Genomic DNA, 57,671 nt, shown 5'->3' on the forward strand with positions numbered 1-57,671 from the left:
TCTGGATCGCCTGGCAGCGCTGGTACCGCCGCCGCGAACAGGTGCGACTGCTCGCCGCTTATGGCACGATCCCGGGCGGCGCTCCGGTCGAGGCGACGGCCGACCGTGGCCTGATCGCCGCCCGATCGCTGATCGGGGCCGTGCTCATCATCGCCCTCGCCGCCGGATCGTCGGTCGCGGCGGCTCTCGCACTGCCTCCGACCACGAGCCGCCAGGTGATCCGCACGTCGATCGAGAAGCCGTTCGACCCGCGCTCCTATCCGAGCCCGCTGAGCGGTTTCCGTCGCTACGAGGAACCGGGAGTCGCGGACAGCACCATGCTCACCGTGGCCGGCCTGCCGGCCGACGGCCGCATCCGCATCGCCACCCTCGACAGCTACGACGGCATCGTCTACGCCGTGGGCAGCGACGCGGTCTTGAGCGAGTCTGGCTCCTTCACCCGGGTGCCGTACACCTTCGACCAGTCGGCGGTCACGGGCCGGCGAGTGACCCTCACGGTCACGGTCGGCTCGTACTCGGGTGTCTGGGTGCCCACGGTCGGCAAGTTCGAGAGCATCGCCTTCGCGGGAAACGACGCTGCTGCCCTGCGTGACTCGTTCTACTACAACAACGCGAGCGGCACGGCGGCCGTGGTGAAGCAACTGCGCACCGGCGACGCCTACACGCTCAGCGCGGTTCTTCCTCGGCAACCCGATGACAGCCAGCTTGCCGCCGTCGGGCCCGGTGCGGCCGCGGCGCCGCGGATCGGCGTGCTGCCCGAAAACCTGCTCGCCACCCTCGACGGCTGGGTGAAGGGGGTCGACGGCGGCGGGAAGCGCCTCGTCGCCATGATCGCGGCCCTCAAGAAGGCGGGCTATGTGAGCCACGGCGTCTCGGCGGACGAACCGGCAAGCCGATCCGGGCATGCCGCCGACCGGATCACCCAACTGCTGACCGACCAGCGGATGATCGGGGACCAGGAGCAGTACGCCGTCACGGCGGCCCTCATGGCGAGGCAGCTCGGCTTCCCGGCGCGGGTCGTCTTCGGGTTCGCGCCCCAGGACGCGAACGCGGGCGGGGCCACCAGGGTGCTCGGCAAGGACGTGTCGGCGTGGATCGAGGTCGACACGGCCCAGTACGGCTGGGTGACGATCGATCCGACGCCGCCCGTGCGGGAGATCCCGGCCGAGCAGCCCAAGGATCCGACGACTATCTCGCGGCCGCAATCGCCCGTGCAGCCCCCGGTCGAGGACCAGAAGTCCGACAACAGCCCGGTGCCCCCGGATAGCACCCAGGACCAGCCCGTCAATCTCAGCCCGATCCTCGTCGTGCTGCTCGCCGTTCTTCGGATTCTCGGCTGGGTGGCAGTAGGCGCGGCCATCCTTCTGGCCCCGTTTGCCGCAATCGTGGCGGCGAAGGTGCGAAGGCGAGTGCTGCGCAAAAAGGCGCCGACTCCGCTCCAGCGCATCAGCGGCGGCTGGCAGGAGTTCGAGAATTCGGTCGTCGACCGCGGCTACACTCCTCCGCCTTACCCCACCAGGATCGAGGTCGCGGCCACCGTGGGAGGGCTGAAATCGCTCGTGCTCGCGACCGTCGCGGATCGGGCGATCTTCTCCCCGAACGTACCGCGCGCAGAGGAGGCCGACCAGGTCTGGCGGTCTGTGGAGGCGATGATCATCACGATCGATCGGGGGCGCACGCGACGGGAGCGCATCCGAGCGGCAATCTCCCTGCGCTCGCTCGGTGGTTATAGTGTCAAGGAGCTGTTCAAGCGTTAGAGGGTTGCACGGTGAGATGCACGTATTGCGGGACTGAGTTGCCGGTGGGGGCATTGTTCTGCGGCGAGTGTGGACGTGCGGTGGCGCAATCGCAGCTCCCGACCGGGCGTTTGCCGCGGGTTCAGGCTCCCGCGGTGCGCACCAACGCGCTCGGAGAGCCGAGTCGGCCGGTCGCGCAGCCGCTCGTCGCGCCCGGCAGTGTGCTGCTGTGTGAGCAATGCGGCAGCCTGATGGCGGCGGACGACATCTTCTGCGGCGAGTGCGGCAGCGTCTCCCGGGCGGTGAGCGACACGTTCAGCCGCCCGCGCGACACCGTCGTCATCGATCGCATCGACCGTGTCGAGGCGCGCGAAATGCCCGTCGCGCGAGAACCGGATCCCGCGCCTCCCGCGGTGGAGATCCTTGCTGAGGCTGAGGCTGAGGCTGAGGCTGAGGCTGAGGCCGAGGTCCCGGCGCCGACAGAACCGGCGCCGACAGAACAGGCGTCGACCGGCCCTCCGACGGCCCGGACGGATGCCGCCGGAGATGAGTTCGTGGCGCCCGCCCGGCCGACGCAGTCAGACGCGAGCGACGTGGAGGCGACCCGGATAGTTCGGCGGGAGAACGGCGCGCGTTTCGTGCTCCAGTTCAGCACGGGCGAGAGCTTCACCGTCTACGGGACCGGGCTCATCGGGCGCAACCCCAAGGTGGAGCCCGGCGAATACGTCGACCAGCTCGTGCGCGTGCTCGACCCGAGCCGGTCGGTCTCCAAGACCCACCTCGAGTTCGGGCAGGAGGACGGGAGCTTCTGGATAGCCGACCGGTTCTCCGGAAACGGGACGATCGTGCGCGAACCGGACTCCCCGCCCGTGCGTTGCGAGCCGAGCAAGCGCCACAGGATCATGCGCGGCACGCGCGTGGAAATCGGCGAGCAGTTCTTCATCGTGAGCTGACCACTCCTCCACCGATACGCGCCATCACCGTCGGGATCCCGGCGCCGTTGGCCGGTCTCTCGCCGGCGCCTTCCGGCGTGATTCGCTGTCTCCCGTGTCCAGTCGCCCTGCCGAAGCCCCCGGAATCGCGTTGCCGCGCGCGCCGGAGAGCCCGCAGCGGCACGCGCTGCCACTCGTCGCCACCGTCGCCCCGGTGGCGGTCTCACTGGGGATGTGGGCGATCACCGGGTCGCCGTACGCCCTTGCCTTCGCGGTACTCGGGCCGGTGATCGCCGTCGCGAGCCTCGCCGACGGTCGGCTGAACGGCCGTCGACACGCGAAGCGCGAGTGGAAGCGGTTCGACGGGCAGATCGCAAGCACCAGGCAGCTCATCGATGAATTCCACGCCGAAGAGCGAGCGAGGCTCGTTGCCGAAGTCGAGCGCACCCGCGGCGCGCCCGACGACACGCCGGGCGACCCCGAGCGGTGGCGCCTCGACGACGCCGCCGGCGTGCGAGTCAGCCTCGGACTTCGTGTCGGCCGCAGTTCAATCCGGATCGAGGATGCGGCGTCTTCGCCGGATTCCGCCCCCGCCGAAGAGCCGCTGGCCGCGCTGCGCGCATACGCCGCCGACATCGTGGATGTTCCGCTATTCGTCGACCCGTTTCTCGGGATCGGGGTGTGCGGCCCAGCCGCACTCGTGAACGCGGCCGCACGGGAGATTCTGCTGCAGCTGGCCGGCTCCCTCCCGCCACAGGCCTTTTCGCTCGCCGTCCCGCCCGGCGAAGCCTGGCAGTGGTTGCGATCGTTGCCCCACCGGGTGCTCAGCGCGCCGGGAGGTGCGGAGAGAGTCGAGTGGGTCTCGGAAGGCGGCACCGCGCTCGTCGCGGTCGCGGCGGGGACGTCGGCCCTCCCCGCCGAGTGCCGCGTCGTGCTAGAGGTGCGGTCGGGCACCGCGGCGCGGTTGGTGAGATGCCCGGGCGTCGAGGGCCAGCCCATCGCCCCGGTCTTCGCCTCCGGGGAGGCCGCTCTCGAGCGCGCCCTGTTTCTCGCCGCGGCCGCTCGCGCTCGCGGCATCGGTCGTCAAGGCGAGCACGAGGCTCCGGACCCGGTCTTCTCGGCGCTCCCGCTCGGTTCAACGGCCGAATCGTCCCTCGAGTGCTTCTTCGGCACCAGTGAGGGCCAGCCCTTCGCGGTGGATCTCGTGGCCCACGGTCCGCACGCCGTCGTCGGCGGCACGACCGGTAGCGGCAAGAGCGAACTCCTGCAGAGTTGGATCCTGGCGATGGCCGCGTCGCGTGACCCCGCCGAGGTCAGCTTCCTGCTCGTCGACTTCAAGGGCGGAGCCTCGTTCGCGGCGATCGCCGGGCTCCCGCACGTGGTCGGCGTCGTCACCGATCTCGACGAGAGGGTGGCCGCGCGGGCGATCCTGAGCCTGGGGGCGGAGATCCGGTTCCGCGAGGCGTTCCTTGCCCGGGTGGGCGCCCGGGACATTGGGGGGATGCCGGCGGGAGAGAGACTTGCGCGTCTCGTGATCGTCGTCGACGAGTTCGCCGCCATGGTCGTGGACCGGCCGGAGTTGCACGCTCTCTTCGCCGACCTGGCGGCCCGCGGGCGCTCGCTCGGCATCCACCTGATCCTGTGCACCCAGCGCCCGGCGGGGGTCGTGCGAGACGCCGTGCTCGCGAACGCGAGGCTGAGGATCTCGCTGAGGGTGAACAACGCGGCAGACAGCGTGGCGGTGGTCGGTTCGGCCGCCGCCGCCGCGCTACCGGCGGGGCGGCCGGGAGCGGCCGTGGTGAGTCTCGACGGCGAGGATGCGCGGCCGATCCGGGTCGCGCTCGTGACGGGGGACGACGTGCGCCGGGTCGCGGCCACCCGCCCGCGCGGCGAGGCCCCGTTGCGTCGGCCATGGTGCGATGACCTCCCGCCCGTTGTCCGGCTGTCCGCGCTGGCCGTCGGCGTGAAGGGGCTGCCGATCGGGCTGCTCGACCTCCCGTCGGAGCAGCGCCAGGCGACGGCCGCCTACGACGCCGCCGGCCAGGGGAATCTGCTCGTAGTCGGCGGCCATCGTTCAGGCAAGTCGAACGTGCTGCGGGTGCTCGCGTCGGCCGCAGCCGTCAGGGTGATGCCCGCACCGATCGACGCGGCGTGGGAATTCCTCGAGCGCGAGCTCGCCGGGCGCCCGCCGGCACTCGTCGTGGTCGATGACCTCGACGCGATCGTCGCCAGACTGCCCGACGAGTACCAGCAGTCCTTCGTCGAGATGCTTCTCGAGGTGCTGAGAACCGGCTCCTCCACCGGTCGGGGGGTCGCGCTCACTGTGCGTCGCATCCCGGCGGTGCTGCACACCGTTGCCGAGCTGTGCGATTCGAGACTCATTCTGCGTCTGCCCGGTCGGCAGGACCACCTGATGGCCGGGGGAGAGCCGGCCGGCTACGACCCGTCAGCTCCTCCAGGTCGGGGCGAATGGTTCGGCAACCGCGTGCAGGTGGCGCTCGCGGCGGGCGAGGCGCTCGAGCCGGACTCGGTCGAGGCGCCGCTCGTCGACTGGTCGGACGGCGCTCGTCGCGCGGTGGTGTCGACCACCCCCGAGACGTTCGAGCGGGCCATGAAACGCGCCGGATGCGCCGGGCCGGTCGTGCAGTTGCGCGCCGGTGGGTCCGGCGAGACTGCAGGGGCCGCCGTCGATGTGCGCGGCGCCGGCGCACGTGCCGTGATCGTGGGCGACCCAGACGCCTGGCAGGCCGCCTGGGGTCTCGCTGCGAGCATCCGCGGCTCGGCGTCGCTGCTGTTTCACGCGTGCACGCCGGCCGAGTTCCGGGCGGTCAGCGGCCAGCGCCGCCTGCCGCCGCCGATCGTTCGCCGGTCGACGGACTGTTGGCTGCTCGAGCCGGACGGGTCACTCCGCCGGGTGCGCGCGTTGCCCGACCCGGAACTAGGCTGATCGCGCACTCAACCGGTCAGCCGAGAACGCTCTCGAGGGACTGGAATTCGAGCCCGTTCGCGGTAGCGACCGGGCCGTTGACGAGGTGGCCGGCGTGGGTGTTCAGGCCGAGGGCGAGAGCCGGATCGGCGCGCAGGGCATCCCTCCAGCCAAGGCTCGCGATGGAGCGCACGTAGGGCAGGGTCGCGTTGGTGAGCGCATAGGTCGAGGTGTTCGGCACGGCGCCCGGCATGTTCGCGACGCAGTAGAACAGCGAACGATGCACGGTGAACGTGGGGTCCGCGTGTGTCGTGGGGTGGCTGTCCTCGAAGCAGCCGCCCTGGTCGACGGCGATGTCGACCAGCACGCTGCCCGGCTTCATCCGCGAGACGAGGTCGTTGCTCACGAGTTTGGGGGCCTTCGCCCCTGGCACCAGCACCGACCCGATCACGAGGTCGGCAGAGATGCAGGCCCTTTCGATTTCGAAGCTGTTCGACGCGATGGTCTGCACGCGACCCGCGTAGAGGGCGTCGAGTTCGCGCAGGCGCTGGATGTTGGTGTCGAGCACGACGACCTCGGCGCCGAGACCCACGGCCACGGAGACGGCGTTGGTGCCGGCGACGCCGCCGCCGAGCACGACCACCCGGGCCGGGCGGGTGCCTGGGACTCCGGGCACGAGCAGTCCGGGTCCGCCATTGGGCTTGAGCATCGCGTTCGCCCCGACGATGGGCGCGAGCCGGCCGGCAACCTCGCTCATCGGGGCGAGAAGGGGAAGGGCCCTCGACGGCAGCTGCACCGTCTCGTAGGCGATGGCGGTGACCTTTGCGGCGAGAAGCTCATCGGTGAGTCTGCGCTCGGCCGCGAGGTGAAGGTAGGTGAAGAGCAGAAGGCCGTCGCGGAAGTGGCCGTATTCGCTCTCCACCGGCTCCTTCACCTTGAGCAGAAGATCGGCGGCGGCCCACGTCGTCGCGGCGTCGGGGGTGACCGTCGCGCCAGCCGACACGTATTCCTCGTCGGGGATGGACGAGCCGAGTCCGGCTCCCGCCTGGATCAGCACCTCGTGCCCGTTGGTCGTGAGGTCGTGCACCCCGGCCGGGGTGATGGCCACCCGGAACTCGTTGTTCTTGACCTCTGTTGGCACGGCGATCTTCATTGCACTCCTGACTCGACACGAACCTCGGCACTCAACGACGTTGTTGCTGCAACTCCAAGCGTAGTCTCGCCCGACGCGCGAATCCGCACCGAAAATGGGCGCTGTGGTGCTGATTTCGTAAAGATTGTGTTTCGTGATGGGGGATTTGCCCCATTTTTGGTGCGGTTCTCCCCGCCTCTGTGCAAGTATCAACGCATGCGGTACGCCGGTGTCCGCGTCATGTTCCCGTCGCTCAAGGAGTACCCTCGATGACCAGATCAATGCCCCAAGACCCGATGATCCAGCGGTTGATCCAGCAAGCCAGGCAGGCGCCCATCACGAGGCGCAACATTCTGCAGGGGGCGGGAATCGGCGCGGCTGCTCTCACCCTCGCGGCCTGCTCGACCGGCGGGGCGTCGAAGCCGACCCCGGCGAAAGACAAGTCGGACACGGTGAAGGCGCTCAATTGGGCGAACTGGGCGGCGTACCTCGACGAGGACGACAAGGGCAACTACCCCACGCTCGTCGAATTCGAGAAACAGACCGGCATCAAGGCGAAGTACGACGTGGCCGTCGACGACAACAACACCTACTACGGCAAGGTGAAGGGCCAGCTCGCCCTGGGCCAGGACATCGGCGCCGACGTGGTGTGCCTCACCGACTGGATGGTCGGGCGCTTGATCCGGCTCGGCTACACGCAGGAATTCGACAAGTCGAAGATCCCCAACGCCAAGAACCTCAACCCGACGCTGCAGAACCCCGACTTCGACCCCGGCCGCAAGCGGTCCCTGCCCTGGCAGGGCGGGTTCGCCGGCATCTGCTGGAACAAGGAGAAGTTGCCGAACGGCCTCAAGTCGGTCGAGGACCTGTGGGACAAGTCGCTCAAGGGCCGGGTGGGCGTGCTGTCCGAGCTGCGCGACACCATGGGCCTCATCATGATGCAGAACGGCGTCGACATCTCGAGCAAGTGGGGCGACAAGGAATTCGACAACGCCATCGAGGTCTTCAAGAAGCAGGTTTCGGACGGCCAGATCCGCAACATCAAGGGCAACGCCTACCTCGAAGACCTCAAGAGCGAGGACACGCTCGCCGCCATCTGCTGGTCCGGCGACATCACCGTGATCAACGCGGAGGCCGGCGACAAGTGGGAGTTCGCGATCCCGACCGCCGGTGGCACGCTGTGGAACGACAACTTCCTCATCCCGGTCGGTTCGAGCGAGAAGGCGAACGCCGAGAAGCTCATCGACTACTACTACGAGCCGGAGGTCGCGGCGCAGGTCGCGGCGTGGGTGAACTACATCACCCCCGTCGTCGGCGCGAAGGAGGCGATGCAGAAGATCGACCCTGCGCTCGCCGACAACCAGCTCATCTTCCCCAACGAGGAGACGCTCGCCAAGACCAAGATCTTCCGCACCCTCACGGGCGCCGAGGAGAGCAAGTACGGGGCGGCTTTCCAGGCCGTGCTGCTGGGCTCGTAGTGGCGGGCGGAGCCTTCGCCGAATCCGGTGCCGACCTGGAGCTCGTGGGCATCCAGAAGCGTTTTCCCGGTTTCACCGCGATCGAGGACATGGATCTCACGATCCCGGCCGGCTCGTTCTTCGCCCTGCTCGGCCCATCCGGCTGCGGCAAGACGACGACGCTGCGCCTCGTCGCAGGCCTCGAGGAGGCGACCGCCGGTCGCATCCTCATCGGCGGCAAGGACGTCACGGACACCAAGCCGTACCAGCGGCCGGTGAACACGGTGTTCCAGAGCTACGCGCTCTTCCCGCACATGACCATCATCGAGAACGTGGCGTTCGGCCTGCGTCGGCGCAAGATCGCGGATGCGACGGGCAAGGCCCACGAGGCGCTTCGCCTTGTCGAGCTCGACCACCTCTCCGCTCGCCGTCCGCAACAGTTGTCCGGCGGACAGCAGCAGCGCGTCGCCCTCGCCCGGGCGATCGTGAACCGCCCGGCCCTCCTGCTGCTCGACGAGCCGCTCGGCGCCCTCGACCTCAAACTCCGCCGCCAGATGCAGCTGGAGCTCAAGTCGATCCAGGAGGAGGTGGGTCTCACCTTCCTGCACGTGACCCACGACCAGGAGGAGGCCATGACGATGGCCGACACCGTCGCCGTCATGAACAAGGGCAAGATCGAGCAGCTCGGCGCGCCTGAGGCGCTCTACGAGCTGCCCCGCACCGCCTTCGTCGCCAACTTCCTCGGACAGTCGAACCTCTTCACCGGCCCCGTCGAGGGCACGACCGCAGACAGCATCTCGGTCAACGTCGAGGGCAACAAGATCGTCGTGCCCAAGTCGCGAGCCCAGCGCCACTCCGGCGAGGTCACCGTCGGTGCCCGCCCAGAGAAGCTCACGCTGCACGTGACCGAGCCGAAGCCCGAGGCCGGCACCAACCTGCTCGGCCCCGGCCGGGTCATCGACGTGTCGTTCAGCGGAGTGAGCACGCAGTACATCGTCGCGATCCCCGGCCTCGGCTCGATCGTGGTCTTCGCGCAGAACATGGGTGTCGGGCCGCTGGTGGGCGAGGGCACGGAGACCTGGGTGAGCTGGAAGGTGGAGCACGGATTCGGGTTGGAGGATGAGGCGCCCAGGCAGCCGCGCTTCAGCTCGGACACCGACACGGCATCCATCGCGCTCGAAAAGAAACGCGCCATGATGTCGGAGCTCGAGGAGGCATAACCGTGGCCTTCTCAGCATTCGCCAGCGCCCCGCCGTCGCAGGAGCAGGCGCCGAAACGCCGAAGCAAGATCGCGCTTCTGCTTCTCGCCCCCGGCGTGCTCTACCTCGTGATCTTCTTTCTCGTGCCGCTCTTCACCCTCGTGACGACCTCGCTGCAGGCGCCGGCGCCGTCCGGCGACATCGGACAGTTCGTGCCCGGGTTCGAGATCGGCAACTACGCGACAGTGCTCGCGCAGTACACCCCCCAGATCCTGCGGTCGTTCGGGTACTCGCTCGTCGCGACGGTGTTCGCACTGCTGTTCAGCTACCCGCTCGCCTACTTCATCGCGGTGAAGGTGCGGCGCTGGCCGTTGTTGCAGAACCTCCTGTTGGTGCTGGTGATCGCACCATTCTTCATCAGCTTCCTGTTGCGCACGATGGCGTGGAAGTCGATGCTGTCCGACGAGTCGTTCCTGGTCTCGGCGCTCAAGGGGCTCTCGCTCATGGCGCCGGACGCGCACATCACCGGAACCCCGTTCTCGGTGATTTTCGGGCTTACATACAACTTCATCCCGTTCATGACGCTGCCGTTGTACGCGGTGCTCGAGCGGCTCGACACCCGCTACCTGGAGGCCGGCAGCGACCTCTACGCGCGGCCGTTCACCACGTTTCGCACGATCACGCTTCCGCTCTCGGCACCCGGCATCATCTCGGGCGTGCTCCTCACGTTCATCCCGGCGGCCGGTGACTACGTCAATGCGAGCCGGCAGTTTCTCGGTGGCACGGGGACGACCATGATCGGCAACGTCATCGACAGCAACTTCTTCGAGCTGCAGAACTACCCAGCCGCCGCCGCCCTGTCGATCATCCTGATGTCGGCGATTCTCGTGCTCGTGATCGTCTACATTCTGCTGTCGGTATATGTCTGGAAGACCGGAACGGAGGGACTGCTGTGACGCTCCAGGAGGCACGGGCCCTCGGTGTGGTGATGGAGACCCCGGCGCCGCGGCCGTCCAGGGCCCGCTTCAGCCTCGGACGCTGGCTGCTTCCGGTGTACTCGGCGCTCGCGTTGATCTTCCTGCTCGTGCCGATCGTGTACACGTTCGTGTTCTCCTTCAACGATTCGCTCAAGTCGAACATCTCCTGGCGCGGGTTCACCCTCGACAAGTGGACGAACGTCTGTGCCGCGCAGGGGGTCTGCGAGGCGTTCGGCAACAGCATCCTGATCGGCGTCATCGCCACCCTCGCCGCCACCACCCTCGGCACGGCGATCGCGATCGCCCTCGTGCGCTACCGGTTCCGCTTCCGCACCGGAGTGAACCTGCTGCTGTTCCTGCCGATGGCGACGCCGGAGGTCGTGCTCGGCGCCGGACTGGCCGCCGAGTTCCTCGGCCTCGGGGCCAACATGGGACTCGTCACGATCATCCTCGCCCACACGATGTTCTGCATCAGCTTCGTCGTCGTGACGGTGAAGGCCAGGGTCACGAGCCTCGATCCCGCGCTCGAGGAGGCCGGACGCGACCTCTACGCCTCTCCCGGCCAGGTGTTCTGGCGCATCACCTTCCCGCTCCTGCTGCCGGGCATCGTCGCTGCGGCCCTGCTCTCGTTTGCCCTGAGCTTCGACGACTTCATCATCACCAACTTCAACTCCGGCACCACGGACACGTTCCCCAAGTTCATCTACGTGTCGGCCGCGCGCGGCGTGCCAGCCGAGGCGAATGTCATTGCGTCCGCGGTCTTCATCCTCGCGATCGTGCTCGTGCTCGCCCAGCAGATCTCGGCAGCGGCGAGGCGCAAGCGCCTGGCCAAGGTGCAGTAGTCGTGTACCAGGATCGAGAGCGGCTGGCCGAGCTCTGGCGCATCGAGATGCAGACCTTCGCCGCGGCGAGGCCGCGGTCGGAGGCCCTCTTCGCCGAGGCGCTCCCGCACCTTCCTGACGGCGTTCCCATGCTCTGGATGGCGAAGTGGCCCTGGCCCTGGCCCGTCTACGTGGAGAGCGCGAGCGGCGCGCATTTCATCGACGCGGACGGCATCGACCACGTCGACCTGTGCCTCGGCGACACCGGCGCCATGTGCGGCCACGCCCCACCGGCCGCGGTCGCGGCGATCACCGCGCAGCTCGGTCGCGGTTCGACGTTCATGCTCCCCACAGCCGACGCGGCGGCGGCGGCCACGCTCCTCGCCGAGCGGTTCGGTGTGCCGAGCTGGCAGTTCAGCCTCTCCGCCACGGACGCCAACCGCAGCCTCATCCGCTACGCGCGCCAGGTCACCGGCCGTCGCAGGATCGTCGTGCACGACTACTGCTACCACGGCACCGTCGATGAGGCCTATGCCACCCTCGACCACAGGGGCGCCGTGGTGGAACGCCGAGGCACGATCGGTGCTCCGGTGCCGCCGTCGCTCACGACCGCCGTCGTTCCGTTCAACGACGTCGCGGCTCTCGAGCGGGTGCTCGCCACCGGCGAGATCGCCGCGATGCTCATGGAGCCGGCGCTCACCAACATCGGAATCGTGCTGCCGGCGCCCGGCTACCATGCCGCTGTCCGCGAGCTGTGCACGAAGTACGGCGTGATCCTCATCATCGACGAGACCCACACCCTCTGCGTCGGCCCCGGCGGCATGATCGCCCGGGACGGACTCGACCCGGATGCCGTGGTGGTCGGAAAGAGCATCGGCGGCGGCATCCCGGCCGGCGCGTACGGAATGACGGCATCGTTCGCGGCCCTCGTGCGCGCGAGCCTCGACCTCGAGGACATCGACGTCGGGGGAGTAGGCGGCACGCTCGCCGGAAATGCGCTCTCCCTCGCCGGCATCCGTGCCACCCTCTCGGAGGTGCTCACCGCCTCGGCGTTCGTGGGCATGATCGACCGGGCCACCGAGTGGACGGTCGGGGTGCAGGCCGCGATCGACGAGTTCGACGTGCCGTGGCAGGTGACCCAGCTCGGGGCAAGGTCCGAGTACAGCTTCCGCCGAACCCCGCCCATCGATGGGGCGGAGGCCGCGGCGGCAGACGACTTCGAGCTGCAGCAGTACCTGCACCTGCACGCCCTCAACCGGGGCATCCTCATCACGCCGTTCCACAACATGGCGCTCATGAGCCCGGCCACCACGGCGGCCGACGTCGAGCGTCACACGGTGGCGTTCCGCGAGGCGGTAGCGGCGCTCTTCGCGTAGCCGGACGTCGTGCGCGGTGCGGCCGAGCGGGGTCAGCGGCCGAGGACGAGGTCCGACGCCCGCAGGCGGCCCACCGGCACGCCCCCGCCGAGTACGTCGTCGGTCGTGAGGGCGATCACACGGTCGGCGTCCGGCCGGGCGACCGCGCCGACCGAGGCGAGCAGCTCTATCGCGACGAGGGTCGCCGCTCGCGCACCGCCGTCCAGGATCTTGAGCGCCACGGCCGTGCCATCGGGAAGCCCCATCACCATCACGCCCTCCGCGCCGCCCTTCGCCACGATGCCGAGCTCCTCGATCGCCACGGTGTTGGGTCGCCCGACGCCGTCGATAGCCCAGGCGTTGTCGCGGATGGCTGCCGACAGCCTCGCGGCGTTCTGGTCGCCGCTCGAGGCCGTTGCCGATCCGACGCGACCCACGGCCGTGGCGAGTCCGCGGAGCGTCGTCGCGAAGACGGGCGCGCCGCATCCGTCCACCCCGACCCGGTCGATGGTCTCGCCGGTGAACTCCTCGATCGTGGAGCGGATGAGCCTCTGAAGCGGGTGGGTCTGTTCGAGGTAGCTCTCTGTCGGCCACCCGTTCGTCGCGCAGGCCAGCAGGAATGCCGCGTGTTTGCCAGAACAGTTCATCTGCAGGCGGCTGGGTGCGGTCGACGCGTGCCGCGCCGTGCCGTCGAGGGGCCAGTCGATCGGGCACTGCAGCGCGTCGGCGCCGACACCGGCGCGCGCGAGCAGCTGTTCGACGATGCGCAGGTGGTCGACGGTGCCGCCGTGACTCGCCGAGGCGACCACGAGCTGGGCTCCCTCGAGGGCGACCCCCGCTCGGAGCACCGCGATCGCCTGGAACAGCTTGAGCGACGATCGCCCGAAGATCAGCGCGTCCCCGTTGCCCAGTTCTCGCGCGACGGAACCGTCGGAGGAGACGACGACGGCGGCGCCGATGTGGCGGGACTCGTCGAAACCGGATCGCGAGACGGTCGCGAGTTCGACGGCCTCAGCAGCCAGGAGCGGGTGGCTCACAGGGCGGCGAAGGCGTCGTCGAGCACGCCGATCGCGTCGCGCAGCAGTTCGTCGGTGATCGCGAGGCTCGGCAGGAAGCGGATGATGTTGCCGAACGTGCCGGCGCTGATCAGCAGGACACCGTGCTGCGCGGCATACGCCGTGATCGCCGACACGGCGGCGGGGTTCGGCTCCTTGGTGGTCGATCCGGTCGCCGGGAGCACCAGCTCGATGGCGAGCATCGCGCCGATGCCGCGCACGTCGCCGATCACGTCGTACTTCTCCTGCAGGGCGAGCAGCGCCGGCAGCAGCACCCCCTCGATGCGCTTGCCGTCCGCGAGCAGGTTGCGACTCTCGATGGCATCGAACACCGCCACCGCGGCGGCCGCGGCCACCGGGTTGCCGGCGAAGGTGCCGCCGAGCCCGCCAGGGTGCGACGAGTCCATGATCTCCGCGCGCCCGGTGACGCCCGCGATCGGCAGGCCGCCGGCGATACCCTTCGCGGTGAGCACCATGTCGGGTACGACGCCGAAGTGCTCGCTCGCGAAGTACGCGCCGGTGCGCGCCATGCCGCTCTGGATCTCGTCGGCGATGAAGACGATCCCGTTCGCGGTGCACCACTCCTGCAGCGCGGGGAGGTAGCCCTCGGCCGGCACGACGAAGCCGCCCTCGCCCTGGATCGGCTCGACGACGAGGCAGGCCAGATCGGATGCGCCCACGGACTTCTCGAGGTAGCCGATGGTGCGCCGCGCCGCCTCGCCGCCGCTCAGGCCGTCCCGGAACGGGTAGGAGTTGGGGGCGTGATGGACGGAGCCCGCGAACGGGCCGAAGCCGGCCTTGTACGGCATGGCCTTGAAGGTCATCGCCATCGTGAGGTTGGTGCGACCGTGGTAGGCGTGCTCGAGCACGGCGACGCCGGGGCGTCCAGTGAACTTGCGGGCGATCTTGACCGCGTTCTCGACGGCCTCGGCACCGGAGTTGAGCAGCACCGTCTTCTTGGCGAAGTCGCCGGGGGTGTGCTCGGCGAGCAGTTCGGCGACGCGCACGTACGACTCGTACGGCGTGATGGTGAACATCGCGTGGGTGACGAGAGAAAGCTGGGCGGTGGCCGCCGCAACGACGGCTTCGTCGGTGTGGCCGATCGTCATGACGCCGATGCCGGACCCGAGGTCGATGTACTGGTTGCCGTCCGCATCCACGACGATCGCGCCGTGGGCCCGCGCGACGTAGACCGGGAGGGCCGAGGAGACGCCGCCCGGGATTACCGCGAGGCGTCTCGCGTGGATCGCCTGGGAAAGGGGTCCGGGGATGGCGGTCACGACTCGCCGTTCCTGGACGATCGGATCGGTGGTCTGCAGTGGAGCGAGCGTGTCAGTCATGGTGTCTCGAGCCTATCGCCGTGGCTCTAGAAACTCGAAGGGTGGCGGCGGAGGGGGTAGCGTGGAATGAGTGATCCTCCAACACAATTACGCGGTCGAACTCGAGTGGCTCGGCAACCGCGGCACGGGAACGAGCGACTACAAGTCGTATGGCCGCGATCATGTGGTGCGCGCGGACGGCAAGCACGACATCAGCGGGTCGAGCGATCGCGCCTTCCACGGCGACGCGGACCGGTGGAATCCCGAGGAGCTTCTCCTCGCCGCGCTCAGCCAGTGCCACATGCTCAGCTACCTTCACGTCGCGGCCGCCAACGGCGTCGTCGTGACCGCGTACACGGATGCCGCGGACGGCACCATGGTGCAGTCGGCGGATGGCGGTGGCCACTTCACCGGCGCCACCCTGCGCCCGATCGTCACCATCTCTTCCGGAGACCCTGCCCTGGCGCTCGAACTTCACCACGAGGCGGGCACGAAGTGCTTCATCGCAAGCTCCGTCAACTTTCCGGTGCTGCACGAGCCGCGCATCTTCGCCGGGTAGCAGCCTCGAGGCGGAGTCATCGCGGCTATTTCGGCTCCGGTACGCTTGATTCAGGCCCTGATCAGGTTCCGCAAAGGTCGGTCGGGAATACTTGCCGAAACCCTCCCGAACTTAAGAAAGCAGATTTGTGTCGAAATTCCTCAGCTCGATCGCTCTCGCGGGCGTGCTTGCACTCTCGCTCGCTGCGTGCTCGGCCACCACGAACGCCGACAGTTCCTGCGTCGCGACCAAGGCCGGTGCGAGCTCGGACAAGGTGTCGGTGAAGGGCAAGTTCGGCGCAGAGCCGACGGTGAAGTTCAAGACCCCGCTCACTGCCAAGGCCACCGAGCGCACCGTCGACATCGCGGGCAAGGGCATCGTCGCCCAGGCGGGCAGCGCCGTCAGCATCAACTACACGGTCTTCAACGCCACCACGGGCAAGAAGATCGACACGACCGGATTCGGCAAGACCAAGGCCCAGCCGCTCACTCTCGACAAGAAGAGCCTCATCCCGGGCCTCTACAAGGCCGTCGCCTGCTCGCCCCAGGGCTCGCGCGTCACGGCGATCATCCCGCCCACCGACGCCTTCGGTAAGACCGGATCGCCGAGCCTCGGCATCGGCGCCAAGGATTCCATCATCTTCGTGATCGATGTCGTGAGCGCGAAGAAGCCGGTCACGGCCCTCAAGAAGGCGAACGGCGCCGCGCAGCCGGCCCCCGCCGGCCTGCCGACGGTGAAGCTCGCCGCGAGCGGTGCCCCCACGATCACGGTGCCCAAGACCGACCCGCCGGCAACCCTGCAGATCGCCGACCTCAAGAAGGGCAGCGGCGCAACGGTCAAGGACGGGGCATCCGTCACCGTGCACTACACGGGCGTCATCTGGGGCACCGGCAAGGTCTTCGACTCCAGCTGGACGAAGGGCACCCCGGCGACCTTCCAGACCACGGGCGTGGTCCCCGGATTCGGTAAGGCCCTCGTCGGCCAGAAGGTCGGTTCGCAGGTGCTGGCCGTGATCCCGCCGGCCGACGGCTACGGATCGACCGGCCAGGCCCAGGCCGGGATCAGCGGCACGGACACCCTGGTGTTCGTGATCGACATCCTCGCCACCCAGTAGTCCGACAGATCGAGACGCGAGCGTCGTCGCTGCCCGATCGGGTGGTGGCGGCGCTCGCGTCGTTTGCGGCGGCGTCGTTTGCAGCCGTGTCGTTTGCGGCCGTGTCGTTTGCAGCGGGGGATGAAAGGATGTCGTCATGCGCCGAGTAATCATCCTGGGGTCGACCGGTTCGATCGGCGTGCAGGCGCTCGACGTGATCGCGGGCCACCCTGACCTGTTCGAGGTCGTGGGGCTCGCGGCGGGCAGCAACCGCTCGGCGATGGACGAGCAAGCGCGCGCCTTCGGCGTCGAACACACGGCACTCGGCGAAACCGAGGCCGAGCAGCTCGTGCGATCGGTGGCCGCGGATGTCGTTCTCAACGGCATCACCGGGTCTGTCGGACTCGGCTGCACGCTTGCCGCCCTCGAGACCGGAACCACCCTCGCCCTCGCCAACAAGGAAAGCCTCATCGTGGGCGGCGACCTCGTCACCGCCGTCGCGAGCCCCGGGCAGATCGTACCGGTGGATTCCGAGCACTCCGCGATCGCGCAGGCCCTGCGCTCGGGAACCGCCGCTGAGGTGCGGCGACTCGTGCTCACCGCGTCCGGTGGACCGTTCAGGGGCCGCAGTCGTGAATCGCTGCGCGACGTGACGCCCGCCGAGGCGCTCGCGCATCCGACCTGGGACATGGGGCTCGTCGTGACCACCAACTCGTCGACCCTGGTGAACAAGGGACTCGAGGTGATCGAGGCCCACTACCTCTTCGACGTGCCGTACGACCGGATCGACGTGACGGTGCATCCGCAGTCGATCGTGCACTCGATGGTCGAGTTCGTCGACGGGTCCACGATCGCCCAGTGCTCGCCACCCGACATGCGGCTGCCGATCTCGCTCGGCCTCGACTGGCCGCACCGCGTGCCCGGCGTCGGGGCGCCCCTCGACTGGACCACCGCGAGCAGCTGGACCTTCGAACCGCTCGACACCGAGGCCTTTCCAGCGGTGGAGCTCGCCAAGAGCGTCGGGAGGGTGGGCGGCACGTTCCCGGCGGTGTTCAACGCGGCGAACGAGCAGGCGGTGCGCGCGTTCCATGCCGGTCAGATCGGCTACCTCGACATCCTCGACACCGTCGCGGCAGTGGTGGACGCCCACAACCCGTACGAGGGTGCGCTCACCGTCGGCGCCGTGCTCGACGCCGAGCGCTGGGCCCGCGAGGCCGCCGACAGCATGCTCGCCGGCGGCAGGTAGCCCCTCGAAAGCGGGGGCCGCGCACACAGCAAGTTGCTAGCGTCACGCGCTTATCCTTGGATCCGTGGAAACCGTCCTGCTGTACATTCTTGGCATCCTTGTCGTGCTCGTCGGTATCGCCCTGTCCATCGGGCTCCACGAAATCGGTCACCTCGTGCCAGCGAAGCTCTTCGGTGTGCGCGTCGGCCAGTACATGATCGGCTTCGGTCCGACTCTCTTCTCGCGCAAGCGGGGCGAGACGGAGTACGGAGTCAAGGCAATCCCGCTCGGCGGCTACATCTCGATGGCCGGCATGTACCCGCCGGCCCGCGAGGCCGGCCAAGCCCGAAGCGCCAGCACCGGCTTCTTCCAGAGCCTCGTGCAGGATGCCAGGAGCGCGAGCGCCGACACGATCAAGCAGGGCGACGAGAACCGCGTCTTCTACAAGCTGCCGGTCTACAAGCGCGTGATCATCATGCTCGGCGGCCCGTTCATGAACCTCGTGATCGCCGCCGTGCTGTTCGCGATCGTGCTCTGCGGCTTCGGCACCCAGCAGGCGAGCACCACCGTCGGCAGCGTCTCGGCCTGTGTCGTTCCGTCCTCGAGCACGAGCCAGAAGTGCACGCCGGATGCCGCGGCCGCTCCGGGGGCGGCCGCCGGGATCACGCCGGGCGACAAGATCCTGCGGATCAACGGCACCACCATCGACAGCTGGACCCAGGCGACCGCGATCATCCGCAAGTCGGCGGGGGACGCGCTCGCGATCACCGTGCTGCGCGACGGCAAGAAGGTGGACCTCACGGCGACGCCGCTGCTCACCGAGCGCTACGTCTACGACGCCGCGGGCAAGGTCGTGGAGGACGCGAGCAAGAAGCCGGTCACCGTGAAGGTCGGCTTCCTGGGAATCGGCGCCGCGTACGAGCTCAAGCAGCAGCCCGTGTCTGCAGTGCTCCCGGCGGTCGGCACGACCATCGGCCAGGACACGCACCTCATCCTCAACCTCCCGGCCCGCCTCGTGGATGTCGCGAACGCCGCGTTCGGCCCCGGCGCCCGCGACCCCAACGGACCGGTCAGCGTGGTCGGCGTCGGCCGCCTCGCCGGCGAGATCGCGAGCATCAACACCATCCCGTTCGTGGAGCGCTTCTCCTACCTCCTCGGCATCATCGCGTCGCTCAACGTCGCACTGCTCGTGTTCAACCTCGTGCCGCTCATGCCCCTCGACGGCGGCCACGTCGCCGGCGCGCTGTGGGAGGCGATCCGGCGCTTCTTCGCCAAGCTCTTCAAGCGCCGCGACCCCGGTCCGGTCGACACGGCCAAGCTCGTGCCGCTCACCTTCGCCGTCGTGATCGTCCTCGGCGCGATGAGTGTGCTGCTCATCTACGCGGACATCGTCAAGCCCATCCCCATCGGTTAGCCCCGCCGCGTCGCCAATCGCGCGCCCGCCCAGCGCCCGCCCAGCGTGCGCTCACCGGGGGCGTTTAGAATCGGAGGCGTGCCAGCAATCAACTTGGGTATGCCCTCGACTCCGCCCGTATTGGCCCCGCGTCGCAAGACCCGCCAGATCTCCGTCGGCAAAGTGAAGGTCGGCGGTGACGCCCAGGTCAGCGTGCAGTCGATGACCACCACCCAGACCACCAACATCAACGCGACGCTGCAACAGATCGCCGAGCTCACGGCCACCGGCTGCGACATCGTGCGCGTGGCCGTTCCGCACCAGGATGACGCGGACGTGCTGCACATCATCGCGGCGAAGAGCCAGATCCCGGTGATCGCCGACATCCACTTCCAGCCCAGGTACGTGTTCACCGCGATCGACGCCGGCGTCGGCGCGGTGCGCGTCAACCCGGGCAACATCCGCAAGTTCGACGACCAGGTCGGCAAGATCGCCGCGGCGGCGAAGGCGGCTGGCGTGAGCATCCGCATCGGCGTCAACGCAGGCTCGCTCGAGCCCACCATCCTGCAGAAGTACGGCAAGGCCACCCCCGAGGCGCTCGTCGAGAGCGCCGTCTGGGAGGCGAGTCTGTTCGAGGAGCACGACTTCCACGACTTCAAGATCTCGGTCAAGCACAACGACCCCGTCATCATGGTGAAGGCCTACCGGCTGCTCGCCGAGCGGGGCGACTGGCCGCTTCACCTGGGCGTGACCGAGGCCGGGCCGGAGTTCCAGGGCACCATCAAGTCCGCGACGGCGTTCGGCATCCTGCTCTCCGAGGGCATCGGCGACACCATCCGCGTGTCTCTCTCCGCCCCTCCCGTGCAGGAGGTGAAGGTGGGGCTGCAGATTCTGCAGTCGCTCAACCTGCGCGAGCGAAAGCTCGAAATCGTGTCCTGCCCGAGTTGCGGGCGCGCCCAGGTGGATGTCTACCAGCTCGCTAACGACGTCACGGCCGGCCTCGAGAAGATGACGGTTCCGCTCCGCGTCGCGGTGATGGGCTGCGTCGTCAACGGACCGGGGGAGGCCCGCGAGGCGGACCTCGGCGTGGCGAGCGGCAACGGCCGCGGGCAGATCTTCGTCAAGGGCGAGGTCATCAAGACCGTGCCGGAGTCGGAGATCGTCGCGACCCTCATCGAGGAGGCCAACCGGCTCGCCGCGGAGATGCCGGCCGGAGCCGTCGGATCGCCAGAGGTCGTCACCGCCTGAGCCGGCGCTGTCCAATTGGGGCCATCGCGGGCAGAATGGGCCGACGCGTCGACCCCGTTTGCGCGAATCGGCCCGTCCGCAGATCGTCCACCCTTGCCCGGTAAAGTAGCAAGGGTGCCAACACGCCTCTCCCAACTCTTTGTCCGCACCCTCCGCGAAGACCCGGCAGATGCCGAGGTGGCGAGCCATCGCCTTCTCCTGCGCGCCGGCTACATCAGGAGGCAGGCCCCCGGGGTGTTCGCCTGGCTGCCACTCGGACTCAAGGTGCGCCGCAAGATCGAGGCGATCATCCGCGAGGAGATGGCGAACGCCGGCGCGCAAGAGGTGCACTTCCCCGCCCTTCTGCCCCGTGAGCCGTACGAGGTCACCAACCGCTGGACCGACTACGGCGACGGCATCTTCCGCCTCAAGGACCGCAAGGGGGCCGACTACCTGCTCGCCCCGACCCACGAGGAGGTCTTCACCCTGCTGGTGAAGGATCTCTACTCGAGCTACAAGGACCTGCCCCTGTCGATCTACCAGATCCAGGACAAGTACCGGGACGAGGCGCGCCCCCGCGCCGGACTGCTTCGCGGCCGCGAGTTCACCATGAAGGACGCGTACTCCTTCGACTACACCGACGCCGGCCTGGACGAGTCGTACCAGAGGCAGCGCGACGCCTATGAGCGCATCTTCGCCCGCCTCGGCCTCGACTACGTGATCGTGGAGGCGGATGCCGGGGCGATGGGCGGATCCCGAAGCGAGGAGTTCCTGCACCCCACCCCGGTGGGCGAGGACACCTTCGTGCGATCGAACGGCGGCTATGCGGCGAATGTGGAGGCGTTCCGCACGATCGCCCCGGCGGCCCGCTCGTACGAGAAGCTGACCCCGGCCGAGGTGCTCGACACCCCGAACACGCCGACGATCCAGACCCTGGTGGATGTCGCGAACGAGAAGCACCCGCGACCGGACGGCCGCGCGTGGACGGCCGCCGACACGCTCAAGAACATCGTGCTCGCCCTCACCGCCCTCGACGGGACGCGGGAACTCGTGGTGGTCGGCCTGCCCGGCGACCGGGATGTCGACCTCAAGCGCGCGGAGGTGGCGTTTGCACCCGCCGAGGTCGAGGCCGCCACCGAGGCCGACTTCCAGAAGCACCCGGGGCTCGTGAAGGGCTACATCGGCCCATGGTCGGCGGCCGGGCCTGTGCTCGGCATTCGCTCCGAGACTGGCATCCGGTTCCTCATCGACCCCCGCATCTCCGACGGCTCCGGCTGGATCACCGGCGCGAACGAGCACGGCAAGCACGTTTTCGGACTGGTGGCCGGCCGCGATTTCGACGCGGACGGCGTCGTCGAGGTTGCCGAGGTGCTCGCCGGCGACCCCGCCCCCGACGGCTCCGGCCCGGTGGAGTTGGCCCGCGGCATGGAGATCGGCCACGTGTTCCAGCTGGGCCGCAAGTACGCCGAGGCGCTCGGCCTCAAGGTGCTCGACGAGAACGGCAAGCTCGTCACGGTGACCATGGGCTCGTACGGCATCGGGGTCACGCGCATCCTCGCGGTCATCGCGGAGGCCAACAACGACGCGAGGGGCCTCATCTGGCCGAGGAACGTCTCGCCGTTCGACATCCACGTGGTGGCGGCGACGAAGGAGCCCGAGGTGCACGCGGCGGCGGAGAAGCTCGTCGCCGAGCTCGAGCACGCCCGGTTCGACGTGCTCTTCGACGATCGCCCGAAGGTCTCGCCCGGTGTGAAATTCGGGGATGCCGAACTCATCGGCGTGCCGGTGATCGTGATCGTGGGCAAGGGCGTCGCCGAGGGCAGGGTCGAGTTGTGGGATCGCCGCACCGGAGTGAAGACCCCCGTGGGCATCGACGAGGTCGTGGCCGCCGTCGCCGCGCTCGCGTAGCTCCCGCCGGTGGCGCCCGCAGCGCCTGCAGCGTCCGCAGCGGTCCGCAGCGTCCGCAGCGTCCGCAGCGCGTCGGGCTCGGTGAGTGGGCAATAGTGGCGCCATGCCACCACGGGTGGCGCGACAATTGCCCACTCGGGGTGCTGGTGGCGTCGCACTCGGGGTGCTGGTGGCGAAATCGCACGCAGTGCCGAGACGCGCCCTGTGGAAAGCAGCGGCGCCGAGTGGCGAAATCCGTCGACCATGAGGCATGCCGCGAATCGTCCCGATCCCGTCCCGGCTTCTCGGCACCGCCTTTCTCACGAGTGACGCCCCCGGCCACTCGCTCACCCGAGGGCGGCTTCGCGGCGCGGATGTCGCCCATCCGTTCCATGGGGTGAGTTGCGTCGATCTCGACCTCGCTTCGATCCTCGGACTGTGCCGCGCCTACGAACCGCGACTGGGGCTGGGGGAGGTCTTCAGCCACACCACCGCGGCCGCGGTGCTCGGCGTCCCCCTGCCCGAGTCGATTGGAGTCGCGCCGATCCACGTCTCCTCGAGGGGCTCGGTGTCGCGACCGCGGTCTCGAGCGGTGGTCGGTCATCGGCTCACGCTGGGGGAGTTTGCGATGTCTGGCGGTCTTCCCGTCACGGATCCGGCGACGACCTGGTGCCAGTTGGCGGCGTTCCTCTCCCGCGAAGACCTCGTCGCGGCGGGTGACTTCCTCGTGTCGGGGATGCGATTGCCGGGAGGGTCCCGAACTGAACCGCTCTCCTCGAGGCCGCTTCTCGAGGCCGCTGTAAGGTGGTTCCGCGGCGGTCGAGGGGTGACGAAGCTCGCGTGGGCCGTGTCGCGAATCCGGTTCGGCGTGGACTCCCGCCCCGAGTCGCTCACTCGGCTGCTTCTCGTGGCCGCGGGCATCCCGGAACCGCGCGTGAATGCCCCGACGCCGGTCGACGGAGGTCGACTCATTCTCCGCCGACCTCACGCTCGAGGAGTGGAAGGTGGTGCTGGACTACGAGGGCGACGGGCATCGCACGAATGCGCGAGCCTTCCGCAACGACATCGAGCGCCGGGAGCTCTTCGAAGCCGCGGGCTGGCGACACGTTCGGGTCACCGCCGATCACGTCTTTGTGCGACCGGGCGTGTTCACCGACAGGGTGAAACGCATCCTGCGGGAGCGGGGCTGGCGGGGCTGATGCCGGCTGCGGGCCGGTGAGTGGGCGGAACTGGCGGTTCCCGCTCACCTGTGGCGCCACTTCTGCCCAGTAGGCGCAGGAGCGGAGGGGGAGGGGCGCAGCGCACGGGCGCACCGGAGCGGGAGCGGCCCAGGACGGGCCGCGGGACGGGCCGCCGGGACGGGCGCACCGGAGGCGGGCGGGGACGGGCGCACCGGAGGCGGGCGGGGCCGGGAATACCTCCGCCGCGGGCTGCTAACTTAGAGGGATACGTCGTGTGCGCGGTTCGTGCACGACGGACTAGTTGAATAGTGGAGGCCCTCGGGTGGAGATTGATCTGAGCGTTTTACGCCTCATGGAGCGCGAACGCGAAATTCCCTTCGATGAACTCGTGATGATCATCGAGCAGGCGATTCTCACGGCCTATCTCAAGCACACCGGAGCCGTCGAAACCAAGGACGGCAACCCGCAGGCGCGCGTGCTCCTCGACCGCAAGTCCGGACACGTGAGCATCTTCATTCCGGAGCTCAACGACGAGGGCGAAGTCATCGGCGAGGCGGAGGATGTGCCGAGCGATTTCGGTCGGATCGGGGCGTTCGCCGCGAAGCAGGTGATCAACCAGCGCCTTCGGGACATCGGCGACGACAAGGTGCTCGGCGAGTTCAAGGGACGCGAGGGCGACATCGTCGCCGGGGTGATCCAGCAGGGTCCCAACCCGCGGATGATCCATGTCGACCTCGGCACCGTCGAGGCGATCCTGCCGCCGGAGGAGCAGGTACCGGGCGAGGTCTATGCGCACGGCTCCCGCATCCGCGTTTACGTGACGAGCGTGAGCAAGGGCGTCAAGGGACCCCAGATCACCGTCTCGCGCACGCATCCGTCCCTCGTTCGCAAGCTCTTCGCGCTCGAGGTGCCGGAGATCGCGAGCGGCGTGGTGGAGATCGTGTCCCTGGCCCGCGAGGCCGGGCATCGCACCAAGATCGCGGTGAAGGCGAACGAGCCCGGCGTCAACGCCAAGGGTGCCTGCATCGGCGAGATGGGGCAGCGGGTTCGTGCCGTCACCGCCGAGCTGAACAACGAGAAGATCGACATCGTCGACTACAACGAGGACCTGGCGACGTTCGTCGCGAACGCGCTGTCGCCGGCCAAGGTGACGTCGTCGTACGTGATCGACGCGTCGACGAAGGCGGTTCGGGCGCTCGTTCCGGACTACCAGCTCTCGCTCGCCATCGGCAAGGAGGGCCAGAACGCCCGCCTCGCCGCCAAGCTGACGGGCGCACGGATCGATATCCAGCCCGACTCGATTCTTGAGGACAGCTGATACCGCTGGATATCGATCCGTGCGCGGGTCAGCGTGCGCGGGTCAGCGTCGAGGGGCGTCGGGATCCTCCGTCACCTCGCCGGGACGCGACGGGGCCACAACGGGCAATCGGGGCTGACACGTTGGCCCCGACTGCACGCGTCGGCCCAGGTGGTGGCGCGCGACGGAATAGGCCGGCACGGCATCCGGTTGACGAAGGGGATAGTATGAAACCTGTAAGAACGTGTCTTGGCTGTCGTCAGCGTGCCGAACGATCCTCTCTTCTGAGGGTTGTTGCGCGTGACGGTGAGGCTGTCGTGGATTTCTCAGCGACACTCCCAGGTCGAGGCGCTTGGGTGCATCCCACCGTTGACTGCGTCGGAACCTCGATCACTCGCAAGGCTTTTGGCCGAGCGCTAAGGGTCGACGGCGTGCTCGCGATGCAGCAGTTGAGCGAAGCGGTACAGACCAGCACCACCCACCAGTCGGAACCACACGGTTCCTTGAAGAACAGGCTGAACGGCAAAGTGACCAACTAATGAGCGACAACTAATGAGCGACTCGAAATGAGTCCCGTCCGTAACTAAGGCCTTCTCCTCATCGGGAGTTGGCCCGACAAGGAGAACAGTGGCAAAACCACGCGTGCACGAGATCGCAGCAGAACTCGGCATTGACAGCAAGAAGGCCCTTGAGAAGCTCAAGGAAATGGGCGAATTCGTCAAGGGGCCTTCCTCAAGCATCGAACCACCGGTTGCCCGCAAGCTTCGTGCTGCGCTCGCCGCCGATGGTATCCAGGCGCCGGAAAAGGCGGCCGCTCCTGCGCCCGCCCCGGCTCCGCGTCCGGCTCCAGTGGCCGAGGCGCCCGCCGCACCGGCATCAGCCCCTGCGGCACCCGCCGCGTCGACTCCGGCGCCGGCCGCCGAGACCGCGCCCGCCGCGACTCCCGCCGCGCCCGCTCCGTCGACCCCGGCGGCACCCGCCGCCGGTGGGTCGAACATCCCGCGCCCCGGCACCGCGCGACCGGGCAACAACCCGTTTGCGAGCACGCAGGGCATGCAGCGCCCGGGCGCACCGCGCCCCGGCAACAACCCGTACGCGAGCACCCAGGGCATGAACACGCGCCCCGCGGCTAGCCCGAGTGGCATCCCGCGCCCGGCCGCACCGCGTCCAGGCGCACCGCGACCCGGCGGACCTGGCCAGGGCCAGCGTCCAGGCGGATTCGGTCAGCGGCCGGCCGCGGCCGGTGGTGGATTCCAGCGCCCCGGTGGCGCCGGAGCCCGACCAGGCGCCGCCGGTGGCGGCTTCCGTCCGGGCGGAGCGCCCGCCGGAGCGCCAGGATCCAACTTCGGCCCCAATCGTCCGGCCGGCGGTGGAGGTCGCGGTCGCGGCCCCGGCGGCGGCACGGCAGGCGCGTTCGGCCGCGGAGGCGGCAAGAGCAAGGCCCGCAAGTCGAAGCGCACGAAGAGGGCAGAATTCGAACTGCGCGAAGCCCCGTCGCTGGGTGGCGTCAGCGTCCCCCGCGGCGATGGCAAGACCGTTGTTCGCCTGCGTCGCGGCGCGTCCATCACGGACTTCGCCGACAAGATCGACACGAGCCCCGGAAACCTCGTCACCGTGCTGTTCCACCTCGGCCAGATGGCCACGGCGACGGAGTCGCTCGACGAGGCGACGTTCGACATCCTGGGCGACGAGCTCGGCTTCAAGATCGAAATGGTCTCACCAGAGGATGAGGACCGCGAGCTTCTCGCAGGCTTCGACCTCGACCTCGATCAGGAGCTTGAAGACGAGACCGATGAGGACCTCGTCGCGAGGCCGCCCGTCGTCACCGTCATGGGTCACGTCGACCACGGTAAGACGCGACTGCTCGACGCGATCCGCAACGCCAACGTCGTCGCCGGTGAGGCCGGTGGCATCACGCAGCACATCGGTGCGTACCAGGTTGTCGCCGAGCATGAGGGCGTCGAACGGGCCATCACCTTCATCGACACACCGGGCCACGAGGCGTTCACCGCCATGCGTGCCCGTGGTGCGCAGGTCACCGACATCGCGATCCTCGTGGTCGCGGCCGATGACGGCATCATGCCGCAGACGATCGAGGCTCTCAACCACGCCCAGGCGGCCAACGTGCCGATCGTGGTCGCGGTGAACAAGATCGACAAGGTCGGGGCAAACCCGGCCAAGGTGCGCCAGCAGCTCACCGAGTTCGGTCTCGTCGCCGAGGAGTACGGCGGGGACACGATGTTCATCGACGTCTCGGCGCTCAACAAGATCGGCATCCCCGAGCTTCTCGATGCAGTGCTCCTGACGGCGGATGCCGGACTGGACATGCGCGCGAACCCCAACAAGGACGCGCGCGGCGTGGCCATCGAGGCCAAGCTCGACAAGGGACGCGGCGCGGTCGCGACCGTGCTCATCCAGTCGGGAACGCTCGAGGTCGGCGACGCGATCGTGGCGGGAACCGCCTACGGACGTGTTCGTGCGATGTTCGACGAGAACGGCACGCCGGTGCAGTTCGCCACCCCGGCGCGCCCCGTCTCCGTGCTCGGACTGACGTCGGTGCCCCGCGCCGGTGACACGTTCCTCGTCACCGACGATGACCGTACCGCGCGCCAGATCGCCGAGAAGCGCGAGGCCGCAGAGCGCAACGCCCTGCTCGCCCGCAGCCGCAAGCGGATCAGCCTCGAGGACTTCACCAAGGCCCTCGAAGACGGCAAAGTCGAGTCGCTCAACCTCATCATCAAGGGTGACGTTTCGGGTGCCGTCGAGGCGCTCGAGGAGTCGTTGCTCAAGATCGAGGTGGACGACAGCGTGCAGCTGCGCATCATCCACCGCGGTGTGGGTGCCATCACCGAGAGCGACGTCAACCTCGCGACGATCGACAACGCGATCATCATCGGGTTCAACGTGCGACCGGACACCAAGGCTCGGGAGCGTTCAGCTCGCGAGGGTGTCGACGTGCGTTTCTACTCGGTGATCTACGCCGCGCTCGAAGACGTGGAGAACGCGCTCAAGGGAATGCTCAAGCCCGAGTTCGAAGAGGTGCAGTCCGGCGTCGCCGAGATCCGCGAAATCTTCCGCTCGTCCAAGTTCGGAAACGTGGCCGGTGTCATCGTGCGCTCCGGCACGATCACCCGAAACGCGAAGGCACGAGTCATCCGCGACGGCGTCGTGGTCGGCGACAACCTGGCCATCGAGTCGCTGCGTCGATTCAAGGATGACGTCACCGAGGTGCGCACGGACTTCGAGGCCGGTATCGGTCTCGGCAAGTTCAACGACATCCAGATCGGCGACGAGATCGAGACGATCGAACTCAAGGAAAAGGTCCGCGTCTAGCGTGTTACCGGCCTCCGGAGGAGGCAACCAGGACAGAGGCGGAGCTTCGCAGGCTCCGCAAGCCTCTTTACCTGGTCGCCTCCTCCGGTGGCCTCCAGCTGTGACGCACGGAAAAGGGAAATAGGAATATGGCTGATCCGGCTCGCGCCGCCAAGATGGCGGACCGCATCAAGGTGATTGTGGCCAAGACACTCGAGCGGGGCCTCAAGGACCCGCGGCTGGGGTTCGTCACGATCACCGACGTAAAGGTGACCGGCGACCTCCAGCACGCCTCCGTGTTCTACACGGTCTACGGCACCGACGAGGAGCGAGCGGATTCCGCGGCCGCGCTGAAGTCGGCCACCGGCATGCTTCGAAGCGAGGTCGGCAAGAACATCACGGCGCGGCTCACCCCGTCGCTCGAGTTCATCGCCGACGCCATCCCTGAGAACGCCAAGCACATCGAGGCGCTGCTCGCCGAGGCCCACAGCCGCGACGCCGAGCTCGGCAGCCTCAAGAGCACCGCGCAGTATGCCGGCGACGAGGACCCGTACGTGAAGCCGCGCGAGTACGCGGAAGACGACGAGGACTAGCTAGCCCGCCAGCACCCGTCGGCGACCGTGCGGCAATTCGTTGTCCGAGCGGACGGCCGGGCGCCTACGGCGCGACCGCCGCCTCGCTGCGCTCCCAGAGCTCGCGGGCGAGTTCGTCGTCGTAGGCTTGTTTGTTCGCCTTCTGGATTGCCCGCTTCTCGTAGTACTCGCCGGAGATCCAGTCCGCGCCGGGCGTCGCGGTCGCGAGCCAGACCAGGGTGTCTGCGCCCTGCTCGGGCGAGAGCATGAAGCGGGAGAAGAAGCCGGTGTAGCCGAGGCGCATGAAACTGGTCGAGCCGGAGGCGAAACTCGTGGCAACGACCCCCGGGTGGAAGGCGGCAGTCGCGATCCCGGCGCCGTGGTAGCGGCGATGGAGTTCCCGGGTGAAGAGGATGTTGGCGAGCTTGCCGTTGCCGTATGCCCGGTTGGGCGAGTACTTGTTCGCCAGATCGAGGTCGTCGATGTCGATCCGGCCATAGCGGTTGGCGCCGCTCGAGGTGTTGATGACGCTCGCCGAGCTGTTCACCAGGCGCTGCATCAGCAGGGTCGTGAGCAGGAAGGGCGCAAGGTGGTTCACCTGGAACGTCTTCTCATGGCCGTCGACGGTGAGCGTCCGCTTGCCCATGATGCCGCCGGCGTTGTTGGCGAGCACGTCGATGCGGGGGTACCGCGCAAGCAGCTCGGCCGCGAGCGACCGCACCTGGCCGAGATCCGCGAAGTCGGCCGCGTAGCAGTCGACGTCGAGCTCGGCCGCGATCGCCTGCGTCTTCTCGGGGGACCGCCCGACGACGACCACCGTGTCGCCGCGTGCCTTCAGGGCCCGTGCGGCCGCCGCGCCGATCCCGTCGCTCGCCCCGGTGATCACTATCGTTCGTGCAGTCATTGTTGCCCTTCGTCGTCTCGGTCGATTAAAGCCCGGCGGCGCCGTTCGGCGCGGGTGCCGGGCGGGGATTCGCGGAATACGATGTTCCCGTGTTGTAGGTGAGCTTCTACGCCCCGAGTCCCGGCGGCTTCGATCGGGTGGGCGAGGTGTACCCGCGGCACCGTGCATACGTCGACCAGTTCGCCATCGGCGGCGGGATCTGGATAATCGGCACGTTCGGCGATCGGCCGACGGAGGGCGCGATCTGCGTCTTCCGGTCCCGCGGGGCCGGCGAGCGTTTCATGAGCGGCGACCCGTTCGTGGTGGATGGCGTCGTCACGGCCTCGGCCGTGCGGGGGCGGGATCCGCACGTCTGCGACGCTACTTGAGCAGCCGGCTCAGCACCCGGTCGGCGAGCGGCCTGCCGCCGGTCTGGCAGGTTGGACAGTACTGCAGCGTCGAATCGGCGAAGATCACCTGCCGCACGGTGTCGCCGCACACGGGGCACGCCTCGCCGGTGCGGCCGTGCACGCGCATCCCCGACCTCTTCTCCCTCTTGAGCTCCGAGGCGGCGAGACCATCCGCCCGCGCGATCGCCCCGCGCAGTTCATCCTGCACGGCCGCGTACAGCCGGGACACCTCGTCCGGTGCCATCGCGGCCGGCTTGAACGGCGACATCTTGGCCAGGTGCAGGATCTCGTCGGAGTAGGCATTGCCGATGCCGGCGATGATCGACTGGTTGCGAAGCACGCCCTTGATCTGGGCGCGCCCGGCGGAGCCGAGGATACCGGCGAACACCTCCTCGGTGAAGGCAGGATCGAGCGGGTCGGGGCCGAGCCGCGCGATGCCGGACACGTCGAGCGGGTCGCGCACCACCCAGAGGGCGAGGCTCTTCTTCGTGCCGGCCTCGGTGATGTCGATGCCCGACCCGTCGTCGAGCACGAGCCGGGCGGCGATCGGCCCCGTGCCGAGGCCCTTCGAGGGCCGGGGCGGGCCGTCGCGCCAGCGGATCCAGCCGGCGCGGGCGAGGTGCAGCACGAGGTGCAGGTCGCCGATCGCGATGTCGAGGAACTTTCCGTGGCGGGACAGCGGGCCGATCACCCGGCCGGCCAGGGCGGACACGGGCGGGTCGAACGTCTTGAGCGCGGCGAAGGAGAGGACGTCGAGCCGGTCGACGGTGCGGCCGGTGAGGCGCGCGCCGAGGTCGGTGACGAGGGCGTGGACTTCGGGCAGTTCCGGCACGCCTCCAGTCTCCGCCCTGGCGGCGACATCCCGAAAGGTCAGCCGGGGAGCTGGTAGCCGTCTGCACCCGAGCCGGTGACGAGGCCGTCGGAGAGCAGGCCGCGCAGCGCGCGTTCCCGCTGCTCGGCATCGGGCCACACCGAGTCGAGTTCCGCCCGGCTCACCGGCACATCCGAGGCACGAAGCTCGCGCAGGATGAGGCCGCGCACCTGCCGGTCGGAGCCCTCGAACTTCTTCTGCACCGGCTGGCGCGCGCCCAGGTATTCCGGGTAGCCGGCGACCCGCCACGCGCACCGATCCCGGATCGGGCACTCCTCGCAGCGGGGCGCCCGCGCGGTGCAGACGACCGCGCCGAGCTCCATGATCGCGGCGTTCGCGACCGTCGACTCCCCGACGTCGTCGGGGAGGATCGCCTCCATCGCCGCCAGGTCGCGTCGTGACGAGGGCGGCGCCGGCTCGGCCTGGGCGTCGACGGCGCGGGCGATCACCCGGCGCACGTTCGTGTCGACGACGGGATGCCGATGGCCGTACGCGAAGACCGCGATCGCCCGCGCGGTGTAGTCGCCGACGCCGGGCAGGGCGAGGAGCTCACCGACGTCGTGCGGCACGACCCCGCCGTGCCGCTCAGTGATGGCCACGGCCGCCGCGTGCAGGTTGAGGGCACGGCGCGGGTAGCCGAGCCGATCCCACGCGCGCACCGCCTCCCCGCTCGGCATCGCCGCGAGATCGGCCGGTGTCGGCCACCGGGCGAGCCAGGCCTCGAGTCGCGGGATCACGCGCACGACGGGCGTCTGCTGCAGCATGAACTCGCTCACCATGGTGCCCCACGCGGTGAAGCCCGGTCGGCGCCATGGCAGGTCGCGCCCGTTCGCTCTGAACCACGCGTTCACGGCCGGCACGATGCTCACCGTCCCACTCTAGATTCCGAAATTGACGCCTACGCCCGGCGTAGGCTTACGGCATGGCCAGATGGGCAGCAGAGAAGAAAGACCAGCTCGAGGCGCTCGCCGGCGAGATCCTGCACAACTACGGCTCTGGTCGGGCGATCGTCGCCATCGACGGGTCGTCCGCCGCCGGCACGGCGGCGTTCGCCGCGGCACTGGCCGACGCGATGCGCGGCGCCGGACACAAGGTGTTCGTTGCCTCCATTCGGGACTTCCGCAAGACGCACGCTCGTCGCGAGAGTCAGCGTGCCGAGACGGCCGAGTCGTTCTACGGCGACGCCTTCGACTATTCGGTGCTCCAGCGCGTGCTGATCGACCCGTTCCGGGCCTCCGGCAGCACGGGTTTCGTGCTTGCGGCGTACGACGAGAAGCGGGACGCCCAACTGCAGCCGAAGTGGATGACGGCGGGCAAGGACGCGATCCTCATCGTGGAGGGGGTGTTCCTCAACCGTCGCGACCTCGCCGGGCTGTGGAACTATTCGGTCTGGCTCGAGGTGCCGCCGCCGGAAATGGACAACACCGAGCAGGACAACACTGCGCACGACAACACTGCGCACGACAACACCGAGCAGGCCGACGCCGAGCAGGGCGCCGATGCGCTCTACCTCGCCGAGGCGAAGCCCCGGTCCGCCGCCATCGCCATCATCGACAACCGGGACGTCGAGCACCCGCGCCGGGTCTTCGCCGACGCCTGCTGACCGCAATTACCCGATGACCGCTGGCCGGTCGATTCTCGCGGCCACCTCGGCGGGGGCGATGAACTCTCCCGTGCGCTCCACCTCATGCACCATGTGCACCAGGAGGCCGTTGACCGGGGTGGCGACGTCGACCTCGGTGCCCGCCTCCACGACCGCGCCGTTGAGGTAGTCGATCTCGGTCGGCTGGTGGCGGCGGATGCTCTGCAGCGTCGACCCGGGGTTGGGCGTGCGGCCCATCCTGGCCCGCATCAGCAGGGGGAGCGCCTGGCCGACGGAAGCCGGCAGCCGCACGAGCAGGTGCAGCATCCGGTCGGAGAGGCCCTGGAGCTTCTCGAACTCGACGCCCCTGGCGATGCCCACCCGAACCGCCTCGCGCATGCTCTCGGTCATGACCGCCCGCAGTGCGCGATCGGCGATGACCTCCTGCGCGCTCAGCCCGGTGATGGCGGGCAGCGCGTTGACCTGGTTGACGATGAGCTTGGTCCACTGCGCGCCCTCGAAGTTGCCGGTGGACGTGACCGGCATGACCTCGCCGAGCACCCGGGACGCGTACAGGGTGGGCAGCAGGTCGCCACCGAGGTAGGTGCTGCCCGCCGTCGTGACCTTCACCTGGCCGGGGGAGAGAAGGGAGGCGGCAAAGAGCGCGAGACCACCGACGATGTCGGATCGCGGGGCCGCGCGCTTGGCGACGATGACCGAGCGAAGACCGTTCTGCACGACGACGACGGGGATGCCGACAATCATTGCCGCGTTCGCCCGGAGCGCGGACTCCGCGTCGTGCGCCTTCGCCGTGACAATGGCGAGGTCGGGGCTCCTGGTGAGCACGGAGGAGGCGTGAACGCGCGCGGTGTGTTCGCCCCAGGCGCCGCTGAGCCGCAGGCCGTTCGCCGCGATCGCCGCGAGGTGTTCGCCACGGGCGGTGACGTCGACCGAGTGTCCCCCCCGATCGAGCAGTGCCGCGATCGTGCCTCCCACGGCCCCCGCACCGATGACCGCAACCCTCATGCTCAGGAATCCCCCATGCTTAGGAATCCTAGTTGCGGGTGCCCGTCGGCGGCGTGCTTACTTCGCGGGGGCGGCCAGCGGGGCGAGCACGCGGCCGGAGGGGAGAAGCAGCGCGACGAGGGCGGAGCCGAGCAGGGCGAACGCGCCGACCGTCACGGCGGGGATCGCCGCGACGACGTAGCCGGTGGGGGTGAGCTGCCCGCCGGCGCCCGTGAACACGGCGGTGAGCACGGCGATGCCGAGGGCGACGCCGATCTCGCGCAGCGTGGAGTTGGTGCCGCTCGCCTTCGCTCGGTCGGCGTCGACGATGTTCGCGAGCACCGCTGTCGACGACGGGGCGAAGACGAGCCCCATCCCCACGCCGGCGAAGAGGAACGGGCCGAGGAGGGCCGCGTACTGCACGTCGGCGGTCATCACGCCGCCGAGCCAGAAGATGGCGATGGACTGCAGAAGCAGCCCGGCCACGATGAGGGTGCGGGTGCCTACTCGGGGCGCAACGAGGCCGGCGAGCGGGGCGATCACCATGGGGGCAAGGGTCCACGGCATGGTCATGATCCCGGCCTGCAGCGGGGAGTGGCCCTGCACGATCTGCAGGAACTGGATGAGGATGAAGATCGAGCCGAAGATGCCGAAACTGAAGGCGATTCCCACGATGTTGGCGACGCTGAAGCTACGGTCGCGGAACAGCCGGAGCGGCAGCAGCGGGCTGGGCGTGCGCGCCTCCCAGGCGACGAAGGCGAGCACGAGCACGGCGCCGCCGGCGAGCGAGCCGACCACCTCGAGGCTGCCCCAGCCGGCGTCGTTGCCCCGGATGATGCCGTAGACGAGTCCGAGCACGCCCACTCCGACGAGAACGAGACCCACGACATCCGCCCGCAGCCTGGCACCGAAACTGTTCGGCAGGGCGAGCAGCACGAGCGGCACACAGGCGATGCCGACGGGAACGTTGATCCAGAAGATGGCCTGCCAGTTCCAGCCCTCGACGATCGCGCCGCCGATGAGCGGCCCGAGGGCGACGCCGAGGCCGGAGATCCCGCCCCAGATGCCGATCGCGAGCGGCCGCAGCCTGGCGCTCACCGAGCCGACGAGGAGGGTGAGGGAGAGCGGCATGAGGGCGGCGGCCCCGACCCCCTGGACGGCGCGCGTGACGATGAGCATCCAGGGCTCGGTGCTCAGCGCCGACAGGGCGGAACTCGCGGTGAAGAGGGCGATGCCGATCACGAACACGGTGCGCCGACCGTAGCGGTCGCCGAGGGCCACGGCCATGAGCATGAACGTGGCGAAGCTCAGTGTGTAGGCGTTGACGAACCATTGCAGCTCGGTGATGCCCGCGTCGAGGCTCGTGCGGATCACGGGGAGCGCGCTCGTCATGACGAGGTTGTCGAGGGTCGCCATGAACATGGGCAGGGAGGCGGCGATGATCGCCAGCCAGACGGGAACGCGTCGGCGGATGTTCGCGCCGGTCTGGACCGGGGCTTCGAGAGTGGTCATGATCCCTCACGTAGTTATCGCTTGATTACTTAATTCGACGATAAGGCATCGCCTGATAACCTGTCAAGCATGAGCGACGGGACCAGGATGCGCGCGGAAGACCGGCGAGAACTCATCCTCCAGGCGGCGACGACGGTGTTCGGCGACCACGGATACGACGGCACGACGACGGCGCAGGTTGCCAGGGCGGCCGGCGTGAGCCAGCCGTACGTCGTGCGCCTGTTCGGCACCAAGGAGAAGCTGTTTCTCGCGGTGCTGCACCGCGCGCTCGACCGTCTGCTCGCGGCGTTCCGGGCCGCGCTCGCCGACACCTCATCCGGCGTTCCGGTGCAGCGGCGCATCGGCCTCGCCTACGTCGGCCTCGCGGCCGACCGGGGGCTGCTCCTCTCGCTCATGCACGGTTTCGTGCTCGGCCGCGACCCGGAGATCGGGGCGGCGGCCCGCGAGGGATTCATCGTCGTGTACCGTTTTCTACGTCACGAAGCCGGCTTCAGCCCGGACGAGTCCCAGCAGTTTCTCGCCGCTGGCATGCTCATCAACACCATGATCGGACTGCGGATGACCGACGACTTCGACCGGGACCCCGACGTGCACGAGCTGCTCACCCACGCCTTCCCGGAGAAGATCGACATCATGCTCGAGCTCGCGGAGACGGAGCGCAGCGAGGCCGCCGAGCGCGCGGGGACCGACGCGTGAGCGCGGCCGGGCGCAGCGGCATCCTGCTCGTCGACAAGCCGCAGGGGATCACGAGCCACGACGCCGTCTCGCGCACCCGCAAACGCGCCGGCACCCGCAAGGTCGGGCACGCCGGCACCCTCGACCCGATGGCCACCGGCCTGCTCGTGCTCGGCATCAACAGCTCGACCCGGCTGCTCACCTACCTGGTCGGCCTCGACAAGGAGTACTTCGCGACCATCCGGCTCGGGGCAGCGACCTCCACCGACGATGCGGAGGGGGAGGTCACGGCCACCGCCCCGCCCGGCGCCGTGGCCGCCATCGACGCGGCGGCGATCGCCGCGGCGCTCGAACCCCTCACCGGCGAGATCAGCCAGGTGCCGAGCAGTGTGAGCGCGATCAAGGTCGATGGCAAGCGCGCGTACACGCTCGCCCGGGCGGGGGAGGCCGTCGAGCTCGCCGCCCGCACCGTCACCGTCTCCGCCCTCGAGGTGCTCGACTCCCGCACCGCCGGCGACTACCTCGACGTCGACGTGCGCGTCGAATGCTCGTCCGGCACCTACATCCGCGCGATCGCCCGCGACCTCGGGGCCGCCCTCGGGGTGGGCGGTCATCTCACGGCGCTGCGCCGCACGAGGATCGGCCCGTTCTCGGTGGCGGATGCCGCGGACCTCGAGACGATGGATGTCGCGACCGCGCTGCTCGGCCCCGCCGACGTCGCGTCCCGGCTCTTCGACACCTATCCGCTGACCGAATCGCAGGCGATCGACCTCGGACACGGCAAGCGGCTCGTCGACGACGGCTGGTCGGGCGGTGCGGGCCCGGTCGCGGCGATCGCCCCGGACGGTCGCCTCGTGGGCCTCATCCGGTTCGACGGCCACACCGCCAAGCCGCTCGTGAACTTTCCCACCGACGGGGTGACCGCGTGATCGAGTGGTTCACCTGGCTGCAGGTGGACGTTGCGGTGCTCGCCGGGCTGCTCTGCCTCGCCCTCGGCTTCGCCGGACGCGCCCCCAACGACTGGTCGATGGGCGCGGCCCTCGTGGTGGAACTGCTTCTCGTGGCCCAGCTCGTCGTCGCGATCGTCGCGCAGGCGGTCGGAAACCCGCCGACCGGCAGCCTGCTCGAGTTCTACCTCTATCTCGTCTCGGCGATCATCCTCGTGCCGCTCGCCGGATTCTGGGCGCTCGTGGAGCGAAATCGCTGGAGCACGGTCATCCTCGGCGTCGCGTGTCTCGCCGTCGCGGTCATGGTCTATCGGATGTATCAAATCTGGGCCGTTCAGGTGGCCTAATCTTGACGTGATGGCTGCCAACTCTTCCCCCCGCGCCGTCGGCGTCGGACGCGTGCTCGTTCTCGTCTACGGGATCCTCGCTCTCGCGGCGACCGGTCGATCCGTGTTCCAGATCATCGACCGCTTCTCCGAGGCCCCTCTGGCCTTCTCGCTCTCTGCGCTCTCCGCGCTGGTCTACATCGTCGCGACGGTCGCCCTCATCATGCCCGGGCCGGTCTGGTATCGCGTCGCGTGGATCACTATCGGCTTCGAGCTGCTCGGCGTGCTCGTGATCGGCACCGTGAGCGTCGTGAGCCCGGCCGCGCTCGGGCTCACCAGCGTCAACCCATTCGGCCGGGACTCCACCGTCTGGTCGGCGTACGGGCTCGGCTACCTGCTGATCCCGCTGGTGCTTCCGGTGCTCGGGTTGCTCTACCTGCGCTCCCGGCGTCCCGCCCCGCCCGATGTCGTCGCCTCGGATGTGCCCGCATGAAGTTCTACTCCTCGCTCGCCGAGGTGCCGGCCGACTTCGGCCCATCGGCCGTCACCATCGGAAAATTCGACGGCGTGCACGCCGGTCATCGCAGCGTGATCGCCCGCCTGCGACAGGAGGCGGCGGCGGCCGGTCTCGTGTCGACGGTGCTCACCTTCGACCGGCATCCGCTCGCCCTCCTGCGCCCGGACAAGTGCCCAGAGAGCCTCACGAGCAATGACCAGAAGCGCGCGGTGCTGGAAACGACGGGCGTCGACGCGGTCGTGATGATCGAGTTCACCGAGGCCTTCAGCCTCAAGGAGCCCGAGGACTTCGCGCGGGACGTGCTCGTGAGTGCCCTGCACGCCAAGCTCGTCTTCGTGGGCCCGGACTTCAGGTTCGGCCACCGGGGACTCGGCACGGTCGAGCTGCTCGAACGACTCGGACGCACCCACGGATTCGAGGTGCGCACGATCGATGCGGTGCGTCCGTTCGGCGATCGGGTGATCTCCTCCACCTGGATCCGCGACCTGCTCGCCGAGGGTCGGGTCGGTGAAGCCGCCACCCTGCTCGAGCGCCGGCCCACCGTGCGCGGCATCGTGGTGCCGGGGGAGCGGCGCGGTCGTGAGCTCGGTTACCCCACCGCGAACCTGGCACGGTCGGTGGAGGGGTTCGTGCCGGCGGACGGGGTCTACGCCGCCTATGCGACCGTGGACGGCCGCACCATGCCGGCCGCCGTGTCCATCGGCAACAACCCAACGTTCGTCGGGGTGCCGGACAAGCAGATCGAGGCGCACCTTCTCGACGAAGACCTCGACCTCTACGGCAAGACGGTGGAGATCGCGTTCGTCGAGTACATCCGCGGCATGGAGAAGTTCGCGAGCGTCGACGACCTGGTCCTGCAGATGACGGCGGACGAGGCCCGCGTGCGGCACCTGCTCGGGATTTCGGCGCGCTCGACTCCGATCGGCCCGCGCGCGTAAAGGCGGTTGGGGTCTCGTTCCCCTGGCGACGTTGAGGTGTTGACGATCGGGCAGTCGTCGGCAACAGGCGGCAAGTTCTCCCGAAAATGTTACCAAGTATGTATATACTCGGAAACACTTATTACCGGGGGTCGATGTGTCCGTTCGTCAGAGTTTGCTCGCCATCCTTGATCAGGGTCCGTGCTACGGCTATCAGCTGAAGGGCGAGTTCGATCGTCGGACCGGGGCCACCTGGCCGTTGAATGTCGGACAGGTCTACAACACCCTGGAGCGACTCGAACGCGACGGTCTGGTCGAGCGCAGCGATATCGCGGGTGAGGAGCAGCACACCTATCGCATCACGGCTGCCGGTCACGCCGAGGTGGCCAGCTGGCTGGGTTCGCCAGTGGTGCGCGCCGCGGCGACTCGCGATGAACTGGCCATCAAGTTGGCAATCGCGACTACCCTGCCCGGGGTCGACATCGCTTCGGTGATCCAGATTCAACGCGCAGCAAACCTCCGCACGCTGCAGGACCTCACGAAGACGAAGAATGCGACCGACGACCCGGACACGGCCGAAGAGATGGCCTGGCTGCTGGTGGTCGACTCGATGATCTTCCAGACCGAGGCGGAGGTGCGGTGGCTGGATCACTCCGAGACCCGTCTGGCACGCGCCGCGGCGGCCGGCCTGGTCTCGGCGGTGCCGCTCAGCACGGAGCTACCCAAGCGCGGCCGACCGGTCACCGCGCGTGCCGAGGGCCTCGGCAAGTGAGCGGCGACGCGCTGCTCCGCCTCGATGGCGTGTCGCAGCAGTACGGGCGCGGCGAAACGGCGGTCACGGCACTGAGCGGGATCGACCTGAGCGTGGCCGAGGGCGAACTCGTCGCGGTGATGGGGGCATCCGGCTCCGGCAAGTCGACCCTCCTCACGATTGCGGGAGGGCTCACGACGCCCACCAGCGGCGAGGTGATCGTCGAAGGATCCTGGTTGTCGACGATGTCATCGAACGATGTTGCTGCCCTGCGCCGCCGTACGCTCGGCTTCGTCTTCCAGGACTTCAACCTGATCCCGGCCCTCACCGCGCTGGAGAACGTCGCGCTCCCTCTCGAGTTGGACGGCTGGAAGCGGCGCAAGGCGCGATCCGCCGCGCTGGATGCGCTCCGCACCGTGGAACTGACCGATCGGGCCGACCACTTTCCCGATGACCTCTCCGGCGGGCAGCAACAACGCGTCGCGATCGCCCGAGCTGTGGTCGGGTCGCGCCGGATCATCCTGGCCGACGAGCCGACGGGCGCGCTGGACAGCACGACCGGGGAAGTCGTTTTGCGCATGCTGCGGCGCCGGGTGGATGCCGGGGCCGGAGGCATCCTGGTCACTCACGACGCCCGGCATGCCGCCTGGGCGGACCGGATCGTCTTCATGCGAGACGGGCGGATTGTCGACGAGAACGCGAATCGCAACGTCGAGTCTCTCGTCGTCGGAACCCCGCGCCCATGAGTCGCGCCTCGCGCCGCGGGTGGGGTGCCAGACAGCGAATCGCGTTCACCATTGCGCGGCGGTCAAGCATCCGGTCGGTGGGTCGGAGCGCGCTCATCGTGCTACTCATCGCCGTGCCCATCGCGGCAATGTCTGCGGTCGTTGTCGTGGGGTCGAGCATGCAAGCGACCACCGGAGAGCGGCTCGCGAGCCAGCTCGGCACGAGCCAGGCGGTGCTGCGGGCGGTGTCTCCACCGAACGTGCCGATCCGCCAGAACCCGCTCAACGCGGACGTCTGGCGGCAGGCCAACAACAAGGAGTACCTGACGACGAACTCATTCGTCGCTCCGAATGTCTTCCTGCCGGCAGGTGTGCGGGTGATCACCTCCTACTCCGCGAACGCGACCGTCACGACTGCGGATGGGGTGGCCAGCCTCACCACGTTCGAAGGGACCATGTGGGATCGCTCACTCGCCGGCCATTTCGATCTCACGCGGGGCCGAAGTCCCCGAACGAACGACGAGATCGTGGCCTCCAAGGCGGGGCTAGAACGTCTGGGCGTGTCGCTCGGCGGCACGGTGCAGCTTCGAGCACCGTTGACCCGCGAAGTGACTGTGGTCGGAGTCCTCGAAGACCGGAAGCTGCCCTCCTCCCGGGCGATCCTCTTCGGCAAACCGGAAGCCTTTTCCCATGCGGACTCAGCCGCCCGCGTCGTCGCGACCGACTACTACCTCCCCGACCACGCGCTGAGCTGGGCGCAGGTTCAACAACTGAACTCGCACGGAATCACCGTGATGTCGCGCGCGGTGAGCGTGAACCCGCCCCCACCGGGCGAGGGAGTCCCGGACTCCAACGCGTCCACGCTTCAGAGCATCCTTTTCACGGGGGCGATCCTCACGGCCTTCGCCGCGTTTGAGATCGTGCTGCTGGCGGGCGCGGCCTTCGCGGTGAATGCCCGGCAGCAACAACGAACCCTCGCGATCGTGGCGAGCGTCGGAGCGAACCGGTCCACTCTCTTTGCGGTCCTGTCCTCCACCGGTGTGGTTCTCGGGTTCATCGGCGGTGTCGTCGGAACGCTGCTCGGGGTCGGCGGAGCAGCCGGCTTCATGGCGATCACGAACGATGGCAGCAGCACCCAATACCCCGGGTTCCACCTCGACTGGGCCGTGCTTGCGGCAGTGGTGATCTTCGCCACGGTGATCGGGTGGGTCTCATCCCTCACGGCCGCGGCCGCCTGGTCCAAGCTGGATGTCGTCGGCGCCCTCCGCGGAGCACGACGCCCGCCCGCGGCCGGCCGGCGCAGACCCTTGGCTGGAGCAATCGTTCTCGCGCTGGGAATGCTCTGCACACTCGCCGGCGGAATCGCCCTCGTCGCCGTGTTGGCCGCCGGCCACACCACGCAGGGTCGGGGCGGGGCGATCGGGATCACGCTCATCATCGTCGGCCCGCTGCTGGCCCAGATCGGGCTCGCCCTGTGCGGGCCGATCATCCTCCGCCTCATTGCCCGAGCCGCCAGCCACGCCGGACTCAGCGCTCGACTCGCCACCCGCGACGCCGCCCGGAACCCCGGCCGTGCCGTGCCCGCGTTCGGCGCCATCCTCACTACCGTATTCGTCGCGGTCTTCGCGATGAACATGGTCTCCTCCGCCCAGGCCGCTCAGACCGCCTACTACCAGTGGGCGTCGTTACAGGGGCAGGTGAAATCGCCAGCCGTCTACTACGACCCGAGCACCCAGAAGACCGCTCACCTTAGCGACGCCACCCGCTTGGTCGAAGTGCTCCGCTCCTCACTCGATGTGAAGAATGCACGGACCTTGTCCAGCGTGCCGGACTATGTCGACCAGAGCACCGCGTCGACCGCCGAGATCCCCACCCTGGTGGTTCCACCGGGGAATCTCTGCCCGAGCGACCCCGGCTCGCCGAGCTATTCGAGTTCCTATGAGAATTCCGCATCAGCTCAATCCCGGGCGTTGAGGACTGATCCCCGGTGCAATTTGGATCAGACCCCGTCGACTTCGTCCGGCTACTACGGGCACATCTGGGTCGGCACCACCGCCGACCTCGCCCTCGTTCTCGGCCACGCACCGTCAGACCAGTCAAAGTCCGCACTGCGGGACGGCGGCGCCGTGTCCCTGCACCAGGCCTACGTCAGGCACGGAACACTCACCATCGACTGGTGGTCTGCGAAACAAGTCGATGCAGGCGACTCGTATACGAGGAAAGGGATCCCGCAGCGAAGCAGGACAGTCGACGCGACCCTCGAATCGACCCCCCATCCCCTCCCGTTCGGAATCTTCATCTCTCCCGCAACTGCTACGAGGCTCGGGATCAAGGCCGAGCCGTCCATCGTGCTCGCTTCGCTCGCCACACCGGCCACCGACTCGCAACTCGACGCCGCCCGCCAAGCGACCGCGATCGTGACCGGAGTGCCCTCCGGGGACAGCGTCACGATCGAAAACGGGCCAGCACCCGTCGCGGAAGTGGTCGCCTGGGGGCTCCTCGCGTTGACCGGACTCATGGCTATCGCCGCCGCCGCAATAGCGATCGGGCTGGCACGATTCGACGGCCGCGCCGATGACGCCACCCTCGCCTCCGTCGGCGCGCCCAACTCCACCCGACGCGGCTTCGCCTTCTGGCAAGCACTCGTTATCTGCTCGCTGGGGTCCGTGCTCGGCGCCGCCCTCGGCATCCTGCCCTCCCTCGCAATGGGGCTGCCCGGCGGACCTCTTACATTCGACCCGCCGTGGACGCAGATTGTTCTCGCCGGACTCGCCCTGCCGATCGTGATCGCCGCCGGGAGCTGGCTCCTCGCGGGCCGGCCACACGGAATCACCCGACGACTGGCGATCTCATGACCAGTCGCGCACGGAGACGGCCTCGAACAGGGAGAAAGCAATGAGTGGATCGATCGAAATCCGTCCGGACGCGTTGGGCCCGGTCAACGTCGTCCAGGTCGACATCAGCTGGGCTCTGGCGGCTCCCGATCGAGGGCTGCCTCCAGCCCGTCGAGGATGAGCCGGATTCCGAAATCGAACTCGTTGCCGCAGGCGTACCCCCGCTGCAGCACGAGCGTCACGGCCATCTCGGCGAGGCTCGGGTGGGCCTGCGTCATCTGCTGCTGGGCCATGATGTCTTCCGTCACCGCCCCGATGTCGCCGGTCGCATCGAGGGGCAGGGACGCCTCCTGCAGGGCGAAGCCGTGCACGTAGCTGTCGAGCAGCGACATGGCGTGGGCGGACATTGCGATGGAGAAGCCCGCGCCGCGCAGGCCCCCGATCACGGCGTCGTGGTACGTCAGCGTGGCCTGCGTGATTCGGGAGTCCATCAGGCTGATGGCCCACGGATGCCGCCCCAGGGCGGCGCGCGCCGAGTCCGCGCGTTCGCGCAGCGCCGTCTTCCATTCGGCATCGGGGGAGGGCAGCGCCCGGAACGCCGCCCTCGTGCGCCCGCTCGGCGCGGACCAGGTCGTCGACTACGGACGGGAGGACTTCACGGCGCTGGCCGGAGGCTACGACGTGATCTTCGACCTGATCGGCAACCATTCGCTGACGGCGCTGCGGCGCTCGCTCACCCCCGGCGGCACTCTCGTGCTCTCGAGCGGCACCGGGGGCCGCGTACTCGGTCCCCTGGGCCGCATCCTCGGTGCGCTGCTCCTCTCGCCGTTCGTCGGCCAGAACCTGCGCATCGTCGCGCCGACGCGGGGCGCCGCGAGTCTGGATGCGCGCTGCGCGACCTCATCGAATCCGGCGCAGTCCGCCCGGCCGTCGACCGCGTCTATCCGCTTGCCGAGACCGCGGAGGCCGTGCGGTACTTCGTCGAGGAGCACGCGCGGGGAAAGATCGTCATCACCCTGTGACCCGGCGATCTACCATGAGGGATGCTTCTTCGCGCAGCGGTCATGGCCTGTGTGCTTCTCGCGGTGGTCGCGGTGCTCACGGGGTGCACCGCGGCCGCACCGGTGCCCTCCGGCGGCTCGGCCCCGGCTCCGTCGGCCCCGTCGGCTCCGTCTGCTCCGTCTGCTCCGCCGGCGCCATCCGCGTCGTCGTCTCCCGGCGGGGTCACCAAGGTGCTCGTGATTGTCGTTGAGAACCACTCCTTCGACCAGATGAGGGCCCAGATGCCGTACACGTTCGGGCTGGCCACGACGTTCGGCTATGCGACCCGCTACACGGCGATCCGGCATCCGTCCCTGCCCAACTACGTCGCTCTCGTCGGCGGCCAAACCTACGGGATCGCCGACGACGGCGGCCCGTCGGCGAACGCGATCCGCTCCGGCATGTCGGTGTTCGGACAGGCCATTGCCGCAGGTCGCACGGCGGCGCTGTTCGCCGAGGGGATGCCGGGCAACTGCGCTCTCGCGAACGGCGGCGACCGCTACGTGGTCAAGCACAACCCGTGGGCGTATTTCGCCGCCGAACGGAGCCTCTGCACCCGCTTCGACGTACCGATCGAGAACCTGGCCGCGACAATCGCCACCGGCACGCTGCCCACCGTGGGGATGGTCGTGCCTAACCTCTGCAACGATGCCCACGATTGTCCGCTCGGCACGGCCGACGCCTGGATCAGGGGCTGGATGGAGAAGCTGTTCGCCGGCCCGGACTGGGCCTCGGGGCATCTCGCGGTGCTGATCACCGCCGACGAGAACGACGATTCGCCGGGCAACACGGTTCTGACCGTGGTCGTGCACCCGAGCCAGGCGGCGCACGTCGTGGCGACACCCCTCAGCCACTACTCGGTGACCCGGCTTCTCGAGGACGTCGCTGGGGCACCTCACCTGTTCGGCGCGGCCTCGGCGCCCTCCCTGTCGACGGCATTCGCGCTCCCGATCGGAGCCGCACACTAGGCGCGATGGGCTGCGGTCCACCCGCTGTCAAGTCCTTAGTCCCCTAGCGCTCGGCGCTCTCGCGCACCACACTGTGGAGAGGGACGGGCGGCCCATCGGTGGTCACAGTCTCCCCTGAGAATGCTGGGAGCACGGGATCGGATGCGCGAAACGACTGGCGAGGCTATCGTGCGAGCCGTCGGCGGCGCATCCGAGCCTGCGCTGGAACGGCTGCCCGCGCTCGACGACGCGATGCTCGCGGCGTCCGGTCTGGGCGCCGACCAGGTCAACGAGCGGATCGCTGCCGGACTCACCAACTACCAGCCGAGGCAGCCGAGCCGGAGCTTCTGGCACATTCTGCGCACCAACCTGCTCACCCTGCTCAACACGATCGTGATCGGCAGCGCCGTGCTTCTGCTCCTGCTCGGGCAGTGGCAGGATGCGCTGTTCGGGCTGGCCGCCCTCGGCAACGCGCTCATCGGCGTCGTACAGGAGTATCGCGCCAAGCGGGCACTCGACAGGCTCGCCCTGTTCGATGCGCCGCATGCCCGGGTGCTGAGGGCGGGAAAAGTGCGGGAGATCGCCGTGGCGGATGTCGTCATTGACGACGTCATCGTGTTGCACACCGGCGACCTGGTGCCGGCGGACGCGGTGGTGCTGCTCTCGGAGGGCCTGGAGATCGACGAGTCCCTGCTCACCGGGGAGTCCGCCCCGGTGGAGAAGCCGGCGAGAGACGACGTGTCTTCCGGGTCCACCGTCGTCGCCGGAAAGGGCAACGCGCGGGTGGTCCGAGTCGGGGCCGACTCGTTCGCGAGCCAGCTCACCGCCGACGTCAAGCGGTTCTCGCTCGTCAATTCCGAGCTGCGCAACTCGGTGAACCGGGTGCTCCGCTGGATCAGCGTCGCCCTGTTTCCGCTCATCGTCATCGTGATCAACGGGCAGATGCAGGCGGCGGGAGGCTGGGCCGAGGCGATCGCCTCCGGTGCCTGGCGGCACGCGTCGGTCGGTGCCATCGCGAGCGTCGTTGCCATGATCCCGCTCGGGCTGGTGCTCATGACCAGCATCGCCTTCGCGGCGGGGGCCGTGCGGCTGGGACGGCAGAGCGTGCTGATTCACGAGCTGGCGGCGGTGGAGGGCCTCGCCAGGGTGGATGTCGTCTGTTTCGACAAGACCGGCACGCTCACCGAGGGAGAGATCGTCTTCGACTCGGCGCACGAGTTCGAGACACCGGCGGGCTCGGACTGGCGCCAGGTGCTCGCCTGGTTCGCGGCCGACGAGAATGCGAACGCGACCACCCGATCCCTTCGCGCCGACTTTCCGCTCGCCGGCACGCTGCATCCATCTGCCACGGTGCCGTTCTCGTCGTCGAGGCGCTGGAGCGCCGTCACTTTCGACGGTGCGGCGGCGCAGGGGCTGTGGGTGCTCGGTTCCCCCGACGAGGTCGTGGGCGGACAGCTGGCCGAAAACCGGCCGGCGATGCAGCTGGCGGCCCGACTGGCCGCCACCGGCCACCGAACCCTCGTGCTCGCGCACTCCGTGCAGCCGATGACCGCGGAGCAGGCCGCTCACGACCTGCTTCCCGAGACGCTCCGGCCGGCGGTGATCGTGAGCCTGGGCGAGAAACTGAGACCCACCGCCGCGCGGACCCTCGCCTACCTCGTCGAGCAGGGTGTTGCCCTGAGGGTGCTCTCGGGCGACGACCCCCACACGGTGGCGGCCGTGGCCAGGCGGGCCGGCCTGAACTGGGAGGGGGACGGCTACGACGCCCGCAACCTGCCGCACGACCCGCAGCTGCTTGCGGCGATCATGGAGCGGTATTCGGTGTTCGGCCGGGTGACACCGAGCCAGAAGAAGCGCATGGTCATCGCCCTGCAGAGCAGCGGCCACGTGGTCGCGATGACCGGAGACGGCGTGAACGACGCCCCGGCGGTGAAGCAGGCCGACATCGGGATCGCGATGGGCTCCGGGTCGGCGGCCACCAGGGCGGTGTCGCGGATCGTGCTGCTCGACAGCGACTTCGCCCGTCTGCCGGGAATCATCAGGGAGGGGCGGCAGGTGATCGCCAACGTGGAGCGGGTCTCGATGCTGTTCCTCACCAAGACCGCATACGCCGTGCTGCTTTCCGTGGTGTTCGGGGCTCTCCTGTGGGAGTTCCCCTTCCTGCCCCGCCAGCTGTCCGCCTCCGACGGCCTCACCATCGGCATCCCGGCCTTCTTCCTCGCCCTGATGCCGAACTCGCGTCGGTACACACCTGGGTTTCTCAGGAGGTCGTTGGCGTTCGCGATCCCGTCCGGCGTCACCGTGGCACTGGTCGTCATCGCGGTGAACGTCTACGCGCGTGCCGCCGGCCGTTACTCCGCGGGCGCGGTGCACACCGGTTCGATGATCGCGCTGTCCCTGGTGGCACTGTGGGTTCTGCTCATCCTCGCCCGGCCGCTCAATATCAGGCGGGCCGCGCTGGTGCTGTCGATGTATGTGGGAGTGGCCGGAGTGATCATCGTGCCCTTCATCCGCGACTTCTTCGGCTTTGCGGTGCCGCCCGCGCCGTTGCTCGTGATGTCGTTGGCCGCCGCCGCAGTCGGGAGCATCGCGGTGGAAATCGTGCACCGCTACCTGGAGCGCCGTCGACCGGGCGGCCCAGGCGGTGCCTTCTGGAGCCAATAACCCGTCCGTCAAGCCCGCCGCGCCCATCTCACACTGTGGTGGACGGGTCGCCATCGAGAGAGAAGTGCAGAGTGCCATCATTTCGGATCCGCGATTTCCACGCCGACGACGTCGAAGGCATCCTGCACCTGTGGGAGGAGATGCGGGCGTCCCCTGCGGAGCCGGTCTACGGGCTGTCGGAGGTGCTCGCCTCCTGCCAGGAGGACCACGCGGTGGTCGCCGTGCACGACGATGCGGTGATCGGGGCTGCCGTGGGTCGCGCCGCGCACGCCCAGGGTTGGATCGTTTTCCTCTCCACGACCGAGGCCTGGCAGCAGCAGGGGGTCGGCCGTGCGCTGCTGGCGGCGCTGGAGCGGCAGATGGCCCCGCACGGGCTGTCCAAGCTCTCCGCCCTGCTGCCTGACACCGCCATGCGCGTGGACGCGTTCGTCGACCAGGGCTTCGAGATCAAGAAGAACCTGCGCTACTTCGAGCGGCAGATCCCCGTGCAGCGCAAGGAACTCGACGTGCTCGCCGAACTCGGCGGCCGGGTGCTGTCCCGTGGGCTGTGGGATGAGATCGGCGGCATGCAGAGAGAGAAGGAACTGCTCGAGAGGCGGCTGGTCATGCCGCTCGCCAAACCGGACCTGGCGGACAGCTTCGGCGTGGTGCCGCCGCGCGCGGTGATGCTGTTCGGACCGCCAGGAACCGGCAAGACGACCTTTGCGCGGGCCATCGCGTCGCGGCTCGAATGGTCGTTCATCGAGGTGTTCCCGTCCCGCCTCGCCGTGGACCCGAAGGGGCTCGCCGGAGCCCTTCGGGAGACCTTCCTCAAGATCGCGGACCTCGAGCACGCCGTCGTGTTCATCGACGAGGTGGAGGAGATCGCGGCCCAGCGAAGCGGCGAACCGCCCTCGCCGCTGCAGGGCGTCACCAACGAGCTCCTCAAGATCATCCCTGCCTTCCGCGACCAGCCGGACAGACTGCTCGTGTGCGCGACCAACTTCATCCGTGCCCTCGATTCGGCATTCCTCCGGCACGGGAGGTTCGATTACGTGATCCCGATCGGGCTGCCGGACGAGGCCGCCCGTCGCTCGATCTGGGAACGCTACATTCCCGAGGCCGCTGCGGGCTCCGTCGACCTCGAGTCGCTCGTCCGGCGCACGGACGGCTTCTCGCCCGCCGACATCGAGTTCGCGGCCCGCAAGGCATCCCAGGGGGCACTGGAGAAGGCGTTCTACCGAAGCGGCGCCGACGACGGAGCGACAGGCCCCGTCACCGAGGACTACCTCGAGGCGGTCGCTGCCACCCGCGCGACCGTGTCGCAGGATGTCGCCGACGAGTTTCTGCAGGACATCGAACTGTTGGCGAGGCTCTGATGTCCATCGACGACACCGCGGCGATCCGCCTGTCGACACCGCCACCGGACCACGAGGCGCGGTACAGGCGGCGGGCAAGAATCGGCGATGCGCTCGTGGTCGCGCTCTGGCTGTCGTCCGCGGTGGCGGTTGCGCTGTTCCTCGTGTCCGGCGGCACGGCTCGGTTCGGCTCGGTCGCCGATGCCGTGACGAGCGTCGGCATCATGACCGGCCTGGTGGGCACGAATCTCGTGCTCGCGATGTTCATCCTCGCCGCGCGGGTGCCATTCATCGACCGGGCGGTCGGCCACGATCGGGCCATCGCGGTGCACCGCTCGCTCGGCAAGCCCGCGTTCTCCCTGCTGCTGGCCCACGGGTTGATCCTGCTCGTCGGGTACGGACTGGCCTCCGGCATCAACCCGATCGCCGAGATCGGGCCGCTGCTCGCCATTCCCGACATGCCCCTCGCGATCGTGGGGATGGCTCTCCTGGTCGTGGTGGTGGTGACGTCGCTCGTCTCGGTGCGGCGGCGGTTCAGCTACGAGACGTGGCACCTCACCCATCTGCTGAGCTATGCCGCGGTCATCGCCTCCGTGCCGCACCAGCTGAGCATCGGCAGCGTCTTCTCGCCCTTCAGCTTCGAACGGGCATACTGGCTCGCGCTCTACGTTCTCGCCTTCGGCGCGATCCTCACCCATCGCCTGGTGGAGCCCCTCGCCTCGAGTCTGCGCCATCGACTGCGGGTCGGCCGGATCGAAACCGAGGCGCCGGGGGTCGTGTCCATCTACCTCATCGGCCGGCGGCTCCGTTCGCTCGAGTCGGCGGGCGGCCAGTTCTTCGTCTGGCGCTTCTGGACCCCCGGCACCTGGTGGCACTCCCACCCGATCTCGCTGTCCGCGGTGGCGACCGACACGGAGATGCGCATCACCGTGCGGGACCTCGGCGGGGGGAGCCGCAGCATCAGCGCGGTGCGGCCGGGCACCCGCGTCTGGTTCGAGGGACCGTATGGCGTGTTCACGGATGCGGGCCGCACGGCGGCGAGGCTCGCGATCGTGGTGGCGGGCATCGGCATCACCCCGGTGCGGGCCCTCCTCGAGGACTCGAAGTTGCGGCCGGGGGAGGCCACGATCCTGCTGCGCGCGTCGACGCTGGATGACACGTTCCTCTGGGGCGAGATACTCCAGCTCGCAGAGAGGAAGGGGGGCGAGGTGACGACGATGATCGGGCAGCGAGCCCGAACGGGGCCAGGCTGGATGACCCAGGCCGACGCCGACCGCGGTCTCACCATCCTCGGCCTGTTCCCCGACCTGCTCGAGAGTGATCTCTACCTGTGCGGGCCGACGCCGTGGCTCGACCTGGTCGAGGCCGAGGCGCGGGCAGCCGGAATTCCCGACCATCAGATCCACGCCGAACGGTTCGACTGGTGAGGGCGCGGGCGACCGCGGTGGGTGCGGTCGGCTCGATCGCGGTGCTCGCCGTCGCCTGGTAGGTCGGCCGCTGCTCGACGCCGGCCGGTAGGTCGGCCGCTGCTCGACGCCGGCCGGTCACCCAGCGGCGCATCGCCCAGCGGATCATCACCCAACGGCGCGGCCTCGCCGGCATCCTCGACCGCGGCCACCCCTGGCGCCTCCGCCCCGGCATCGCCGGCGACGGACGGTTCGTTCATCGGCGCGGTCGAGAACACCCGCTATGGCACGGTGCAGGTGAAGGTGGTGGTGGCCGGCGGAAAGATCACGGATGTCGTGGCGCTGCACCTCACCGACCAGGGCCGCAGGTCGGTGCAGCTGAGCAACTACGCGGCACCGATCCTGCGCTCCGCGGTGATCAGGTCGCAATCGGCCAAGGTCTCGAATGTGAGCGGGGCCACCTACACGAGCAAGGCCTACCTGCTCTCGGTGCAGTCGGCCCAGGACAAAGCCGGGTTCTAGGCACGCGCGCGATTTTGGACCCTTCGAGTGCCGACTTCCTCGTCGACGGCGGGATCATCAAGAGCCTGAGACGGCAGCCGGTGTGGCGGAAACTTCGGGCAGACCGTGTGACATAAGTCCCTGTCGTTGTGGGACAGCACGCGTATCGTTGAAGTGAGGGCCGTAGCGGGTGCGTGCCCAGGGGCGAAGGAGAGAATGATGGCCGTTTACGTGGACACTTTTCGCAACGTGGACGGGGTTCTCGCCCTTCAGTTCGACGGGCACGGCCACCCGTGGAGCGTGCCGACCACCGCTCTGCGGGAGGACGATCGAGTGATCATCTGCGCCGAGATCGCCGGTGTCGAGCGCGAATCCACCGAGGTCGACATCGACATTGCGGGGAAGTGCCTCACCATCCGGGTGAACGGATCGCGCGCCGACGCGGCGACTGCGCGCCGCCTCATCTCAGAGTGGGCCTCGGTGCCCGTGACGCCCGAACTCGGAGCGGCGGAAGCCCTCGACCTGGACGGGATGACCGCGAGCTACGAGGACGGTTCGCTGCGCATCGAGATCCCCGTTGTCAGCCGGCCAGTGAAGCGTCGCGTCTCCATGCCCAGAATCGCGGCGGTCGCCGCGGTCGGGGTGAGTCCGCTGTCGTTCAACGCCGTCTCGCCGTTCCCCCGCCGCTGACCGACCACTGCCCCTTTCCGAAATCCATGCATTTCTCGGTGGTGCCCGGCGTGTCTGTGTAATATCGGGCGTGTCGGGCCCGGATTGCATGGATTTCGGAACGCGAAATTCGGAACGCGAAATTCGATCCACGGCCGCGAGCCGCCGAGGCCGCGCGGGACGCGCCGTTACGCCTTGGGGCCGCCGGCCGCGTAGACGACCTGCCCGGAGACGAAGCCCGCCTCCTCCGAACAGAAGAACGAGGCGAGCGCGGCGATGTCTTCCGGCTGGCCGACGCGGCGTACCGGGATCTCCTTCGCCGCCTCGCCGAGGAAATGCTCGAAGCTCACCCCGAGCCGCTCCGCGGTGCCACGCAGCATGTCGGTGGCGATGAACCCGGGCGCGATTGCATTGGCCGTGATGCCGAACGGACCGAGTTCGATCGCGACCGACTTGGTGAAGCCCTGGATGCCGGCCTTCGCCGCCGCGTAGTTCGCCTGGCCCCGGTTGCCGAGCGCCGACGTGCTGGAGAGGCTCACGATGCGGCCCCACTTCGCCTCGACCTGATGCTTCTGCACCGCGCGGGTCATCAGGAACGCGCCCCGCAGGTGCACGGCCATCACCGAATCCCAGTCGTCTTCCGTCATCCTGAAGAGGAGGTTGTCGCGCAGGATGCCGGCGTTGTTGATGAGCACCGTCGGCGCGCCGAGTTCGCCCCGCGTGCGCTCGACGGCTCTCTCGACGTCGGCCAGGTCGGAGACGTCGGCGCCGATGCCGATCGCCTTCCCGCCCGCGGCGACGATGGACGCCACGGTTTCGGCGGTGTCCGGCTCCCGGAGGTCGATCACCGCGATGTCGAGGCCGTCGGCCGACAGTCGCTTCGCGATCGCCGCCCCGATGCCCCGTGCTGCTCCGGTGACGATGGCGACGCGGTTCCCGGTCATGGCGTGCTTCCTCTCGATGGTTCGTGCCACCATGATCGCCGAAGCGGCGCGGCAGCGCGAACGGCGGGGCGAACGGCAGCGCGAACGGCAGCGCGAACGGCAGCGCAAACGGCAGCGCAAACGGCAGCGCGAACGGCGGGGCGGACGCCGATGGGCGTGGGCCGACCCGGCGACGTCAGGACGGGCGGATCTCGCCGGAGCCGCGCACGATGAGGGTGGTGGGCACGACGGTCGTGCTCGGCGCAGTACGGTCCCCGTCGAGCCTGGCGAACATCCGCTCGACCGCCAGCTCGCCGATGCGGCGCGGGTTCTGCGCGACCACGGTGATGGCCGGCTCGAGCAGGTCGCTCAGCTCGACGTCGTCGAAGCCGACGAGCGCGATCCGGTGTTGCAGTCCGAGGCGCCGGAGGGCACGGATCGCGCCCACGGTGACGAGGTTCTGGCTGCTGAAGATCGCCGTCGGGGGGTGTTCGCCCAGCACGAGCCTGGTGACCGCCTCGAAGGCGGCCTCCTCGCTGTGCAGGTCTTCCATCTGGGCGATGTCGCCGGTGGGGATGCCCGCCCGGCCGATCTCCTCCTGGAATCCTCGGCGTCGTTCGCGCGCGGTCTGCAAGGCGTGGGAGTCTCCGACGTATGCAATGCTCCGGTGACCGTGTTCGAGGAGATGCCGGGTGGCCGTCGCTGCGCCGATGGCGTTGTCGCTCACCACGGCGTCCGCGTCGATTCCGACCGGGGCGCGGTCGACGAACACGAGCGGGGTCCCGTGGCTCTGCTCCGGAAGCAGGTAGCCCTGGCTGCTCGTGGCGGTGGTGAGGATCAGGCCGTCGACGCGCCTCCGGAGGAAGGCGGTGACGCTGAGGCGCTCCCGCTCCGGATTGTCGTCCATGCTGGACGCGAAGACGGCGATGCCGCGTTCGATGGCGGCGTCTTCGACCGCCCGGTGCATGGCGCCGGAGAACGGGTTCGCGACGCTGCCGACGAGGAGCCCCAGGGTGCGGCTCCGGCGGTCGAGTCGCTTCAGGTTGCCGGCGTGCACATCCAGCTGGTAGTTCAGTTGCGCTGCCGCCTGGTTGACCCGTGCGGCCGTGGCCGCTGAGACGTTCGCCTCGCCGTTCATGACGCGGGACACGGTCTTGATGCCGACCCCGGCAAGCGCGGCGACATGCCTCATCGTTGGGCGGCGGGGTGCCGGTGCTTGTTCGATTGACGAACTTGACATCGTTGTCACGGATCGGTCTCCATTTCGGCGCTGAGCTTGACTATATAGGTAAAGATGCCCTAGACATAGTTCCGACACCGTTGTCAGGCACCCGCAGTGCCTCCTACCCAAGAGGGAAGTTTCAATGTCGAATCACACCGCAAACACCGTCAGGGCGAAGCGTCTCCTCGCCCTCGGTTCCATCGCCGCCATTGCGGCACTCGGCCTGGCCGGCTGTTCGTCCACCACCTCGGGCGGATCTGGCTCGTCGGGCAAGGTGGGCGTCGCGCTCATCGTCAAGACCACGACCAACCCGTTCTTCGTCGCCATGGAGGACGCGGCAAAGGCCGCCGCCTCGAAGGACAACGTTCAGTTGACCCTCGCCGCCGGCAAGAAGGATGGTGACGCGGCAACCCAGATCCAGGCGATCGAGGACTCGATCTCCCGCGGTGACAAGGGCATCCTGATCACCCCGACCGACTCCACCGTGAACAGCGCCATCACCAAGGCCCGCAAGGCCGGCCTCGTCGTGATCGCGCTCGACACCCCGCCGGACCCCGCAAACACCGTCGACGTCACATACGCGACCGACAACTTCGCCGCCGGCCTCGCCATCGGCAAGTGGACCGCCGCGCAGCTCGACGGGAAGAAGGCCGTGATCGGCCTGGTCGACCTCTTCAGCAACCAGGTGGCATCCGTGGACTACAACCGCGACCAGGGCTTCCTCACCGGCATGGGAATCGACGTCAAGGACAAGACCAAGAACGGCGACGAGGACAAGACCGGCAAGTACACCGGCGGCAAGGGCGGCGACTACGTGATCGCCGGCAACCAGGCCTCCAACGGCGACGAGGCCGACGGTCGCACCGCGATGGAGACGCTGCTCTCCAAGAACCCGAACATCAACGTGGTGTACGCGATCAACGAGCCGGCCGCCTACGGCGCGTACCAGGCGCTCAAGGCCGCCGGCAAGGAGAAGGACACGCTCATCGTGGCCATCGACGGCGGCTGCACGGGTGTGAAGGAAGTCACCGACGGCATCATCGGGGCGACGAGCCAGCAGTACCCGTCGAAGATGGCCTCGCTCGGCATGGAGGCCATCGTCAAGCTCGCCAAGACCGGCACGAAGCCGACCGTCTCGGCGGGTCTCGACTTCTTCAACACCGGATCCCAGCTGGTGACGGACAAGCCGGTCGACGGGCTTACGAGCATCACGAGCGCCGACGCAACCAAGATCTGCTGGGGCAAGTAACACCCTCGATATCACCGGGCTGGGCATGCGTTGCGAGCATGCCCAGCCCGCCCTATGGTGAGTGCAAGAACAAAGAAGTTCGGAGACAAAGTGACCACGAATACCTCGCAGTCCAGAACACCCGCTGGCGCCGGTCCTGAGGGTGGGGGAGTCGATCTCGCCACGGAATTCCTCGACCGGAGCACGCCGCTCAGCCGGATCCGCAACCTGCTCCACCGGTATCCCGCCCTCAGCCCGGGAATCGTGCTCGTCGTGGCCGTCGTCGTCTTCGGCGTGATCAGCCCGCGGTTCTTCCTGGCCAACAACCTCTCGCTGATCACCCAGCAGGTCGCGGTCGTGGGAACCCTCGCGATCGCCCAGACCCTCGTGATCCTGACCGCGGGCATCGACCTGTCGGTCGGGGCCATCATGGTGCTCTCGTCCATGGTGATCGCGCAGACGGCGAGCCAAAACCACGTGCCGGCGGCGCTCGCGCTCGTGCTCGGCCTGCTCGTCGGCCTCGCCGCCGGGGCGCTCAACGGTGTGCTCGTGACCCGACTGAAGCTCCCACCGTTCATCGTGACGCTGGGCACCCTCAACATCTTCCTCGCGCTCACGCTGCTCTACTCGAACAGCGCGTCGGTCATCGGACAGAACATCCCCCCGCTGATCACGTCGACCGGGGCCACCTTCAACGTCGGCGGCATCGGCATCACCTACGGCGTCGTCGCCATGCTCGTGCTCTACATCGTGATGGCCTTCATCATGGGCAAGACCGCGTGGGGCAGGCACGTCTACGCGGTGGGGGACGACAAGGAGTCGGCACGACTGGCCGGTATCCGGGTCAACCGGGTGCTCCTGAGCGTCTACGTCGCCGCCGGCGCCATCCTGGCCATCGGGGCCTGGATCCAGATCGGCCGCGCGGATGCGGCAAGTCCCAACGCGGGAAACGACCTCAACCTCGACTCCATCACCGCCGTCGTGATCGGCGGCACGAGCCTCTTCGGCGGCCGCGGCACCATCTGGGGATCTCTGCTTGGAGCCCTCATCGTCGGCGTGTTCCGCAACGGTCTCGCCCTCGCCGGCCTCGATGTGCTCTACCAGACGCTCGCCGTCGGAGTGCTCATCATCGTCGCAGTCTCGCTCGACCAGTGGATCCGAAAGGTACGCAAATGACTCTCTCCGAAGACACCCGCCCGGCGTCCACGCTTCCATACACGCAGCCGGTGCTGAAGGCGACCGGTCTCGTCAAGACCTACGGACGGGTCGTTGGACTCGACGGCGTCGACCTCGAGCTCTACCAGGGCGAGGTGCTCGCCGTGATCGGCGACAACGGCGCAGGCAAGTCCACGCTGATCAAGTGCCTCACCGGGGCCGAGATCCCCGACGAGGGCCAGCTTCACCTGCAGGGCAACCCCGTTCACTTCAAGCGGCCCCAGGATGCCAAGCTCCACGGAATCGAGACGGTCTACCAGGGCCTCGCCGTCTCTCCGGCACTCGACATCGCGTCCAACCTGTATCTGGGTCGCGAACTGCGCAAGCCGGGCATTCTCGGCAGCGTCTTCCGCATGATGGACACGAAGACGATGAGGTTGAACTCCAAGCAGGAGCTCGACCGGCTCGGAATTTCGACGCTCCAGGACGTCACGGTCGCGATCGAGAACCTGTCGGGTGGCCAGCGCCAAGCGGTCGCGGTGGCGCGAGCCGCTGCCTTCGGGTCCAAGGTCGTCGTGCTCGACGAGCCCACCGCGGCGCTCGGAGTTCGCGAGTCGAACCAGGTGCTTGAGCTGATCCGTCGGCTTCGTGACCAGGGCATCCCGGTGATCCTGGTAAGCCACAACATGCCGCAGGTGTTCGACGTCGCCGACCGCATCCACATCCAGCGGCTGGGCAAGCGCGCGGCGGTCATCACGCCGCAGTCGCACACCATGACCGAGGCCGTCGCGATCATGACGGGTGCGGCGACCGCGTAACGCGGTCGCCCTGAATCCCGGGCGATGAAGTCGTTGTATGCCGAGTTCACGGCGCTGGACGGAGCCGCGGACCTGGTCGAGCAATTGCTGACGACGCTCGCGGATGCGGTGCGCCGGGAGCCAGGAAACCTCGTCTTCGACGCCTATCGCAAGTCGGACGATCCGCAGGCCTTCTTCGTGTACGAGATCTACGCGGATGAGGACGCCTTCCGCTCCCATCTGGACCAGGAGCACGGGCGCGTCTTCAACGAACGACTAGCCGGACTCGTGCAGGGGGGAAGGTCGAGACTCACCTGGCTGACCCCCGTTGCCGACGTCGGGGGTCCCGCCGGAACCGTCACCACGCCGGAGCCGGTGAACAAGAGCGAAACCAAGGACGACCCGGCGACGAGCCCGTACGCGATCTGGTCGGCATCCTCGTCCTACCTGCAGGGCACCAAGATCGTCTGGCACCGCAATGTCTACCAGGCGAAGTGGTGGACCCGCGGCGACCTGCCAGACAACCCGGTGCTCAACGAGTGGGAGACCCCGTGGACGCTCGTGGGCCCCGTGCTCAAGGGCGAGAAGCCGATCCCGGTGCCGACCCTCGCGCCGGGCACGTACCCGGACTGGTCGGGAGCTGCCCAGTACGACAAGGGCACGCGCGTGCTATTCGACGACGTGCCGTTCGAGGCGAAGTGGTGGAACCAGGGCGAGAGCCCGGAGGCCGCGTCGTCGAACCCCGACAGCTCGGCCTGGGTTCCGCTGACGGTCGCACAGATCAAGGAGATCGCCGCTACGACGAAATAGCCCGGGACCTTCGGCCCTGCGGCCAGGACCCGACCCAGCCACTCTGGTGATGGAGCCACCCGTCCCGCCCGGACGGGTGGCTTCCTGACCGGAGGGATGCGCCGATGGACGAGAAGACCGTCGTGGGCTGGAACGACTCGCTGCACGCGCGCGTGGCCCTCGAGTGGGCCGTGGCCCGCGAACGGTCCCGCAAGGGCCGGCTTCGCATCGTGCGCGTCGTCGACGATTCGGCGGGGGACTACGACGCGTCGTCGCTGCAGGACGCGCTCACGGAGGCGAAGAACGACGTCAAGGCCGAGGTGGCACGCATCGCGCAGGCCGCGCCCGAGGTGGAGGTGAAGGGCGAGGTCGTGCACGGCGAGCCGGCGAGGGAGCTCGGCCG

The 57,671-nt window shown here is 68.6% G+C and carries 52 protein-coding genes and 1 pseudogene (2 of these 53 cut by a window edge); 42 read left to right on the plus strand and 11 right to left on the minus strand.

The features are described from left to right. The 3 genes from VIM54_RS09750 to VIM54_RS09760 all read left to right on the plus strand — a co-directional run. A protein-coding gene (locus VIM54_RS09750) for a transglutaminase-like domain-containing protein (protein ID WP_331900902.1) crosses the window boundary here: on the plus strand, positions 1 to 1,757 show its 3' portion. Its footprint begins 565 nt before the window's first position; the window shows 1,757 of its 2,322 coding nt (coding positions 566–2,322); its start codon lies off the left edge, out of view; it ends in the stop codon at positions 1,755 to 1,757. An 11-nt stretch (positions 1,758 to 1,768) separates the two neighbouring features. Beyond that, on the plus strand, positions 1,769 to 2,689 hold the full coding sequence (locus VIM54_RS09755) for a zinc-ribbon domain-containing protein (RefSeq protein WP_331900904.1): 921 nt from the start codon (positions 1,769 to 1,771) through the stop codon (positions 2,687 to 2,689). Positions 2,690 to 2,783: 94 nt separating this feature from the next. Then, a complete protein-coding gene (locus tag VIM54_RS09760) occupies positions 2,784 to 5,615 on the plus strand; it encodes an FtsK/SpoIIIE domain-containing protein (protein ID WP_331900905.1) in 2,832 nt (943 codons plus the stop codon). Positions 5,616 to 5,631: 16 nt separating this feature from the next. On the opposite strand, the gene ald is transcribed toward VIM54_RS09760, so the two are convergent. Then, positions 5,632 to 6,747, minus strand: a complete 1,116-nt coding sequence (gene ald, locus VIM54_RS09765) for an alanine dehydrogenase (protein ID WP_331900906.1) — start codon at positions 6,745 to 6,747, stop codon at positions 5,632 to 5,634. A 248-nt stretch (positions 6,748 to 6,995) separates the two neighbouring features. Between ald and VIM54_RS09770 the strand changes: the two genes are divergently transcribed. From VIM54_RS09770 to VIM54_RS09790, 5 genes are read left to right on the plus strand one after another with little or no spacing between them, the layout of a single operon-like run. Beyond that, complete coding sequence (locus tag VIM54_RS09770) at positions 6,996 to 8,204, plus strand: ABC transporter substrate-binding protein (RefSeq protein ID WP_331900908.1); 1,209 nt, start codon at positions 6,996 to 6,998, stop codon at positions 8,202 to 8,204. Beyond that, positions 8,204 to 9,403, plus strand: a complete 1,200-nt coding sequence (locus VIM54_RS09775) for an ABC transporter ATP-binding protein (protein ID WP_331900909.1) — start codon at positions 8,204 to 8,206, stop codon at positions 9,401 to 9,403. Before VIM54_RS09770 ends, VIM54_RS09775 begins: the two co-directional genes overlap by 1 nt. A 2-nt stretch (positions 9,404 to 9,405) precedes the next feature. Beyond that, positions 9,406 to 10,338, plus strand: a complete 933-nt coding sequence (locus VIM54_RS09780) for an ABC transporter permease (RefSeq protein ID WP_331900911.1) — start codon at positions 9,406 to 9,408, stop codon at positions 10,336 to 10,338. 32 nt (positions 10,339 to 10,370) lie between these two features. Further along, positions 10,371 to 11,201, plus strand: coding sequence for an ABC transporter permease (locus VIM54_RS09785; RefSeq protein WP_331900989.1), 831 nt, complete (start codon positions 10,371 to 10,373; stop codon positions 11,199 to 11,201). Between the two features lie 2 nt (positions 11,202 to 11,203). Beyond that, a complete protein-coding gene (locus VIM54_RS09790; RefSeq protein WP_331900912.1) occupies positions 11,204 to 12,556 on the plus strand; it encodes a transaminase in 1,353 nt (450 codons plus the stop codon). A gap of 32 nt (positions 12,557 to 12,588) precedes the next feature. On the opposite strand, the gene VIM54_RS09795 is transcribed toward VIM54_RS09790, so the two are convergent. Together VIM54_RS09795 and gabT are read right to left on the minus strand one after the other, a co-directional pair. Then, positions 12,589 to 13,572 (minus strand): asparaginase, encoded by a 984-nt coding sequence (locus VIM54_RS09795; protein WP_331900914.1) that lies wholly within the window; start codon positions 13,570 to 13,572, stop codon positions 12,589 to 12,591. Further along, positions 13,569 to 14,930, minus strand: a complete 1,362-nt coding sequence (gene gabT, locus VIM54_RS09800) for a 4-aminobutyrate--2-oxoglutarate transaminase (RefSeq protein ID WP_331900916.1) — start codon at positions 14,928 to 14,930, stop codon at positions 13,569 to 13,571. Before gabT ends, VIM54_RS09795 begins: the two co-directional genes overlap by 4 nt. 70 nt (positions 14,931 to 15,000) lie before the next feature. Between gabT and VIM54_RS09805 the strand changes: the two genes are divergently transcribed. The 11 genes from VIM54_RS09805 to rbfA all read left to right on the plus strand — a co-directional run bounded on the left by VIM54_RS09805 (position 15,001) and on the right by rbfA (position 28,655). Then, the gene (locus VIM54_RS09805) at positions 15,001 to 15,468 is read left to right on the plus strand and encodes an OsmC family protein (RefSeq protein ID WP_331900918.1); all 468 of its coding nucleotides are present in this window, start codon (positions 15,001 to 15,003) and stop codon (positions 15,466 to 15,468) included. Between the two features lie 127 nt (positions 15,469 to 15,595). Continuing rightward, positions 15,596 to 16,561 carry an FKBP-type peptidyl-prolyl cis-trans isomerase gene (locus VIM54_RS09810; RefSeq protein WP_331900920.1) on the plus strand — a complete coding sequence of 322 codons (966 nt, stop codon included), beginning with the start codon at positions 15,596 to 15,598 and terminating at the stop codon, positions 16,559 to 16,561. Positions 16,562 to 16,697: 136 nt separating this feature from the next. Continuing rightward, on the plus strand, positions 16,698 to 17,786 hold the full coding sequence (gene dxr, locus VIM54_RS09815; protein WP_331900922.1) for a 1-deoxy-D-xylulose-5-phosphate reductoisomerase: 1,089 nt from the start codon (positions 16,698 to 16,700) through the stop codon (positions 17,784 to 17,786). Between the two features lie 64 nt (positions 17,787 to 17,850). After that, the gene (locus VIM54_RS09820; RefSeq protein ID WP_331900923.1) at positions 17,851 to 19,179 is read left to right on the plus strand and encodes a site-2 protease family protein; all 1,329 of its coding nucleotides are present in this window, start codon (positions 17,851 to 17,853) and stop codon (positions 19,177 to 19,179) included. A gap of 78 nt (positions 19,180 to 19,257) precedes the next feature. Then, the gene (gene ispG, locus VIM54_RS09825; protein WP_187270776.1) at positions 19,258 to 20,406 is read left to right on the plus strand and encodes a flavodoxin-dependent (E)-4-hydroxy-3-methylbut-2-enyl-diphosphate synthase; all 1,149 of its coding nucleotides are present in this window, start codon (positions 19,258 to 19,260) and stop codon (positions 20,404 to 20,406) included. A gap of 114 nt (positions 20,407 to 20,520) precedes the next feature. Continuing rightward, positions 20,521 to 22,293: a proline--tRNA ligase gene (locus VIM54_RS09830; protein ID WP_331900927.1), complete on the plus strand. Its 1,773-nt coding sequence runs from the start codon at positions 20,521 to 20,523 to the stop codon at positions 22,291 to 22,293. A gap of 917 nt (positions 22,294 to 23,210) precedes the next feature. Then, complete coding sequence (locus VIM54_RS09835) at positions 23,211 to 23,471, plus strand: DUF559 domain-containing protein (protein ID WP_331900929.1); 261 nt, start codon at positions 23,211 to 23,213, stop codon at positions 23,469 to 23,471. 304 nt (positions 23,472 to 23,775) lie between these two features. Continuing rightward, the gene (gene nusA, locus VIM54_RS09840) at positions 23,776 to 24,771 is read left to right on the plus strand and encodes a transcription termination factor NusA (RefSeq protein WP_331900930.1); all 996 of its coding nucleotides are present in this window, start codon (positions 23,776 to 23,778) and stop codon (positions 24,769 to 24,771) included. 206 nt (positions 24,772 to 24,977) lie between these two features. After that, positions 24,978 to 25,289 carry a YlxR family protein gene (locus tag VIM54_RS09845; RefSeq protein ID WP_331900932.1) on the plus strand — a complete coding sequence of 104 codons (312 nt, stop codon included), beginning with the start codon at positions 24,978 to 24,980 and terminating at the stop codon, positions 25,287 to 25,289. Positions 25,290 to 25,377: 88 nt separating this feature from the next. After that, entirely contained in the window at positions 25,378 to 28,083 is a 2,706-nt protein-coding gene (gene infB, locus VIM54_RS09850; protein ID WP_331900934.1) for a translation initiation factor IF-2, read from the plus strand. Positions 28,084 to 28,211: 128 nt separating this feature from the next. Then, positions 28,212 to 28,655 (plus strand): 30S ribosome-binding factor RbfA, encoded by a 444-nt coding sequence (gene rbfA, locus VIM54_RS09855; protein WP_147784857.1) that lies wholly within the window; start codon positions 28,212 to 28,214, stop codon positions 28,653 to 28,655. Positions 28,656 to 28,719: 64 nt separating this feature from the next. Here the strand turns inward: rbfA and VIM54_RS09860 are convergent, their stop codons facing one another. After that, positions 28,720 to 29,538 carry an SDR family oxidoreductase gene (locus VIM54_RS09860; RefSeq protein ID WP_331900935.1) on the minus strand — a complete coding sequence of 273 codons (819 nt, stop codon included), beginning with the start codon at positions 29,536 to 29,538 and terminating at the stop codon, positions 28,720 to 28,722. Between the two features lie 98 nt (positions 29,539 to 29,636). Here VIM54_RS09860 and VIM54_RS09865 point away from each other — a divergent pair, with 98 nt between their 5' ends. Continuing rightward, positions 29,637 to 29,906: a hypothetical protein gene (locus tag VIM54_RS09865; RefSeq protein WP_331900936.1), complete on the plus strand. Its 270-nt coding sequence runs from the start codon at positions 29,637 to 29,639 to the stop codon at positions 29,904 to 29,906. Here the strand turns inward: VIM54_RS09865 and VIM54_RS09870 are convergent. After that, positions 29,899 to 30,759, minus strand: a complete 861-nt coding sequence (locus tag VIM54_RS09870) for an Fpg/Nei family DNA glycosylase (protein WP_331900937.1) — start codon at positions 30,757 to 30,759, stop codon at positions 29,899 to 29,901. The two genes, VIM54_RS09865 and VIM54_RS09870, sit on opposite strands and share 8 nt — an antisense overlap. A 38-nt stretch (positions 30,760 to 30,797) precedes the next feature. After that, complete coding sequence (locus VIM54_RS09875; protein ID WP_331900939.1) at positions 30,798 to 31,667, minus strand: A/G-specific adenine glycosylase; 870 nt, start codon at positions 31,665 to 31,667, stop codon at positions 30,798 to 30,800. 53 nt (positions 31,668 to 31,720) lie between these two features. On the opposite strand from VIM54_RS09875, the gene VIM54_RS09880 reads away from it, so the two are divergent. Continuing rightward, a complete protein-coding gene (locus VIM54_RS09880; RefSeq protein WP_331900941.1) occupies positions 31,721 to 32,401 on the plus strand; it encodes a uridine kinase in 681 nt (226 codons plus the stop codon). Between the two features lie 6 nt (positions 32,402 to 32,407). Here VIM54_RS09880 and VIM54_RS09885 read toward each other — a convergent pair whose 3' ends face one another. Both VIM54_RS09885 and VIM54_RS09890 read right to left on the minus strand, forming a co-directional pair. Then, positions 32,408 to 33,406, minus strand: coding sequence for a 2-dehydropantoate 2-reductase (locus tag VIM54_RS09885; RefSeq protein WP_331900942.1), 999 nt, complete (start codon positions 33,404 to 33,406; stop codon positions 32,408 to 32,410). Between the two features lie 57 nt (positions 33,407 to 33,463). Continuing rightward, positions 33,464 to 34,897: an MFS transporter gene (locus tag VIM54_RS09890; RefSeq protein ID WP_331900944.1), complete on the minus strand. Its 1,434-nt coding sequence runs from the start codon at positions 34,895 to 34,897 to the stop codon at positions 33,464 to 33,466. A gap of 69 nt (positions 34,898 to 34,966) precedes the next feature. Here VIM54_RS09890 and VIM54_RS09895 point away from each other — a divergent pair, with 69 nt between their 5' ends. The 8 genes from VIM54_RS09895 to VIM54_RS09930 all read left to right on the plus strand — a co-directional run bounded on the left by VIM54_RS09895 (position 34,967) and on the right by VIM54_RS09930 (position 42,610). Further along, the gene (locus tag VIM54_RS09895; protein ID WP_331900946.1) at positions 34,967 to 35,593 is read left to right on the plus strand and encodes a helix-turn-helix domain-containing protein; all 627 of its coding nucleotides are present in this window, start codon (positions 34,967 to 34,969) and stop codon (positions 35,591 to 35,593) included. Further along, positions 35,590 to 36,501 carry a tRNA pseudouridine(55) synthase TruB gene (gene truB, locus VIM54_RS09900; RefSeq protein ID WP_331900948.1) on the plus strand — a complete coding sequence of 304 codons (912 nt, stop codon included), beginning with the start codon at positions 35,590 to 35,592 and terminating at the stop codon, positions 36,499 to 36,501. Before VIM54_RS09895 ends, truB begins: the two co-directional genes overlap by 4 nt. Next, entirely contained in the window at positions 36,498 to 36,866 is a 369-nt protein-coding gene (locus tag VIM54_RS09905; RefSeq protein ID WP_331900950.1) for a hypothetical protein, read from the plus strand. Before truB ends, VIM54_RS09905 begins: the two co-directional genes overlap by 4 nt. A gap of 10 nt (positions 36,867 to 36,876) precedes the next feature. Then, positions 36,877 to 37,338, plus strand: coding sequence for a hypothetical protein (locus VIM54_RS09910; protein ID WP_331900951.1), 462 nt, complete (start codon positions 36,877 to 36,879; stop codon positions 37,336 to 37,338). Further along, a complete protein-coding gene (locus tag VIM54_RS09915) occupies positions 37,335 to 38,300 on the plus strand; it encodes a bifunctional riboflavin kinase/FAD synthetase (RefSeq protein ID WP_331900953.1) in 966 nt (321 codons plus the stop codon). The genes VIM54_RS09910 and VIM54_RS09915 overlap by 4 nt, the downstream gene beginning before the upstream one ends. 136 nt (positions 38,301 to 38,436) lie before the next feature. Then, a complete protein-coding gene (locus tag VIM54_RS09920; RefSeq protein WP_414673204.1) occupies positions 38,437 to 39,051 on the plus strand; it encodes a PadR family transcriptional regulator in 615 nt (204 codons plus the stop codon). After that, a complete protein-coding gene (locus VIM54_RS09925; protein ID WP_331900957.1) occupies positions 39,048 to 39,776 on the plus strand; it encodes an ABC transporter ATP-binding protein in 729 nt (242 codons plus the stop codon). Before VIM54_RS09920 ends, VIM54_RS09925 begins: the two co-directional genes overlap by 4 nt. A 77-nt stretch (positions 39,777 to 39,853) precedes the next feature. Then, on the plus strand, positions 39,854 to 42,610 hold the full coding sequence (locus VIM54_RS09930; RefSeq protein ID WP_331900959.1) for an ABC transporter permease: 2,757 nt from the start codon (positions 39,854 to 39,856) through the stop codon (positions 42,608 to 42,610). A gap of 104 nt (positions 42,611 to 42,714) precedes the next feature. Here the strand turns inward: VIM54_RS09930 and VIM54_RS09935 are convergent, their stop codons facing one another. Beyond that, positions 42,715 to 43,176, minus strand: a complete 462-nt coding sequence (locus VIM54_RS09935) for a TetR/AcrR family transcriptional regulator C-terminal domain-containing protein (protein WP_331900991.1) — start codon at positions 43,174 to 43,176, stop codon at positions 42,715 to 42,717. On the opposite strand from VIM54_RS09935, the pseudogene VIM54_RS15945 reads away from it, so the two are divergent. The 8 genes and pseudogenes from VIM54_RS15945 to VIM54_RS09970 form a co-directional block, all read left to right on the plus strand. After that, a pseudogene (locus VIM54_RS15945) lies at positions 43,088 to 43,300 on the plus strand (zinc-binding dehydrogenase); the annotation flags it as partial. The gene VIM54_RS09935 and the pseudogene VIM54_RS15945 overlap by 89 nt on opposite strands. Before the next feature lie 191 nt (positions 43,301 to 43,491). After that, positions 43,492 to 43,611, plus strand: coding sequence for a zinc-binding dehydrogenase (locus VIM54_RS15950; RefSeq protein ID WP_414673208.1), 120 nt, complete (start codon positions 43,492 to 43,494; stop codon positions 43,609 to 43,611). A gap of 21 nt (positions 43,612 to 43,632) precedes the next feature. Beyond that, on the plus strand, positions 43,633 to 44,598 hold the full coding sequence (locus VIM54_RS09945) for an alkaline phosphatase family protein (RefSeq protein ID WP_331900963.1): 966 nt from the start codon (positions 43,633 to 43,635) through the stop codon (positions 44,596 to 44,598). A gap of 141 nt (positions 44,599 to 44,739) precedes the next feature. Continuing rightward, positions 44,740 to 47,241, plus strand: a complete 2,502-nt coding sequence (locus tag VIM54_RS09950) for an HAD-IC family P-type ATPase (protein ID WP_331900964.1) — start codon at positions 44,740 to 44,742, stop codon at positions 47,239 to 47,241. 71 nt (positions 47,242 to 47,312) lie between these two features. Then, positions 47,313 to 48,599: an ATP-binding protein gene (locus VIM54_RS09955; RefSeq protein ID WP_331900965.1), complete on the plus strand. Its 1,287-nt coding sequence runs from the start codon at positions 47,313 to 47,315 to the stop codon at positions 48,597 to 48,599. Next, positions 48,599 to 50,005, plus strand: a complete 1,407-nt coding sequence (locus VIM54_RS09960) for a ferredoxin reductase family protein (protein WP_331900966.1) — start codon at positions 48,599 to 48,601, stop codon at positions 50,003 to 50,005. Before VIM54_RS09955 ends, VIM54_RS09960 begins: the two co-directional genes overlap by 1 nt. A 21-nt stretch (positions 50,006 to 50,026) precedes the next feature. Then, a complete protein-coding gene (locus VIM54_RS09965; RefSeq protein WP_331900967.1) occupies positions 50,027 to 50,506 on the plus strand; it encodes an FMN-binding protein in 480 nt (159 codons plus the stop codon). Between the two features lie 198 nt (positions 50,507 to 50,704). After that, positions 50,705 to 51,175: an Hsp20/alpha crystallin family protein gene (locus tag VIM54_RS09970; protein ID WP_331900968.1), complete on the plus strand. Its 471-nt coding sequence runs from the start codon at positions 50,705 to 50,707 to the stop codon at positions 51,173 to 51,175. 167 nt (positions 51,176 to 51,342) lie between these two features. On the opposite strand, the gene VIM54_RS09975 is transcribed toward VIM54_RS09970, so the two are convergent. Both VIM54_RS09975 and VIM54_RS09980 read right to left on the minus strand, forming a co-directional pair. Continuing rightward, positions 51,343 to 52,098 carry an SDR family oxidoreductase gene (locus tag VIM54_RS09975; RefSeq protein WP_331900969.1) on the minus strand — a complete coding sequence of 252 codons (756 nt, stop codon included), beginning with the start codon at positions 52,096 to 52,098 and terminating at the stop codon, positions 51,343 to 51,345. A 175-nt stretch (positions 52,099 to 52,273) separates the two neighbouring features. After that, complete coding sequence (locus VIM54_RS09980) at positions 52,274 to 53,269, minus strand: LacI family DNA-binding transcriptional regulator (protein ID WP_331900971.1); 996 nt, start codon at positions 53,267 to 53,269, stop codon at positions 52,274 to 52,276. 172 nt (positions 53,270 to 53,441) lie between these two features. Between VIM54_RS09980 and VIM54_RS09985 the strand changes: the two genes are divergently transcribed. The 5 genes from VIM54_RS09985 to VIM54_RS10005 all read left to right on the plus strand — a co-directional run. Further along, positions 53,442 to 54,548, plus strand: coding sequence for a substrate-binding domain-containing protein (locus VIM54_RS09985; protein ID WP_331900973.1), 1,107 nt, complete (start codon positions 53,442 to 53,444; stop codon positions 54,546 to 54,548). A 90-nt stretch (positions 54,549 to 54,638) separates the two neighbouring features. Then, positions 54,639 to 55,703: an ABC transporter permease gene (locus tag VIM54_RS09990; protein WP_331900974.1), complete on the plus strand. Its 1,065-nt coding sequence runs from the start codon at positions 54,639 to 54,641 to the stop codon at positions 55,701 to 55,703. Next, complete coding sequence (locus tag VIM54_RS09995) at positions 55,700 to 56,500, plus strand: ATP-binding cassette domain-containing protein (RefSeq protein WP_331900975.1); 801 nt, start codon at positions 55,700 to 55,702, stop codon at positions 56,498 to 56,500. Before VIM54_RS09990 ends, VIM54_RS09995 begins: the two co-directional genes overlap by 4 nt. A 24-nt stretch (positions 56,501 to 56,524) precedes the next feature. After that, on the plus strand, positions 56,525 to 57,289 hold the full coding sequence (locus VIM54_RS10000) for an antibiotic biosynthesis monooxygenase (protein ID WP_331900977.1): 765 nt from the start codon (positions 56,525 to 56,527) through the stop codon (positions 57,287 to 57,289). 104 nt (positions 57,290 to 57,393) lie between these two features. After that, on the plus strand, positions 57,394 to 57,671 hold the 5' portion of the coding sequence (locus tag VIM54_RS10005; protein ID WP_331900978.1) for a universal stress protein. The gene runs 580 nt beyond the window's last position; 278 of the gene's 858 nt are visible here — the first part of the coding sequence; it begins with the start codon at positions 57,394 to 57,396; its stop codon lies off the right edge, out of view.

Source organism: Lacisediminihabitans sp. (assembly GCF_036569425.1).
In the GTDB taxonomy this organism is placed as follows: domain Bacteria; phylum Actinomycetota; class Actinomycetes; order Actinomycetales; family Microbacteriaceae; genus Lacisediminihabitans.

Excerpts from the sequence above, each read along its gene's own strand:
- VIM54_RS09885 (WP_331900942.1), bottom strand. The coding sequence starts at position 33,406 with ATGAGGGTTGCGGTCATCGGTGCGGGGGCCGTGGGAGGCACGATCGCG.
- VIM54_RS09970 (WP_331900968.1), top strand. The coding sequence starts at position 50,705 with ATGGCCGTTTACGTGGACACTTTTCGCAACGTGGACGGGGTTCTCGCC.
- gabT (WP_331900916.1), bottom strand. The coding sequence starts at position 14,930 with ATGACTGACACGCTCGCTCCACTGCAGACCACCGATCCGATCGTCCAG.
- VIM54_RS10000 (WP_331900977.1), top strand. The coding sequence starts at position 56,525 with ATGAAGTCGTTGTATGCCGAGTTCACGGCGCTGGACGGAGCCGCGGAC.
- rbfA (WP_147784857.1), top strand. The coding sequence starts at position 28,212 with ATGGCTGATCCGGCTCGCGCCGCCAAGATGGCGGACCGCATCAAGGTG.
- VIM54_RS09860 (WP_331900935.1), bottom strand. The coding sequence starts at position 29,538 with ATGACTGCACGAACGATAGTGATCACCGGGGCGAGCGACGGGATCGGC.
- VIM54_RS09770 (WP_331900908.1), top strand. The coding sequence starts at position 6,996 with ATGACCAGATCAATGCCCCAAGACCCGATGATCCAGCGGTTGATCCAG.
- VIM54_RS09890 (WP_331900944.1), bottom strand. The coding sequence starts at position 34,897 with ATGACCACTCTCGAAGCCCCGGTCCAGACCGGCGCGAACATCCGCCGA.
- VIM54_RS09995 (WP_331900975.1), top strand. The coding sequence starts at position 55,700 with ATGACTCTCTCCGAAGACACCCGCCCGGCGTCCACGCTTCCATACACG.
- VIM54_RS09980 (WP_331900971.1), bottom strand. The coding sequence starts at position 53,269 with ATGAGGCATGTCGCCGCGCTTGCCGGGGTCGGCATCAAGACCGTGTCC.
- VIM54_RS09845 (WP_331900932.1), top strand. The coding sequence starts at position 24,978 with ATGAAACCTGTAAGAACGTGTCTTGGCTGTCGTCAGCGTGCCGAACGA.
- VIM54_RS09960 (WP_331900966.1), top strand. The coding sequence starts at position 48,599 with ATGTCCATCGACGACACCGCGGCGATCCGCCTGTCGACACCGCCACCG.
- VIM54_RS09895 (WP_331900946.1), top strand. The coding sequence starts at position 34,967 with ATGAGCGACGGGACCAGGATGCGCGCGGAAGACCGGCGAGAACTCATC.
- VIM54_RS09985 (WP_331900973.1), top strand. The coding sequence starts at position 53,442 with ATGTCGAATCACACCGCAAACACCGTCAGGGCGAAGCGTCTCCTCGCC.
- VIM54_RS09785 (WP_331900989.1), top strand. The coding sequence starts at position 10,371 with ATGGAGACCCCGGCGCCGCGGCCGTCCAGGGCCCGCTTCAGCCTCGGA.
- VIM54_RS09950 (WP_331900964.1), top strand. The coding sequence starts at position 44,740 with ATGCGCGAAACGACTGGCGAGGCTATCGTGCGAGCCGTCGGCGGCGCA.
- VIM54_RS09915 (WP_331900953.1), top strand. The coding sequence starts at position 37,335 with ATGAAGTTCTACTCCTCGCTCGCCGAGGTGCCGGCCGACTTCGGCCCA.
- VIM54_RS09835 (WP_331900929.1), top strand. The coding sequence starts at position 23,211 with ATGCCCCGACGCCGGTCGACGGAGGTCGACTCATTCTCCGCCGACCTC.
- VIM54_RS09910 (WP_331900951.1), top strand. The coding sequence starts at position 36,877 with ATGGCTGCCAACTCTTCCCCCCGCGCCGTCGGCGTCGGACGCGTGCTC.
- dxr (WP_331900922.1), top strand. The coding sequence starts at position 16,698 with ATGCGCCGAGTAATCATCCTGGGGTCGACCGGTTCGATCGGCGTGCAG.
- ald (WP_331900906.1), bottom strand. The coding sequence starts at position 6,747 with ATGAAGATCGCCGTGCCAACAGAGGTCAAGAACAACGAGTTCCGGGTG.
- VIM54_RS09880 (WP_331900941.1), top strand. The coding sequence starts at position 31,721 with ATGGCCAGATGGGCAGCAGAGAAGAAAGACCAGCTCGAGGCGCTCGCC.
- VIM54_RS09975 (WP_331900969.1), bottom strand. The coding sequence starts at position 52,098 with ATGACCGGGAACCGCGTCGCCATCGTCACCGGAGCAGCACGGGGCATC.
- VIM54_RS09945 (WP_331900963.1), top strand. The coding sequence starts at position 43,633 with ATGCTTCTTCGCGCAGCGGTCATGGCCTGTGTGCTTCTCGCGGTGGTC.